We start from the raw sequence: 57,671 nt of genomic DNA on the forward strand, positions 1-57,671 counted from the left end.
TCAGCAAGCTTTAAAAATCGCATTCCCGAGAAATTTTATAAAATTCATGAAATACGGAAATCTTAACCCTGCAACTGAATTTAAAAGAAAATTAGTGTAGTTTTGAGACAGACTGCCGTTGCCCACAATACAAAAAAACAGAAATCTGAAAATGAAAACCGAGAAATTATTAAAGCAAATTGATTTTATAAAAGAAATTGATAAAATAAAATATATTCAAAGACGGACAAAATTATTTAATAGTGACAGACGCGAAAATGATGCAGAACATAGTTGGCATTTAGCAATGATGGCAATTGTTTTAAGCGAACATTCTGATTATGAAATTGACTTATTAAAGGTCATCAAAATGGTCTTAATTCACGATATAGTTGAAATAGATTCAGGCGACACGTTTATTTACGACCAAAATAAAAATCACGAAAATACTGAAGAAGAATTAAAATCAGCCCAACGGATTTTTGGAATTTTACCAAAAGAGCAAGCAGAGGAATTTATCAAAATTTGGACTGAATTTGAAGAAGGAACATCCAAAGAAGCAAAATTTGCAAGGTCTATGGACAGACTTGAACCGCTATTACAGAATACTTCCAATAACGGTGGAACGTGGAAAGAATTTCGAGTTAAATATCAAACTGTTTATGATAAGAAAAAAGTAATTAAAAACGGCTCAACAGAACTATGGAAATTTGCCGAAGACCTTATTAATGAAAGTGTCGAAAAGGGTATTTTAGAAAAATAAGTGATAATAAAATTAGAGAGTAATGAAAAAAATTGGAATTTTATTAATGATTTTTGCGACTATTTTAACGAGTTGTAACACAGACAAATCAAAAACGAAAGTAGAAAATCCCGAGTTCACAAAAACAGAATTGAAAACGGATACGCTGACAAAACATCTAAAACCCTTTAATCCAGAGTTGCCGACAATCGGACTTTTGATGTATAATGGAGTTTTACAAAGTGAAGTAATTGCAACATCTGATGTTTTTGCAAAACCTACCGAAGATGGAAAACAACTTTTTAACGTTATTTCAATAGCAGAAACTGAAAATCCAATAACAACGGAAGAAGGAATGCATTTCGTTCCTGATTATACTTTTGAGAATTGTCCAAAACTGACCGCACTTTTTGTACCAAGTGCTTATGATATGTATGCGCAAGTTCACAACGAAAAAATCTTAAATTTCATAAAAGAGAAAAATAAGGAAACAAAATATACTGTGAGTAATTGTGCAGGAGCACAACTAATCGGAAAATCGGGAATTGCGGACGGACACAAAATTGTTACTTGGATTGGTGGTGGCGAACAATTACAGAAAGATTATCCAAACTTAAAAGTTCAGAACGATAGTTTGGTAACTTTTGTTGAGGATGGAAAATTTCTTTCCTCAAATGGAAATTTAGCGAGTTATATTTCTGCATTGAATTTAGTGGAAAAAATGACCAGTCCTAAACATAGAGAATTTGTAGAAAGTTATCTATATCTCGACCGACTTCAAAATTGGAAAAACTAAAAGTACTGTGGCTAACAAAGAACTGAGATAAAAAACAACTAATTTCTTTATTAATTTTTGACAATATAATTCTAGGCTTACAGATTGAGAAAATAGATCTGTAAGCTATTTTTTTGTCTTAAACCCAATTATTTTACCGCAAGTACCGAAACAAAATTTGCATCATAAGGTAGCCCTGATTTTGCGATTGCAAAACTGTACGTCTCTGATATAGGTTGATCACTTAACTAGTGGACAACTATGAAAGCAACTGTACGGGGTATTGGCGAGCAGCGTACATACTCAATTGAATTTAAAAAAAGGTTTGTTGCTGATAAAAGAACGTTGAAGGTTTTGAGCTGGGCGAAACAGGAATAGAATGATTCTATACCTTATTATTAAACGACAAATTGTATGGAAACGTGGGGCTCTTTAATTTTTGGAGACAGTGGGGACTTTTGGGACGATGGTATTTTGAGAACTTTACCTACGATGGAAAATGCGGGTTTGACAGGTTTGTGCTTAGTGAGATTTGAGATTTGAGATTCTAGATATTAGAGTCTAAATGATGGAGGCTAGAGGCTAGATGGTATTTGATGTCAATGAAACATGAATTTAATACTTGAGACATTGAAAACTGTTAGTACATAGGGGTATCACCTCCCAAAGATTCGTTAGGAATTGGTGGTAGTCTATCCATCTGCTTCAATCATTTTATTAATGAGGTTTACTTTTAGGGTATCTAGCAGTTTAGTTTGAGATGATTTCCGATTTCTAATTTCTAGAAAAGTTCTATATATATCTCCTAACTTTATTGCAAAGAGGTTTTCGAGGGCTTTAGCAATTTCTATAAGTCCCGCTTGTCCATTACTTATGAGTCCTGAATAATGCAAGGCGTACACAAGTTCGATTAAATCTACTTTGGCACCGGTCCATTTAAGTTTTGGAATTTGGGTTGCATGAATTGCAGTTTCGTTCCAATACTGTTGTTTAATGTAATCTATCGTTATTACATTACCTATGATACGTGCTAGGATAAGATCGTGTGAGGTATTAAAGCTAGCATCTACTATTGTAATGACCGCGTTGTTATGTAGGTTTATCGTTTTTAAATTTCTACAAAAAAAGATTTTATCATTATATGTTTGACCGCGTAGATAGTATTCGTGAAATTCTCTGTGCTTAATTAAGAATTTTTTTAGCGTTAGCACGAAGTGATACAAATATTTGTCTTTATCCTTATTCTTTAAATAGGGAATTTGTCTTTCTATTTTTATAAGGTTGATATAAAAATATATGTATCCTACTATTTTGGGTTTAATATGTTTGAAAAAGGTAGTTTCATCGTTTTCATTATTAAAGCCATTAGTATAAACTCTTAGTCTAAAGTTTGCCAAACATTTTTGACAAGCTGCTAAGGCTAATTCTGCACGTTTGTAAATAAAAGGTTCCTTTTTGATATCTGCCAGTTTATCTTCTAGGGTATTTAGTTGATTATAGTAACAGTCCATATCTCTTATATTTTTATCATTTTTTACAATTTAGTTTGTTAAGAAATAAGAAATGGATTGTGTGGCTTCTTAATAGTAAGGTTGAACCATCCTTTTGTTTCAGGATAAATAAATAATATGCTCAAAATTTTAGAGTGTTTTGAGGTATTATCTAATATTTGACAACGTTGATGCGAATAGGAGTTTGATTGATGATTGTTATTTGGAGTTTGGTGGTTTTCAATGTTCAGGTTTTATAAATAACAAGAACTTTGAGTTGCACCGTATTTTGAAATACCAACCAGAATTTGTTTTTATCAACCTTGATTTTTTTTGTATTGAGGATTTTTCTATTATTCAACGTTTAAATAAAGCGATGTGTTTTCCACCTAATTATATAGGTATAACTACTTGTATTCATAGGGGGTATGACGCTTTTAAACGAGGCTTTAAAGATGTTATATTGACTCCAAGCAACAAGGGCGTTATACTTCAATTATTAAAAAAACACACGTTCAACGTGGGCTATCGAAAGTATTATTGCATTAGTTATTATTATGACTTCCAATATATTTCGTTAAGTGGCATTTTATATCTAAAGGCCGATGGATATACCACAGAAATATTTACTGTTGAAGGGAATCAATACACTAATTTTAAACCTTTAAAGTACACCCATAATGAACTTCCTGCATATTTTCAGCGAATCCATAGAAGTTATGTAATAAACTCATATTATGTAAGAAGGATTCATTTAGGCAAAGGGGTTTTATATTTAAATCACTTGGATTACAGCCTACCTATTTCAAAAACATATTCTGAAAACATTGTTACGATTAAGCGTTATTTATTAGAGGAATAATATAATTATTAATTGATTTACTGTTGTTTGGGCGTATTTCACTTTTAGAAATACATGTTCTAGATATAGTATCTAGTTTATGACTTCTACTTATCCTTTAAAATTTAATTTAGTGTACGGTACGTAGCAACCTCTAAAAATTCATTGTGCACAATGAGAGGCCTCCAAAAGAGGAATGGATTTAATAATCAAAAAAACTCTCATTATGAAAATTAAAATAATAATTGTCAGCCTAATTTTAATTAGTTGGGTTATAAAAGCGTGTACCCCTACTCCAATAATTTTAGAACCTAAAGTTGAAGAATCGTTACCAGTTTTTGGTACTGGAGGGGAGCAGGGTGTAGATCCAGACAACGATAAAGACTGATTATCAAAACATTACATATTACTTTATTTGTTTTTTAAGTTAGTGTTTCGTTAGATTTGTTCTAATCAGGGGTTAATAGCTTTAATGTGTGATATGTTTTTTTCATCAAGGAAGATAGCAATTTACGTGTGTTTTTACGCACTATTGTGTAGCAGTAATAAGGTGTTGGCATTTGAAGATCATGATTTTGATTTATTTAGTGTCTATTACGAAAAGGCTAATAATAAGAAACTTGACGAAAGTACTCGTATGATGTTATTAAAAAAGGCTTTTATTGAAGCTCATACGTTCAAAAGTGATAGTGCAAAATATTGGAGTTTTAGTAAGATTGCAGTTATAGCCAGTAGTCTCAAGGATAGTTTATTTAGTATGCAAGTACTAGACCTTTCCCATAATTTGGCTAAAGGAGTTAATAGGAAAGATTTATTAGCTGATGCCCATTGGAATTATGCAATTTATTACTTACACCGCAATAATTACGAGCTTAGCTATTTACATTATAATAATGCTTATAAGCTATTTACAGCTATAGACAACAGCTACTTGGGAGCAAAAATGTTATATAATATGGCTTATATATCTAGCAGGGTATTTGACTATACTAGTGCAGAGTCTTTACTGTATCAGGCCATTGAGATATTTGAACCTTTAAAAAAGTATAAACAGTTATATTTATGTTACAATCTGTTAGGTTCGATAGCGGATAATCTTGAGGAATATGACGAAGCATTTAAAAATTACAATCTTGCCTATTCTTATTTGGATAACCTTTCAACTCCGAAATACCATGCGGCACAATATTATAATAATTTAGGGCTAGTTTACCACAAACAAGGGAGGTTTAAAACCGCAATAGAATATTTTAATCGAGGATTGAAGGATACTTCGTTAGAATTTGAAAGACCTGATATTTATGCTAAATTAATAGACAATAAAGCGTATAGCAGATTACAAATAGGGTTAAAAAGTGATGTTTATGATACTATGCTTCGTGCCTTATCTATACGTGACAGTATTGACGATGTTGCGGGAAGCGTTATAAATTTAATACATCTTGCTCATTTTTTTACGCAAGAGCGTGACACTGTATCGGCCCTAAATTATGCTAGTATGGCTACAAGTTTGGCGAAGCGAAACGGTTTAAATCGCGACATTCTAAGTTCCTTATTATTACTATCTACTCTGGATCGTGCATTGAGCAAGGATTATTTACGAGAATATATAGCTTTAAGTAAAGAATTAGCTGCACGAGAGCGCAGCATACGAAATAAATTTGCTGCCATTCGGTTTGAAACCGACAAATATATATTAGAAAACCAACGCCTTTTTAAAGAACGTTTTTGGATACAAATTTCTGGTCTAATATTATTGGTGATTTTTTTACTTATTTATTGGAGCAGTCGGCAACGTGCTAAACATAAAGCTCTTTTGTTTGAACGAGAGCAGCAGCAGTACAATGAAGATATGTTTTTATTAGCTCTTGAGAACAAAACGATTATGGAGCGTGGAAGGAATTTGGAGCGACTACGTATCTCAGAGGAGTTACATGATGGGATATTGTCGAGGTTATTTGCAACTCGATTTAAATGGGGATTTATCTCTCTTCAGGGAGAGCCAGAAGCCCTAAAACTTCACAATACGTCTATCAATGAACTTGTATCGATAGAGGCAGCTATTCGCAACCTATCACACGATTTGAAGAATGATTTAATTTGGGATGAACTAAATTTTGTTGATGAATTGGAAAACAACCTCCGTGAAAAAAGTGAAATCGGCGCATTCAAATATTCGGTTAAGGCTGATCGAGTAGCGGATTGGAATAATTTGAAATTTTTAAGAAAGCTTAATATTTCAAGGATATTGGATGAGATATTACAGAATATAATTAAACATTCGAATGCTACACATGTTAAGGTTGACTTTACAATTATTGACGACTTCTATACTTTGACTATAGAAGATAATGGTAAGGGGTTTAAAGTTCACGCTAAACATAAAGGAATTGGTTTAAAAAATATACGCGATCGCGTAAAAGTACTGAACGGGACTCTTGCTATAGTGTCGGAATTGGGGATTGGTACTTTTATAAAGATTAGTATTCCTAAAAAAAGTTGAGTTATGGAAAGAAAAACATTAGAAGTATTGTTGGTAGATGACCACAAAATGACCTTAATAGGGTATAAAACTGCTTTAGCTGAGCTAAGTTTTAAAAGACCTAGATATCAATTTAACATTACAGAAGCGACAAGCATTGATGCGGCTTTATACTTTTTGGATGGGAAGTTTAAATTTAAGCAACTGGACTTAGTGTTTCTAGATATTCAATTACCGAAAGATTTAAATCATGAATATCAGTCTGGCGAGGATTTAGGGGTTTTAGTACGCCAGCATTTTCCTAATTCGAAGATTATAATTATCACCACTTTTGACAACAGTTTGCTAATTCGGAATTTACTAGAGAGTATCAATCCTGAGGGGTTGTTAATTAAAAGCGACGTGGTTCCTGAGAATTTTATTCAAGCAGTACTTGATGTAATTGAAGACCCTCCCTATTACAGCAAAACTGTAACAAAATTTTTGCGTAAACAACATGGATTGAACTATTATTTGGACAGGTTGGATAGGTTAATAATATACTATATTTCGACGGGAAAGCAGACTAAGGACTTGCCACAATATGTACCTCTTTCTCTTCCAGGGATTGAAAGAAGGAAAAAACGTTTAAAGGAAATTTTTGAGGTGGAGGATGGTAATGATATTCACCTTATAACTCGAGCACGGGAGGAGGGTTTTCTTTGATGCCAACGGGTAAAGGCTTAAGAAGGCTTTGCTTTAAGACGTAAGACCGCTTTGCTATGGGACGTAAGACCGCTTCGCTTTAAGACGTAGGAACGCTTCGATATAGGATGTAAGACGTAGGACGGTGTAGATCGGTTTTACTATTTCTTTTAGGGGTTGGTGGTGATATCAGGATGTTAACCCCTGCCCTTAAGGGAACTGGATTCGGCTGTTGGTTATTTATATGGATTCGATATATGCAATTATGGTTTTTACCATACAAATTTTACGTCTGAGCCATAGGACTATGTCTATATCTAAGTCTAATTTTAAGATATATCTTAGAATGATACAGATGAATTGGAGAGGGTTTTTTTACGGCATAGGAATCGAGGGGGTGATAAAGGGTATAGCCTATGTATTTGCAATATTATTTATCTATGCTGCTACTAGTAAGCTCTTAGATTTTGAAACTTTTACTGTGCAACTTGCGCAGTCTCCCCTACTGAGTGCTTATGCGGGGATTATTGCTTGGTTGGTTCCGGGAATTGAAATATTGATTGCTGGACTTTTGGTGTTTTCACGCTTGAGAAATGTCGCTCTTTACGCTGCCTTTACCCTTATGGTAATGTTTACGGCCTACATTTATATTATTCTTAATTTCTCTGATTTTGTGCCTTGCTCCTGTGGTGGGGTTTTGGAGGAATTGAGTTGGACGCAGCATCTCATCTTTAATGTTGTTTTTATTGTTTTGGGGGCTGTGGCAATTTTAATCTCCAGGAATGGTACTAAGAAAAAGAAATTATTTTTACTTGCTAGCCTTTGCGTTTTGGGAATTGGTATTGTGACAATGCTATTTGTGTTTTCGGAGAAGAAGATGCAGCGGAATAATGCTTTTCAGCGTAGGTACATTCCTGATGTTTTAGAATACTACCGAGATTATGAACTTGGGACTAATAATTATTATATATCAGGCTTTAAAAATAATATTATTTATCTCGGGAATTATCAGGCTCCCCTCTATTTAAAGACTCTTACTATTTCTCTGGATACAATAAAAGATTTTCCTGTTAGCATTAGCAATATGGAACTTCCGTACCGTCGTGCTAGGATGGTGGTTAAGCCGCCCTATTTTTATGTAGGGGATGGTACCGTACCAGTAATTTTTCGTGGTAGTATCAGGGATTGGAAAGCTTCTGTATTGAGTTATGACAATGCTAGTTTTAAACAGTTTGAAATTGCGGATTCCACACGTATAGGGATAGCTTCAATTTACGGCACTACTGGGTCGACTATGATCGGCCTAATTTCAAAATCACTAGATAGGGACACGGTATTTTTCAATACTACTGTAATTACTAAACAAGTGGATGGAATTTTTGATTCTGATGGGGTTCTGTTGTGGAACGCAAGACATAAAAAATGGATATACACTTATTATTATAGAAATAGTTATGAGGTTACCAATGAAAGCTTAGAATATGAATTTTCTGGAAAAACCATCGACACAATATCGAAGGCAGTTTTAGACATAAGCCATCATATTAAAAAGGATCAATTTAAAAGAGGCGGAAACTCAATAGTGGTCAATAGGCATACTGCAACTTATGGCAATTATCTATATGTTAATAGTGACCGATTAGGTCGCTATGAAGATATAAAGGCAGTCAACTCTGCGTCCATAATTGATATCTATAATATTATGGATAATAGGTACGAATTCAGTTTCTATCTCAGCCATCAACCCGATAAAAAACTAGTTGACTTTCGAATAGATAAGGATTATTTGCTCGCCATTGTAGACGGAAGATTATGGATATATAAGTTAAAGCCGAAGTATTTTAACTCCGGCTCTAACACAACACATACTGGCCAGTATCAGGACTAAGACCGAACACCTGTAAAAAATAGTAGGTCGCTAATTCATTAAAACTTTTATATTATGAGAACAAAAATTTTAAAGTTCGGAATGCCCATGATGGCATTTTTACTGGCAATTGTTTTTGCATTTGCAACCGAAAAAAGTACTCCCATTGAGGGTACTGCTTTGATTACTGGATATATTTCTAATCCAGGAGGCTGCCAACCGGTACTTACAAATTGCGCATTAGATGGCACAAAGATTTGTACCTACTCAGGGAAATCAGTACACAAAAATTCAGATTGTGGGCCAGTTTTCCTTTGGGAGCGAATGAATTAATTAATTTTTAACTTCGGTTTCCCTGTTTCCTTGGAGACGGGAAACCGTTTTGAATTGTTGCTCTCCTTTAAATAAATTTCCATCCAATCGAAAATAGATCTAGATAAATAATCTTGATTATAGCTTTTATCTATGTCATGGTTTTCTCCTTTAAATAAAAGCATTTTCGATTTTTTTCCCAATCTTTTTAAGGCTAGAAACATTTGAACACTTTGTGTCCAATTGATGTTAGTATCTTTTTTTCCTGCCCATAGCAGCAATGGTGTTTTTATGTTTTCCACATAATATAATGGAGAATTTCTATAATATGATTCCTTCATAATATAAAATGAATCCCCAAATCGAAATTGTTGGTTTTCCATGCGCCACATTTGTGTTCGACTCCAGTCCCAATTAACTTCATGATAAAAATTTACCATATCAGTGATGGCTGCCCCCGCCACAGCAGCTGCAAATATGTCGGTTTGGGTAATGATGAAGGCAGTTTCATAGCCTCCAAAGGAGTGTCCGATTAAACCTAGCCGCTCTTTATCGACCTTACCAGTTTCGAGAACCTTTTCGACAGCTGCGTTTACTGCGTTTAAAGCTGAAATCCCTGGATTCCCTATGTTATAGATAATATCAGGATAAAGTACAAAATAGCCATTAATAGTAAATTTTAATTGGTTGAAACCATCACGCATTAGATTTGATGGCGGCATAAAATTGTTTATATCCCTGGATTTTCTTTCATAAATTGCAACGATCATAGGGTAAATCTTTTCCGGGTTATAGTTTGTTGGATATAATAAGCTTCCTCTCATTTGAGTACCATTATTTAATTGATATTTTATAAACTCGGTAGTTCCCAAATCGTATTCCATTAGTCTCTCATTGGTTTGGTAGAGCACGGTGTTTTCTTTGGTTTTTATATTAATACTGTTAATGCTGATGGGGCGGTCAAATCGTTGACTTCGATATACCAAAAATTCTGAATTATCGGCACTAGTAATTTGATCGATCTTTCCCTCAACCATAAGTAAATGTTCTATTTTATTATCACCAGACCAAATCCCCACCCCTGATTTATAATCTTTATAATCCAAAAGTTCCAATACGATTCCTTTTTTAAGATCAAAGGATTTACTCCAGAAATCGCGTCTAGTGACTGAACCGTATGAAATTTTTTGTATGTAATTTTGATTAATTCGATATTGGATAGAATTTTCCTTGCCTTCCGTTATTCTCTCTTTAACACTGCCGTCAGGGCTCATTACCCAAATATCAAATTGGTCATAAATAATTATCTGCTCATCAAATCCTAGCCAGCCAGCGAGACCATAAGGTGGTGCATCTCCCGGTCTATTTTGTTCATTGTTCACAAAGACGGCATTTAAATCTTTTGTTAGATTAATTTCTACACCGCTAGCAGTATTATAAACCCACCAATGATTATTCTTAAAATAGGAAATATATTTACCTTGCGGTGAAATTTTTATGAAGTCAGGCTCTGTATATTGATTTCTACATATTAAATTAGTTGTCCCTGTTTCAATATTTTTAATGTATAGATCGGCATTCGGATAAAATTTATATAAAGGCTCATACTGTATTTTATTAAACACCACAGCTATTTCATTGTTTATATCCATAGAAGCTGAGGGCAAATTCTCTGTTTCAATTTCCCTTATTACTCCAAGCTTTGGATACCAGGCCATTAATAAAAAACTCTCCTCCTGTTTTTTATAAGTCTGCATCCTTGGTGCAATCCAGGGATCCTCGGTCTTCCAATTTTCAGCATCGTTAGTGGTAGACTCATCTGTGGTTTGATCGGCTTTAAGATAGAATATTAATTTTTTTCCGTCATTGTCTAAATAGCCTATCCGATTGCTAATACTATAATCCAGAAATTTTTCTTGTATTTTATTATTAGTTAGCATCCTATGAATATTTTCATTTTTATTGTAATAGTGTAGTTGATAATTCCCTTCCATCCCACTAAGAAATACGGCAGCGGTACCAGAATTATTCCAATCAAAATATTCAATAGTGCCTTCCATGGTCATAAAAAGAGGTTGGACTACTCCTTTATGTACATCAAGCGAAATCAATTTTCTTTCGAGTCGTTCTTGTGTCGTGGCCAATAATATATTTTCGGTAGGATGCCAATCAAAGGCGGTAACACCTGGAATTTTTCTAATCACGCTATTGGTTTTAAGTGCTATGATTAGAAGCTCCATTATATTTGCCGGGCCCTCTTGAAGCATACCAACATAATTACCATCACTCGAAAATTGATAGGAACCAATGTTTGAAAAACGTTCCTCTTTCTCGCTTTCTAAATCTATAAGTATTAATTCCTTTTTATTACTTATACATCCAAACCATTTACTGTCGGCCGAAAATTCCAATGCATAGCTTTCGGGGAGTCGAAAGAGCTTTGCGCCATTTGTTTTACTTATTATTACCTCTCTTCCTTTATATGGAAAATCCTCCTCAAAGGCGACCCATTGGCTATTTGCCGACATTCTGGAAATATATGTTCCCATGCTCCATAAGGAATCTAATTTTTCTGAATACTGCTGTTTTTGTGAGGCTTGTGCAAAACCATTTCCTACGTATCCCAGCAGTAGAAAAAAAAGGACTGTCGATCTTTTTCTTCGAAGTAATCCCAATCGATTTTGGCTCCATTTCATATCAATGTGATCTTTTAATATCCCGGATTTTGAGGATTTAAATTTGGATTCATCAGGAGATCGTTCTCTGGAATCGGTAATAAAACGTCAGTAGACTTCCACCCTGATTTTATGGGAGCAAGAATTTCATTAGCCAAACCAAGTCTTTTCATATCAAACCACCTATGCCCGAATTCCGAAAATAATTCATGATAACGTTCGGTGAATATGGCTTTAAGAATGCCACTTTGAGTTGTCGCTTCGGAATCCATTAGACCGGCCCTGTTTCTTATTGAATTTAGATCTTCCAATGCCCCAGACAGATTTCCAAGTCTCGCTCTGGCCTCGGCGCGTATTAAGTATTGCTCTGCTAAACGAAATACTATAGAATATTCCATACTGGAACTCGTATTGCCCCTGTATTTATATTTGTTTGGATAATACCATGTTTGGTTTCCATCTGTTACCTCTCCTATCCAATGCTCTCGACGTAAATCATTAGGATCCATATTTTCAATTAATCGAGAGTTTAAGGATATTAGTGGCGGCGGCCCTGATTCAAAATAATAGCTGATGGCTTCCTGAGTGTTCTCTCCCTCATTTTTTGGTTTAAATTGTAAAATAGCTGAGGTGCTTTCTTTTAAAAAAACATTCGTTACTTCCAGTTCCAATGAATACATCGAAACATTATTAATAATAGCCATGGTTTCGCTTTCGGCTAAATCCCATTGTTCTGTATATAAATAAACCTGGGAAAGTATGGCGGATACAACTGGCTTATTTGCGCGTATTCTTTCGCCTTGAACATAATCAGCTCCTAGGAGTGATTTGGCTTCCTTTAGGTCATTGATAATATTTTCATAGACGGCAGATAAAGGCAATCTTGAAAGCCTACGGTTTTCTTCATAGTTGGTACTAGTTGCATATGGAAGGTCTCCAAAAAGATTAACCAAATAGAAATAAGTGACGGATCTTATAAACAAAACTTCCCCTCTTAATTGTTCCTTTGTTTCCTCATTGAGCGAAGTTGAACCAGCAATTCCTACTAAGGCCGCATTTGAGCTATAAATCAGTGAATACGCTGCGTTCCAAATACTCTCCACAACAAAGTCATCGGGAAATATCTGATGTTGATAAAAACTTGACATGGGGTCTCCTCCAAATCCATAAAAATCCATTTCATCCGCATAGATGCCCATTAGTACACTCATCCCTTCGAGCCTGCCGGTTAATAGAACCTCGTCCCGTAATTTGGCATAGAGAGTAGTAACAGCGGCCGTAGCAGTAGTTTGGTCTTCGAACACTTCGGTGTCGCTCAGTTGTCCGAACGGTTCGTCCACTTCCAGAAAATCCTCGCATCCTATGAAGAGCAATGGGAAAAGAACGAGGCAAATATTTTTTTTAATAGTATGTGATATTGCTTTTTTCATCGTATTTATTTTTTAGGTTATAAATGAAGTTGTGCTCCGAACGAGATTTTTCTAAGTGGTGGAATAAAACCGATTGTCTGTTCGGGATCCCCATCTTTAAACTTTGTAAAGGTTAGGAGATTAAGTCCCTGCAAGAATATTCGGCAATTATTGCTGCCCTCCTTTCCCAGCCTCAGGTTATAGGCAATCTCCATGGAGCGCAACCGAATAAACGAAGCGTCTGAAATTATACCATTGCTTTGCGTAAACTGCGAGTATGCCAAATAAGCCTCATAATTTGCGCCAGTGGTAAAGCGTTGCATTTTAGCTTCATCACCCGGTTGTTGCCATCGGTTCAAAACTCTTACGGTATGGTTCCCCATTAGTCCCGGAGGATCGGAATAGCGGTACTGGTTGTATCCATTTTTTTTAACAAATTGAAACAGGAAATCTAGGGACCAGTCTTTGTATTTTATGGTATTAGAAAGGCCTCCAAAAAACTTGGGGGACAAATCTGCTACGTACTGGCGGTCTCCATCATTAGTTATCTCTCCATCTTCATTAAAGTCTGTAAATTCAAATAGCCCAGTTTCAGGATTAACACCTTTCAGTTCATAGAGTTTGTGTATATTTATAGGCTTCCCAATTTCATACCTATTGGCATAGGTGGAATTTTCAAGTCCTGGAAAGGCAAGTAGTTTGTTCTTGGGCAGGGACAGATTAAAGGAGCTGATCCAAGAAAAATTATTTCCCGCGCCTACATTCGCATTAACTTCAAATTCAAATCCAGAATTCTCTACTTCAGCATCTAGATTGACTAGTATGTTAGTAAATCCCGTTGTTCCTGGCAATGCATATTGCACCAATTGGTTAGAAGAGCGATTGTTATAATAGGCCGTGGAAAGAGCTATTTTGCTATCGAATAAGCTTATTTCCACCGCGGCTTCACGTTTTATAATTTTCTCCCATTTAAAGTTGGGATTGTACAAGCGTGCGGGTAATAATCCAATATTCCCATCATACGAATAATCTTGTATGGAATAAGTCTGCAGGTACTGATAATCGCCTATTTGGTCATTACCCGCTATTCCAAAACTACCTCTGAGCTTTCCGAGATTTATCCATGGCAAATTCATTCCTTCTGTAAATATCCATCCTGCCCCTAGGGCACCAAAATTTCCATATTTGTTTTTAGGACCAAATCTGCTAGAACCGTCCCGCCTTCCGGTAGCATTCACAAAAAGTTTGTTTTGGTAAGCATAATTAACCCTGCCGAATAGAGAGTGATACTTATAATTAGTACTATTTTCATCCAAAATAGTTAGGGTTGTAGCGGCACTCATGTTATTAATAAAACTATTGGTTGGAAAACCTTTTCCCATGATGCTCACTTGTTCGTAGTTTTCTTCCTGAAAAGTACTACCCAATAAAATTTCCAATTTATTGCTCCCAATTTTCTTTTCCCATCGAATTTGGGGTTCTGTAATCCAATAAGCGCGATTTCCCGAACTAGTAATAAGAGTTGATGCTCCACTATCATATCCATAGGCGGGATCGTAAATGGTATGAGGACTAGTGGCCATGCCCTTTAGTTGAGAGAATCCGTACCCAGCATTTACTTTTATTTCAAAATCGTTTAAAAAAGAATAGGAAACAACGGTATTTGAAAGAAGGCTTTTAGAATCTTGTATGTATTTGCTTGGGAGTCGGGCTAAGGGATTTGTCCATGTGCTACCTTCCCAATTAATATTACCTGCCTCGTCATAAATGGACGGAGCATTTGGGGGAAGCCAAAAAGCGGTTGTAGTAAAATCCTGGGTAGGTAAGTTATTTTTTTCAAGCGAATAGCCTGCCGTAAAAACAACTTTAAAGCGTTCATCCCTACTTTGATGGTTTAGATTGGAATTTACAGTGATTCTGTCATAGGCATATGTTCCTGGGAATACGGTTGTTTCTTCTTGATATTGGCCATTAATAAGAAATTGAGTGTTGTTGGATCCTCCGGAGACCTGAGCAAATAATTTACGAGTATTGGCTGTGCCCCCTAAAAGCTCTTCCTGCCAATCGGTATAGCGGCTATTGTCCCATCTTCCGTTTACATCATAATCCCATTCAGAATATTCCGTAAGACCGTCATTTGCGAATGCCTCTTTTCGCATTTCTAGGTATTGTTGGGTATTGAGTAACTCAGTTTTTCTAGTAATATGGGCTACTCCTGTGCTGCTGCTTACTATTAGGTCCGTTTTTCCTTTTTTCCCTTTTTTAGTAGTAATCAATACTACCCCATTGGCTCCTCTCGACCCATAAATGGCGGTAGCATCGGCATCTTTTAAAACCTCAATAGATTCAATCGCTTCAGGATTAATCGCGTTAAGGGGGCTTATTTCGGCATTTGGTATTATTGGTCCAGAGGTAAAGCGGGAACCCAATGATTGAGTATCGTAAGGCACCCCATCAATAATATAAAGAGGGCCATTCCCAGACATCAAGCTGTTTTGTCCGCGAATGCGCACTTTAAAGCCTCCACCGGGAATCCCTGAATTTTGGACTATATCCACACCTGTTACCCTGCCCTGTAAGGCCTCGACGGGATTGTTGATAGGTTGTTTGTCAATTTCTGCGGCAGTTACCCGTCCTATGCTCCCTGTACGTTCTTTATCGGTGGTATCGTAATACCCCGCATTAATAACCACGGCGTCTAATGCAGTGGCATCTGCTAGCATTACAACATTTATGATGGTACGATTTCCTACAGCTATTTCTTGGGTTTTGTAGCCCATATAGGTAAAAACCAAAGTATCTGAAGGATGCGCTATAATAGTGTATTCGCCATCCAAATCGCTCTGCGTGCCTCTGGAAGTATTTTTTATAATTATGTTCACACCAGCCATGTCAATACCTAAGGAGTCTTTTACAACTCCCTTTATGTTGCCCTGTGGAAAGGCTTTGCCACTCTGGCGAGTAATGGTAATGTAATTATCTTTTGTTGTGATAATATTAAAATCTGTTGGGGGAAGACATTGTTTTAATAGCTCATTTACCTTGATGGTGCCTTTTTTTAGTTCTATTTTGGGCAAGCCTTTAAAAATATCTGATTGGTAGATGAAGGTACATTCTGTCTGTTTGCCAATTATTTCAAAGACTTCAAAGATGGTGACTTTCCTGTCTTGATTAATTGTGACCTCTGGGTTTTGATAGGTCAAAGAATTTGGTGAGAAGCCAAAGATGGTTGTACAACTTAAGAGCAGTAACGTTCTCGCGATACTTTTCGGTAGATAGCTTGCTTGAATTGCAAGTACTTTTATTAATTTAATTTCCATAAATTTGTGAATTGATTGGTTAATTTTCCAATTATTATGGGAGTTGAGTTCTTTACTTTCCCGGTAGTGGCTCTTCTCCCTTTTTTTTATCTTATAATCACTGTGTTGGTTTTTATCTCATAGGCGTTTATATTGTTAGTGTTTTTGATTCCGTTCAAAATTTCTTCAATTGTTTGCTTTTTACTTAATAGGCCGCTGAATTCTACCTTTTCCAACTCTGATGAGTCGAAGGAAATTTGTACATCATACCATCTGCCCAAGACTTGCATAATCTCTTTAAGGGGTTTGTCCTTAAAATAGAAATATCCCCTAATCCATGCGGTGTCGTAATTTACATCGACCTGCGATTTTGACAACTGGCCGGAGCTTAAGTCCAAGATGGATTGCTCACTAGGATTGAGATAAGCTTGTTTGTCATTTGCAATAATGTTTACCTTTCCCTCTACCAAGGTGGTGTATATTTTTTCTTCTTCGGCATAAGCCTTAAGGTTGAATTCCGTACCGATTACTTCCACCTCTTGCTCTTTAGCAATAATTTTAAAGGCATCGCCTTGATGTTTGGTGCTAGGGGAAACATCCAAATAAACTTCACCATATAATAGTTCCACGGTACGGGTTTTTCCGGGAAGGAAAGCCACGGGGTATTTTATCTTTGTTTCGGCATTCAGCCATATTTTGGTCCCATCGGCGAGGGTTAGTTGATATCGGCCACCTCTTGGCACTGCCAAATAATTAAAGACGGTATGTAATTGAGTGTTGTTTTGATTGTATTCCAACCTGTCGCCTTTGGTTTGGGCGACCGTATTTTTGAAAGGAGACTCAGGGCTTAATGCTACTTGAGTACCGTCTTCTAGAATTAACAGCGCTTTATCTGTTCCTGGTTCAATGGCTATTTGCACTGAAGTTTCTTGTCCAGATTTTTGAATGAGATTGAAGGTGAAATATGAGAAGGAAAATAACAATAAGACTACGGCGGCCACTCTATATAGCTTAGGCAGCAGGATTCTTGTGGGTTTTTGTAATCTGTTGGTCACTTTTTTCCAGTCGTTGTCAATATCTATTTCCGCTAATTTGAGTTGTTGTTCTTGGATATTTTCCTTGGAGAGATTTTTTTCAATACGTTTTTTGGTTTCCTTACTAAGGAATTCAGCCTCATTAAGGGCAGCAGTTTTTTCTCCTTTGGAAAGGCTTTTGGCCAATTTGTTTGCTAGGGCAAATAGACGGTCGTGCATTATCATTATGGTTTCTTTGTACCTCTATAACAACGGAAATTGGAAATTGTCTAAAAGATTTAAGGGAAAAATGAAATAAAATAATTTAAAGGGGTAATTGAGACTATAAATTTTGGGGACGGTGGGGACTTTGGGGACTTTGGGGACGTTGACTCACGGGGATGCCTGTAGGAGGGACTTATGATTTTTGTGGCTGGCGAAATAGTAACTGTAGTTTATGGCTTTTTGTAATTTATTCTGGCTTTGTACATTTTTTCTTTGAAGCCGCCATCTTTGATGAATTGTTTTTCGAGGGTGGTTATTTGTTTTCTCAGTAAGTAGGTGGTGACGTTTATTAAACTTCTAAGGACGTTTGTGACTATTTGGAGGTCTGGGTTTTCTATTGCTTTTTTGAAGGTTTGGTAATTGGCATTTGGGGTGCGGTTTAGTTGGTCGAAGCGTTTTGAATAAGGGTGGGTTCTTTCCCAGATTGGAATATTGTGGGTACGCATAAAATCTTCGTAATCGAGGACAAGTTCCTCCAAGCTTGCCCGGGCGACGTTTGTAAGTTTTATTTCCATTTCTTTTGAGGTGCCCGATGCCATACTTGCTTCGGCGATATTTTGTTTCCCAGAGCGGGCGGCCTGAACCATCTGGTCAATGGTTCTATCGAACCTTGGAAGATGCTGCCTACAGAAAAAGACCGTACCATCATAAATGATCTCTGCCTTTTGAAAGGTAAGGAGAGATCTGTAGCCACCGTGTGGAGGAAGGATGTTTTCGCTTTTGGACATGGCTGTAACATTTTGATTGATGGAGGTTTGGTTAAAATTAAGGAAAATTTTTGAATTGGGAGATTGGGTGGTTTTGGGGAGGTTGTGTTCAAGGGAGGGTGGTTATGGGGGGACGATGGGGACTTTGGGGACGGTGGGGACTTTATGATGCTGTAGACCTTGTCTTATTGAGGTGTCTACGGCGAGGATGGGGACTTTATGGTATTTAAAAGTAAATAGAGAAAATTGAAAACAAATATTTTAGAGGAGCCAATAGGCCTTTAAGTTTTTGATAGGCCAGGCTTTTTTGGGTTCTAACCGTGCTAGGGGTTATGTTTAGTTCTTCGGCGATTTCGTTAGTGGTATAGTTATTTATTGAAAGGGAAATTACTTTAGCTGCTTTTTTTGGTAGGGTGTCTATGGCTCTATAGAGTTGGGCATGGGTTTCTGCCGAAACCAGTTCGGCGAAAAAATAATCCTCCGACTGTGGGAGTTCATTATCTAAGGGAGCGGCATTGGTGATTGTTTTATGGTGTTTGCTTTTTAAGTAGTTGAGGCAATGGTTTTTCACAGTGGTATAAAAGTAGGCTTTGGTAGTATTGGGGTTTGAAAATACAGGTTGCTTCTCCCAAATTTTTATGAAAACCTCCTGAACAATGTCTTTGGAAGTATCCATATCATTAAGGTATTTATTGGCGAATAGGCAAAGCCGTGGATAGAGGGTCTCAAAAAGCGATTTGTACCCCTCCAAATTTTTGATATGTGATGAACCATTTGGCATAGCATTGCCGTTTAAAGGAAATTTTTTCCAGCACTATCAACACTGTTTTACCTTATAAACTATGCTACACCATGATACTTTATTTTTTAAAGATTATATAAAAAAGTGGGCGTAGCACTCAACTTACCCTAATAGAGGTACTGGTATACCCTTGCAGAGATAAGAGAGCCCACGCCCGGGTCGTGAGCCTATCTACTTATCATCTCTCTGCAAAAAAATTACCAGTTTTCTATTAAGAGACTTTAAGCGATGACTTCAAATATTTTCTATACGAAGAATCGCAAATATATAATATCAACAAAAATAATAAAAATATTTAAATATGGACTATAGTCCGTTGAAAATATCTAAGATTTTGAAGCTATTTGTATTCTATGGCTACAAATTTGACAGGTATCGAACTTTTTGTTATTCAAAGGGTAAAAGAAGTTCGAATTGCTAAAGGATTAAGTCAAGAAAAATTATCTCTTGCACTGAATAAAGGTGTAGGTTTTATTGGTGATAGAGAAGCTCCTTCCAAAAAAGCCAAATACAATATTAATCACTTGAATGAAATAGCTAAAGTTTTAGATTGTTCACCAAAGGATTTTTGGCCTGAGTGTCCTATAAAGTAAGAATTTCGATTTTTATTATTAACGAACAGTACCAACTTAATATTTACCCCTTTTAGATAAATTAGAATCATAATTTTATTTAGTGTTTAATTTCTCTTCCTAACCAAACTCCATATTTTTTATACCCTTGATAATGCACGATCCATTCAGTAATCCATGGAATCATTTTATATAATGGTATTCCTCGTAATAGAGGTTTATCAATTATTGGATGATATAAACATAAAGACAAGTCCTTGTATAAATGAATATCATCATTGTATTTAATTGACTTGTCTTTTATGTAGATTCTATCATATCGATAGTTTAAAAATGGTGAATAGTAAAGTTCTATATCATAACTTTTGTTTTTAAAATTTAAAGTTCCTTTTCCAAATAGTGCTTTATTTGGATGATGTATTTTTAAATCAAGCCATTCAAAATAATTTTCCACAAGTGCTTTTTCAGTATTTAAAAAAACACACCAATTTTTCTTAATATCAGATATTCTACTTGCCTCCAAAGCTGTGATGAGGTTCATTCTTTATTCCTTTGTTTATATTGATATTTCCTTTAGAATCTGTCATAGCATTATTCCCAATAATTAAACCACTTGAACGTGTAAAATCATCATCTGAATTTTTTGAAAACATTTTAATTTGTTCAGTAAGTGATTTTTTATAAATTCCTTCGCCAAATAATTCTATATAGTCTGTATTACTTGTTTCAAATGAGTTTTTAAGACTTTGCCATTTTTTATGAAAATCAGAAATAAAATTATAAAAGCTATTATAATGATTTTGAGTCCATGAATCCGTAAAATCTTCTTCAATGTTCACAGGATTTAAAACTTTAAATTTATACCCTGTTTTAATTGAGTCTAAGTAACTATCTTTAATTTTTTGGGTTACATTATCTATTGCATCAAAAATTGAATCTTCGCCATCGTATAGCTTTGCTACAAGAGTGGTAATTACAATACTTGAAACTCGATAATCTTTGTTTTTAAAATAAATATCTCTATATCTTTTAATAAGCTGTACTGCTCTTTGGAGTGGTGTTTTCATATAAAGTTCTTCAGTTAATGGTTCTGTTTCTACTTTAGCTTCTAATAACACTTTGGAATACATTCTTAATAAAGAAGTATCAACAGAATTAGCGATTTTAAGAAACCAATTTGCAAATCCTTTAGGGTTTCCAGAAGACCAATTTCTTAATGCTTTTTCAGGTATTTTGATTTTTTCCTTATCAATACTATCAGGCATACATGCTGGTAAAATGTCCATGTGAAAATCGCTTTTATAATTGAGCCTTACACATCTTGGTTTTCTTTCCATTATGGATTTATAATAAGCATCTTTTTCTAATGCTTTTATCAAGGCATTATATACTTGCTCTGGCGAATAATTATAATACAAATCATATATGTGAAGAACAGTATCTAAATCAAAATCTTCATCATTTATTGGCTTAACAGTAGTACCTATTCTTTTTGAACCTTGTGCATAAATTTCAATTTCCAATTCGTCAAAGAAATCATCATCTTTTTTTAATATCTCTGCTACTGAATGGTATGCACTTTCCATTCTTTCAAGTCTTGTATTGTCTAATTGAAGTTCTTGCGCTATTCTTGCTAAAAGTTCTTCTCGTTGTAATCTGTAATCGTTAAAGATGTCTATCATTTTTTAAAATTTTTGATTGATTAGTAATTTTGTTTGCGCTCCAATACGAGCAATTTGTTTTCCATTTTTCATAAATCGTAATTGTCTAATATCATCAGAACTTACAATTGCATAACCCTTTTTCAGATTGGTTTTATTTTGATTTAAAGCTTTAAGTGCTTCTTTCTGTTCTTCATTTGGAAGTAATTCAAAAACATCAAAAACAAGAACTTCAAAACAGCTAAAAAATTCACTCCATTTTAAGTGTTTAGAAAATCTTCTAATATGTTTATATTTTATTTGGCTAAATGTTTTGCTATCTAAGATTGAGGTATTTATGAGTTCTTCGTAAAATTCTCTTTCACCACTAACCTCTCTTTCTTTTCCTTCGTCAAACCACTTAATGACTTTGACTACATTCTTGCCAGAAACTTTAAAACGTAAATCGCCATTACTTTCTGAATCTACATCCAATCCATTATTTTTATTATCAGCTGAATAACCCCATTTCTCAAAAAGTTTATCATCTCCATAACGTTTATAAACACCTCCAACTGGTTGTAATTGATTTTCTATTCTTCTATTAAGAACAAGTAGATATTTATCTGTTTCGGGAATTTGAATTTTAAAAAGATAACTAATTGAAAATCTTATATCTTTACTTCTATATTTTCCGAATAAAGTTTTTAAATAAAGACTTACCATGTCTTTATTTTCCCATAGTTTAACTACGGATTTTGTAAAAATTGTTTTTAGTAATGATTCTATCATATATTCTATTTTTCTTTAAAAATGGCAGTCCCATTTCTGAGACTACCAACATTATACTCCTATTTTGAAGATTCGATAATAGAAGCTACACTACCAATAACAACTAAAAAGGCAAGACTATAAGTCAAAACTTTTGCTAAATCTCCATTAGCATCTACACAGTTGTTTTTATAGCAAAAACTTATATTATCTTTTGATAAAGTAATTTTACTCATAAAATTAATTTTATTTGCTTTTCACTATCAGCAGAAAAACTTTGCCGAACACGTAATAGTGTTATTTCTTTTCTTTTCTAACTCCTTTGAATGGTTTGTTGTCAGAAGTCTTTACATCCATAAACCTACCCGTGTCTGAATCACGTTTTACCCAAGAATCTGTTTTTGGGTTATAAGTCTGTGAACGATCTCTAACAGCACCTTTTCTGGAATTATCCTTTGGTGGATTTGTCGCCATCTTTATATAATTTATATTCAACAATATTCTTTTAACTTCTCGACATAAAAGATTTGACGGAAATGAAATACACTTCATAAGTATAAATGAAAAAGCGTGACATCATTATTTTTTCCTTAAATTGTCACGGATTTTTATTTAGATTAGTGAAAGATGCAATTAGATGAATTAGAAGAAGTGTTATTAACTATATCATACAAAGAAGATGATGAAAAATCTTCATTGGATGCTTTTAATACTATATATAGAGCCTACAGTAAGTTGCTTTCGGCTATCGTAAAAAGTAACTTGAAGAAAATGGGGATTTACAATCAACAACTTTATGAAGCAACAATCAACAATGTTTTCATCAAGTTATATGAAAACCCATTATCGTTTGAAATACCAAAAAATGCAAAAAATGATAATTGCTTTAAAGCCTGGTTATCTGTTGTCGCCAGTAATGAAATAAAAAAACTTATTAAAGAATATTATAACAAGGAAAAGTCGCTTGAAGTAATAAGTGATGAACCAGTTATTGAAAGCGAAGAAATTAATGAAGAATTAGCAGATAGTGTCAATAAAAAATTAATGATTGATGCTTTAAATTCATTAAGTGAACGAGATAAAGCTATAATGTTTACTTTATATAATTATTATGAAGAAGGCAGAAAAACTCCAACAAATGTCTTAAATGATTTATGCAAATTGCACAATACAACAAAATTAAACATTAGAAAAATTAAAGAAAGAAGTGAGAAAAAAATTATTGAATTTTTTGCACAACATTCACAATTAAAACCTTTAAAAAATGTCAAATAAAAAGTTAATTGATTTATTTAAGTCTAAAGGTTTACTGTTTCCTTCAAATGATGAAGAAATTGAAGAATTTGAAAATTCTGAAAATATCTTAAATGAAACACCTTTAGATTGGGACAATCCATCTGACATATTGAAAAGAGGTTATTTAAAACTTAATAACTTCAACTTAGACAACGATGGTGTTTCATCTGACGAAATTCAAAACTTATCAAGAGCTGCAAGAGAAGGTAAAGAAATTTCAGAGAAAGTGAGTAAAAAAATGCTAGAGGATAAAAATGCAAGTAAAAAAAAGTAATTCATTTTTAAGTGATTTTGAAAAAGAGGAAATTGAAAATCTTGCAGAATATATATCTTTAAGTTATTTTCAAAAAGGTCCTGTTGATGTTGAGTTAATTGCAGAAAAAGAAAACATCACTTTTTGCTATGGTAATTATGAGGAATCTTACGATGGTTTACTTGAACACGAATATGGAAGTTTTCATATTTATATAAATATTGACAGATTAGAACACGCTTATACTGAAAGAGCAAGATTTACATTTGCTCATGAATTAGGACATTATTTCATTGATAGACATAGAAACGCATTATCAAAAGGACTTATAAACAGCCATCCATCTTTCACAGGGTTTGTTTCTGATATAAAGATGGAACGTGAAGCAGATTACTTCGCTTCATGCTTATTAATTCCAAAAAAATGGGTTAAAGAATATTGCTTTAAAAAATCTTTTTCATTTAGAATTATTCAAGAACTATCCAAATTGCATCAAGTTAGCTTAACAGCTACTGCAATAAGATTTGCTATTATAGGATGCCATCCAATAATGGTAGTTTGTTCTCAAAACAATCGAGTTAAATGGTATTGGAGTACTTCTGATTTTCCTTTTTGGACTTTAAAACACGGCAAAGAAAAAGTGCCAGTTGATACCGCTGTTGGCGAATATTTTTTAAATGGAACAAAATATGATTCTTCTGAAACTGTTTATGCGGATGATTGGTTCAAAGTAAAATTTCAAGATGAATATGACAGAAAATTTTATGAGCAATGTATTTATGGTTATGATAACACTGTTATAAGTATTTTGTGGGAGGATTAATACAGCTTATACTTGCTTTATAATAGTGTGATATTTTTTAAAAAATTGTTATTTCGTTTTGAACTAGTGATTTATGATTCTTGGCACCAGGGCTAAGCCTAGTAACCATAAAAGGCAGGTTTGATTTGTTTCGATGGCGGGGGTTGAATGGCTTTGATGGTTTTTTGGGGACGAGGGGGACTTTGAACCATGGGGATGCTAGCAAAGAGAACTCTAATACACGGATTAAAAGTAAAGAGGGATAGTTGAAAAAAAATATTTTAGAGGAGCTAACGGGTTCTTTAAACTTCTGGGGACGATGGGGGCTTTGGTGACGGTGGGCTAAACCTGGAAACTATAAAAAGCAGGTTTGATTTGTTGCGCTGGAGGGGTTGAATGGCTTTGATAGATTTTTGGGGACGATGGGGACTTTGGGGACGGTGGGGACTTTGGTGACGAGGGGTTAAGGCTGGTAACCATAAAAAGCAGGTTTGATTTGCTGTGTTGGCAGGGGTTAAATGAGGTTGATTGTTTTATGTGGACAGTGGGGACTTTGGGGCGATGGTATTTTGAAGACTTTACCTACGGTGGAAAATGGGGGTTTGGCAGGTTTGTGCTTAGTGAGATTTGAGATTTGAGATGTAGGACGTAATGTAGGACGTAGGATCGTAGGACGTAGGATCGTAGGACATAGGACGGTAGGACTTATGGATGTTCTTGGTATGGGTGGGTTGATTAAAATTTGGGGAGTTGTGAAAGTATGAGTGCAATGCCACATGAATTATCTGTGCTGGAGTCATGGATTTTGCAATACTGTAAAATTGACAAATTAAAAAGGCCGTCTCAAGTTTTGAAACGGCCTTAGCTAATTAAACCAACACTTAATTTTAGTTTAACAACCACATCACTTCGTTAATATTATTTCCATTTAGAAATTGACTATTTATGGCACTATTTACTATTTCATTTTGAAGCTTCATAAAACGTTTGGGGATTTCATCATTGTTTAGCACTATTACATAAAGTATAAAAGCTGTATACATTATTGGAGGCGGTCCTGACCGTTTGTTTAATAACTTCAAATTTTTACGCAATATGAAGTTAATAGGTTTTTTTGTGATATTCCACTGCCCTAGCAAAACATTATTGAAATTGTTTGGAGCATTTGAGCAATAAATTTAAAATAATCCAGAGTTATCCTCTTAGATTCTTTTTCCTTTTTACTTCTTTCTTCAAGTTTTAGTAGAAACTGTATTTTGAAAAGACTATTTGGAAGCTTTTAACTACAATAAGTATATTGTTATAAGGCTCTTTCGGGATAATCTGTAATAATTCCATCCACTCCTAAACCCTTCATATTATCAATATCTTGCTTGTTGTTAACCGTCCATGGAATCAATTGCATTCCTTTTTGATGAATATATTCTACTATATGTTTATCTTGAACCAATTTATAATTGGGACTATAGATGTCTGGTTGAAAACTCAATTTTTTTAAGTTTTCCTCGACATTGCCATTGGATACTAAATATGAAATTTTCACCGTGGGATATTTTTTATGAATAATTTCCAAAATTCGTGGATCGAAAGATTGTAAGTAAACGTTTGATTCAATGTTTTTATCGTGAATAACCTGCATTACTAGATCGACAAATAATTCTGGCTGAGGTTGATATACTCCATAATCAGTAGGTTTCGATTTAATTTCGATATTGTATTTTATTTCAGGCAACATGTTTGTATTGCTATACCCTTTTAACGTATCGATCACTTCACTTAATAAGGGTTTGTATGTTTCTAAATTTATTTGTTCTGGAAATTCGAGATTTTCTTTAGATCCCGCATCAAATTTTTTGATGCTATCATAAGTCATTGTATAAAGGTTGAAAGACTTTTCATCTACTTTTGTGATGATTTCGCCATTAGGCTGCAGCATATATGCATGGTGCATAAATGGTTCATGGGAAACAACGACTTGATGATCCTTAGAAATTGCAACATCTAGTTCGACTACCTGAACTCCTTTTTTTAATGCACTTAAAAATGCAGGAATACTATTTTCAGGAAAGCTACCTCTATCGCCACGATGTCCGTGAATAGTAACTTTTGTAATCTTTGATTTATTAGCATCAATTTTTGAATTGTTTTCTTGATACTTCTGCTTACAAGAAAATAGACACAAAATACAAATAGGAAAAAAAATAAATAAGTTTAATTTTTTCATAATTAAATAATTAGCCCGACTGTAGCGTCGGGCATTTAATTTTTATAATTAATGATTAACAATTCGATAACTACTTTTATCGGAATGAATATTCCCAAACATATCGGTTACTTTTACTTCTATTGTATGCATACCTTCCTCAAGGTTCGCAGGGATTTTACCAGTCCAAATATGGGTGCTTTCAACTGCATTACTTCCTCTCCTTCCAGGAAATAATTCGGTAGTTAAATCCCATTCATATACTGCGGTTTCATAACTTGGATCTTGTACATTGGCATGTTTCATTATGTTCCATTTTCCTTGATTGATTCTATATTCTACAAGGTCACCTTTTTTTCCCATAAAGAAATTAACATATAAATTAGACTTATTTCTCTTATCCTTTGCTACAACTTTGGGATGAAAGATTTCCATTTGATAATTATCTGGTTTTCCAGCTACTTTATAATTTATATTATATTGGTTTCCTTTAAAATGGATAAAAGCATATCCTTTTGGTGTTCCATCTCTCATGGTAGCAATAGGGATTCCTTGCTCATTTAATTTACCAGAATACCAATCTCCAGAGGTGGTTCCTACATTATAGTGATGATGTGGAGTATCTTGCAACCAACCTTCTTTTTTTCCAAAGAAGTCCTGTTTTTGAATATGAGTATGTGCGGATAGGGAAAGCGTATATGGAAAGTCCTTTAGCAAAGTAAATAAACTATTTCTATCCTCATCTCTAAAAGTATCTCCGTTAGTCTCGGAGATAGGAATATGAAAGGCCAATACAATTAAATGATCTTTTGGCACAAATTTCAAGTCGTTTTCTATGAAGTTTAATTGGTCTTTACGGAGGCCGCCCCAATACCCTTTTTGATCTCTAGGATCGGGATATAAAACATTATCTAAAATAATAAAGTGGACTTTACCCACATTGAAGGCATAATTAGCTGGACCGAAGTGAGCTTCGTAAGTTTCGTCGGACATTTTATCTGTATCTACATCAAAGTTTAAGTCGTGGTTTCCTAATACGTTATACCAAGGAATTTCAACAGCTTTAGTCGCTTTGATGTATGGTTTAAATAGGGATAAATCATCTCCAACTAAATCCCCCAAGCTCAAACCAAAGTTTACTCCCTTTATATTTTCCACTTCCGAGACAATTCCTTGCGCAAAATACTCTACCTCTTGTTGTGTATAAGGTTGTGGATCTCCAAAAATTAGGGCGGTAAAGTCATTCTCTTCCTTTTGACGTACTAAACCAAAATCAACAGATTTGGGCAATTTTCCTGTAGGTTTTACGCCTTCAAATTTTGTTTTAGGTGAACCTTTTGGTTTATGGATATAAAAAAATTGAGGTAAATTGTCTTCATTTAAAGGAACCTGATAGCCTGATGGTTTTATTACTGAAATAATATTATCATTTTCAATAGGCAGTTGGTACTTTCCGTTTTCATTTGTTAATACAACTTGTTCTCCATTAGTGACAGCTACGCCCTCGATACCTTTTTCTTTTTTGTCTTTAACAGTATTGTTGTTTGTGTCTTCAAATACATAGCCGCTCACGATGTTTTGGGCTAGAATGCTTTGCGCAAAGGCAACACATATGCAATAAGTAACTATTAGTTTTTTCATTATATATTATATTGAATTGTATTGTATTGTTTTAATTTTGATCCCACCAAACTTTCACATTAATCTCATCACCTCCCATTCTATTTACCGCTTCTTTATAGTTTTGATAATTTCTATCGGCAGCATCCAGTGGGTAATACAATCGTGAGGGCATTTCTTGATTATTGGACATTGCAGTTGTAGTAGGCAGGACTGGGAAGTTTGTTCTGCGATGCTCAAACCAAGCTTGATAATCTGTAAAGAATAGCGCAAAATATTTTTGTACTATAATTTGCTCTAAAGTGCCATTATAAGCTGTTAACTCATTATCAAAATAGTCATCTGGAAATTCTAAATCCCACATCTTTACAGCTGCTTTCACACCATTTTTATAATAATGTTCCGCATCATTAATATATCCTTTTTGTGCCATTTCTGCTTTGATAAATTCTATTTCGGCATAGCTCATCATGGGAATAATTAGCGGGGCTTCTGCCAACTTATTAAGTACACCTGAAGCTGTTGCTATACTATCTGGCAATGGTTCATTTATATAATCGATGGGAACACCTATATACCCATAGTCCTCATTATTTAACCCCTTAGCTTTTCCTGCATAAATAGCTCTTCTTGCGTCGTCAAAACCATTTAAATTATCTATAAAAAACTTAGAATAATATCTAAATACTCCAAAATCTTGGGGTCTATCCCAAGGTGAAAGTAAGGGAGCCATACCAGTTATCTGAATTACGGCTTCATCATCATTACCTGTAAAAACAGGATATTGAGAAGGGTTATTAATCATAGTTGTCATTTTAGTAAACGCATTGGTTTCTGGTCTATTAGAAATTCTAAGCAACAGTCTTAAATGAAGTGAATTGGTGAATTTTTTCCATTTGAAAACATCATTGTTAAATAAAATATCCTCTACATATGGCATCGGAACATTTACATCGTAAATGCTATTTGCATATTCTAGATCTTTTAATATTTGTGAATATATTTCCTCTTGTGGAGTGAACTCTGGATACCAATTTCCTTCCTCTGCTTCCAGAGCATTTTTCATAGGTACATCACCAAAACAATCGGTAAGCATAGAAAGTGCATAAGCTTTAAGGGTTAGAGCAATTGCTTGATAATTAGGCAATCCTTCCCTTATGGCAGCTGCTTCCATTTCCTTAAGGTTATTTAATTGGGTATAGTAAGTATTCCAAGTAGACGCTCCAATATTCTCTGTAAAATCATATAAGAATGGGGCATTTATATAATCGTCAGTCATTATAAACATTTGTGTTACTGGAGCGCCAACATTTCTAAATTGAATTGCATTCCTTTTAACCATTTCATAAATGATAGGGTTTAGTGCACTCCCTGCTGTAATTTCTGTAAGTTTATTTGGGTCTGTATTAGTTTCTTCAAAATCTGTAGTACAAGACCAAATTAAGAGTCCAGTTAATACTGTTAAGAAGCTATATTTAATTTTTTTCATTTTTTTATATTTTTAAATTAGAAACCTACTTTAATATTCATTCCAAACTCTGATGCTACAGGCATTTGCCCTACTTCTACACCAGGGTGTAGATTAGTTCCACCAGCCAAACCTGATACCTCAGGATCGTAAATAGGAAAATCTGAAATCACCGCTAAATTTCTGCCGTATACAGAGAGACTTAATTCACTTAGGAATGTGTTCTTTAGCGTTTCTTGTGTAAATGAATACTCTAATGTTACCTCCCTTAATTTGACGAAAGAGGCATCAAATGAATTCGCTTCTGTGTTTGCTAAAGGATAATGCAAATTATAATAATCGGCAATTGCCAATGGGGTAGTATTTGGCGAATAAGTACCGTCGCCATTATCTACCACACCATTACCAATAAGCTCTCCAGTTTCTCGACCTTTAAGAGTGTGTTTTAGTTTTCCTTGCTGGGTCAATTTGTGATGGGTATGGGAGTAAATTTTACCGCCGTACTTTCCATCGATTACCATATTTAATCTTAGGTTTTTATATTGAAAAGAGTTTATAAAACCTGCTACCCATTTAGGCTGTGTATCTCCAATTTTGACAATACCATCAGTCATTTGAGGTATTCCCTTATTATTATAGATAACGTCTCCATTTGGGCTTCTCAAAAATGCACGCCCGTATAATGCTGCTGGCGACCCACCTTCTTCGGCTACTAATTGTGCTCCCGAAGAACTAAGCATTTGTAATATTCCTTCTTCAGCATTATCGTGAAGGGATAGAACTTTACCTTCGTTTTTGGCCCAAGTGAGTGTAGTGTTCCATTTAAAATTATTCAATTTTATCGGGGTGACATTTAACAAAAATTCTACACCTCTATTTCTTACTTCACCTGCATTAATCAATACGCTACTATATCCTGACGATCGTGGTAATGGCGTAGAAAGTATTTGGTTTTTAGTATTATTTTGGTACACAGTTGCGTCCAGTCGTAAACGCCCCTTAAACATTCTTACATCGACCCCAAGTTCCTTACTTGTTGTAATTTCTGGCTTAAAGTCTGTATTATAAAGTGAGGTTGGCGCCACTGCGGACCCTGAAAAATCTGTTCTGCCATAATATTTTTTTGTGCGATATCGATTACTATATTGCCCTGCACCCCCTACTTGTGCTACAGATGCTCTAAGTTTAGTAAAGCTTATGGGCTTTGCCATAGAAAATATTTCACTTAGCATAATACTTGCGCTTGCCGATGGGAAAAAATACGATTGATTATGTTTTGGCAACATACTGTTCCAATCATTACGACCTGTTATATCCAGAAAAGCTATATCCTTATAACCCAGGCTTACTAAACTATACAAAGAGTTCACCTTGTTTTTCCCTTCAAATTCGCTGGTAAAAGTTTCTGTACCATTTACCAAATTATATTGTCCTGGAATTTCAAGCCCATCTGCCCAAGAATCTTGTCGTAAATAATTATAATCCATTCGGTTTCCCCCTAGATTAGCCGTTACATCAAAGTCTCCAAAATCCTTATCATAGGTTAAAAGAAAATCTATATTAGTTTCATTTTTAAACACATTTGTTTTACGATAATAGCCTTTGGAATATCGGTTTATATCGTAAGGTCGTTGTTGTTTCATGTTTTTGTTATACATGTTTAAAGCCCCTCTCACCATTAAATTTAAATTAGTGTTTAATTTAATGTCTGCACTTAAATTCCCGGTTACTGCATGCTGATCTAAACTATTTTGGATTTCATAAGCCATTGCGAAGGGATTATCTATATAACTACTATAAGGTCTAATCATATCCAATTGCTCTTGCCCATTTTTCCAAATTGGACGATACCAGTCTAAATCTACATTTGGGTTTTGGAAAATCATGAAGTAGGCTATTGAATGGTTGTTATATCCTTGCCCTGGTAAATTATCACTAGTCTTGTGACGATAATTTGCCACTGCTTTGAGGTTCACTTTATCAGAAATTTGCTGATCTCCATTAAATGAAAATGATAGTTGTTCAAATCCAGTATTAGGCATGATCCATTCATTTTCGGTATGGGTAAGAGAACTACGCATACTTCCTTTTTCATTACTACCTTGGATGGATAAGTTTTGGGTATAGGTTTTTCCAGTTTGCCAGAAATCCTTTCGGTTATCTTTATAGGGTTTCCATAAGGTTTTTTTTGCTCCTTGTCCTTCTAAATATGGGTCGTATTGATAATAGTATTGGCCGTCAAATTTTGGCCCAAAAGCACTACTACTTCCTGCCGTACTGTTACCATCCTCGGATGCTCCATAACTATAATAAAGGCGGTCATTATATGAACGTGGGTTTCCATTTTCATCTATTTCCGGTTTTAAATAACTTCCTTTTCCACTTCCTTGACCGTACTCATACTGCCAATCTGGCCATCGGGTTATTTTATCGAATTTTACATTGGATGAATAAGTAATTCCCAAACCTTTATTTCGTTTTCCGGATTTAGTAGTAACAATTACAGCTCCATTTGCCGCTTGATACCCATAAAGGGCCGAGGCAGCGGGACCTTTTAAAACCGATATACTTTCAATATCTTCGGGGTTTAAATCTGAAATTGCGTTTCCAAAATCAACAGGTGTATCATTATTTGCATCTCCTCCCATATAGCCATTGGATGCTCCCGAACCTGGAAACTCGTTTTGTACGGGAATTCCATCAATTACAATTAATGCACCGTTATTTCCTGGATCTAAAGATGCATTTCCTCTTAAAACAATTTGTTGTGAACTTATTGGCCCACCCAAACCATTAATATTTAAACCAGGAACTTTTCCGCGTAAGGCATCGGACCAGTTATTAGGTCTTGCATCGGTAAGCTCTTGCGACACAACTGTTTGTTGAGCATACCCCAGTTTTTTTTCCTCTCTCTTAATTCCTAATGCAGTAACGACCACTTCATTTAATGCATTATCACTTTGGGTTAGACTTACATTTAAAAACTCTGATTGCGTTAATACAACTTCTTTACGCTCAAAACCCATAAAAGAAAAAACAATCGTTACCGGAAAATCTTCAACTTTAAAATTGAAATTTCCATCAAAATCGGATATGGTTCCATACGATGTTCCCTTTACTATTACGGTTGCTCCTGCCAAAGGTACCCCCTGATTATCGGTAATTTTTCCTTGTACTACCTTGTCTTGAACTTTAGATGGAATTACTGTTATAGTATGATTGAGCAGCTCATAATTAAAACCTGTCTCCTCCGTTAAGATTTGTATTACTTCTTTAATGTTTTTGTTTTGAATATTTAAATTATACTTGGTAGTATTTTGGCTGATATAACTGTCAAATACGAAAGTTAATTCTGTTTTTTCTTCAATAGCAGAAAAGATTTTTGTTATGTTGACGTTAGTTAGATTTAAGCTTATGTAATTATTATCTATATTCAAAGAAGCTGCTTTTCCGGTAAAAATAATACACAGTAGTGCTAAAAAAGTAGCTTTCTTAAGGGGATTTTTTAAAAATAATTGTAGTTTAGTATTCATTCTTTATTGGCTATTATTTAATTTATAGTCTTGTACTGAAAGCCCATTCCTGTTACAGCAGTAATGGGCTATTTTTTTTGGCTAATTCAAATTTGTTTTTTTACTTATAAGAATATGTTTAGGGGTTATTGTATCTATTTTTAAATCTTTAACTAGTGCAATGCTCTTAATAACATTCTCTATTTTTTCATTTCTAAATTTTCCTGAAATTGTTAGTTTTTCAAGGTTTTTGGATTTAAAAGATATTTTGATATTGTACCAATCTTCAAGAATTCTAGCTGTTTCTTGCAAGGTATTATTGTGAAGATGTATTGTATTATTAGTCCAAGCAATAGTATTATCACTGGCAGTTTTAGCGTAATTAAATTTGTTGTTCTCGAAAATAACTTGTTCGTTTTTTCGAATTATTGTGCTGTTATTTATATTGTTATTGGCATTGACTTTTACCAATCCTGAAACCACTTTTACTGTAGGCTTACTGTAGGAATTTGCATTAATATCAAAAGAGGTCCCCAAAACCTGAACTTTTATCTTTTCAGTAGTTACTGTAAACGGATATTCTTCGGCTTTAGCTACCTTAAAAAAGGCCTGACCATTTAATTTTACATTCCTGTTGACCTCAAAATTACTAGGGTAACTTATAGCGCTATTGGCATTAAGTGTAACTACAGAGCCATCTTGAAGTATTATTTCTTTCTTCTCGCCTTTGGCTGTTAGATGTGTTATTATTGTAGGTTTTTCGAAGAACCGAAAGCTCAAAAAACAAACTACAACTATAGCCGCTGAGATAGCAATTTTCGCATAGATAAATGAATTATGATTATCTTTAGGTAATTGTCTTTTAACTTTCTCTAATATATTTTTTCTTTCGTTGTTCTGAAAATTTGGTATAATATTATCATCTTTATGAATATCTAAAAAAGTTTCAATAACCTTAGATTCATGTGAGGTAGCTTCACCTTTTGCAAATTTTTCAACTATTAGAATAAAATTTTCTTTCTTCAACTTAACTGTGTTTAATAGCAAGACACAGAAACCTATAGTTACACGTATGCAAAAATTAAGGCTTAACCATAACTTAAATTTGAGGTCCGCTAGATAACATTAAGGAAACACTGCTAGAGGCGGAAAAGAAAATTTCAATATAATAGCACATTAGCGAAGAATTTTTAATGCATTGCTGATATGAGTCTCCACAGTTCGAATAGATAAATTTAGAATCTGTGCAATTTCAGCGTTGCTCTTTTGCTCTTCTCTACTTAACTTAAAAACTTTTTTACATTTTACGGGTAGTTTCTCTATTTTTTTGAATACATCTTTTTCCAGTTCTTCATACTCCAAATTATCAAAAAAACTATCTGGTATGGATTCGATGAAATCTAATTGTTGTGTAGAGAACTTAAGATCACGAATGTGATTGGCTATCTTATACTTGACAGCTTTAAATAAATAGCCTTCTAGGTTGAGAATAGTATTTTCCTTATTTAAATTCCACAGACTGATAAAAACTTCCTGTACTATATCTTCACATACTTCACTATTTTTATAAATTTTATAAGCGTAGGTATATAATCTTTTCCAATAACGATTAAATATTTCCTCGAAAGCCTTAGAATTGTTTTTTGAAGATAGTTTAAGTAATTCTTTATCTTCTAATGCTGAAAGAATGATTGCCATTTCCCTATTTTATCTTACCACAAACAAAAACAATAATTAAAGGAATGCTGCTAAGCCAGTATTACATATATATTACGCTATTGTTAAGTTAAAAGTACATGTTGGAAAAACACTACTGTTAAGAAGACTCTCGAAAACCACATCGATTCAATTTAAATAACCTAAGGCGTGCTTTTGATCTTTGACCTTTAAAAGACTATGGTTTCTGCCATTTTTACGTCTCAGATATAGGTTGACCACTTAATTAGTGAAAAACTATAAAAGGAAATATATAGGACCACTTATACGATACGTGGGGAAATGTGAGATTTGAAAAGTGAGATTTGAAATGTAGGACGTAGGACATAGGACGGTAGGACATAGGACAATGTACGTCCCTGATATAGGTTTACTACAGAGGTTTGGGATGTTGTTTAGGGAAATTTATTTTCCTTCATTAAAGATTTTAGTAAGCGTGAGAATTGTTTGATTATAGCCACATTTAACCCGGGGCGCAATCGAGCGGGGTTTTGAAGAGCATTGTTTAGCTGGAATGCACTTTGGATTGATAAACACCAGTCATTTTAAAGACTCATTACTACTTTAGCTTGGGTCCCTCCCGATTGCTTTTTAGTGATTTTAAAATTCCCTCCTATAGATTTTAAACGTTGGTTAATAGTGTATAGGCCTTGGTTTCCAGTACTGTTGTTATCCTCATACCCAATGCCGTCATCTGAAATTTCGATTTGCAATCCATTTTCTCCATTGCTGAAAGCAATTTCGGCATTTTGGGCTTGGGAATGTTTAATAATATTATTTACTAATTCTTGAATTACTCGGAATAACATCAGTTGTAACTGGGGGGAAAGTATTTCGATATTACTACTTTTATCGGTAACTATAATTTTAACAAGTTTAGTTTCATTAATTTCAGAAGCAAAGTGTGAGGTAGCTTTAATCAAGCCTTCTTTTTCCAAAACAGTTGGCATGAGGTTGTGAGCAATGTGCCGTACATCGGAATGCGTGTCGTCTAGAATATTTTTTACCTTGGAAAGTTGTTCCAATTTCTTTTCGTCTGAGAGATGGGGTATGGATTCTAGGCTCATTTTGGCGGCTCCTATCATGGCGGCCACCCCGTCATGCAATTCTTGAGAAATACGTCGTCGTTCTCGTTCCTCCCCCAGAATAAAGGAATTCAATATGGAGTTTTCCTTTTCTTGCTGCAACTGTTTCAGTTTGGATTTTTGTTCTGCCCTGTTGTAAATAAAAATACCGCTCAAAATTGAAATCAAGAAGAGTGACCCCATAACAGCGTATAAAAAATTTGAGCGCTGTTTTTGGATTTTTAATTCTTGTTCTACAATTTGTTTCTCTTTTTTTTCAGTTTCGTATTTGGCGTGTATCTCATTAATTTCTCTCGTCTTTTCTACAGATGATATAGAATCCTTCCATATGGCATATGTAAAAAAGAATTCGGCTGCTTTCTCTTTTTGGTCAAGGTTATAAGAAATGGTTCCGGCAGTTTTTGACGCTCTGATTAAATTATTTTTATCGCCAATTTCTTGTGTCAATTTCACAGCGTTTTCCGCATACTTTAAGGCTTGTGTGCTTTTTCCAAGCTTTTCCAAAGCATCGGCATAAGTAGTATATGCACGAGCCGTGTGGGATTTGTCATTTAGTTCTTCGGCATAATTAACTGATAATTTTGCATATTGTTCGGACTTGTTCAGATTTTTTTCAATTAGCGATAAGGTTAGATTTGACTGAGTGAGGGCTATGAGGTCCGTTGAGTTTTTAGCTAGTTCTAACGCTTTCTCAGACCATTTTACGGTATTTAATGTATCCTTGACATGATAATAAAGAAGCCCTATATTACTTGCTACAGTAGCTATAAATCGTTTATCGTTATTTTCTTTCAACAAATGGTAAGACTTTTGTAAATATTCAAGCTGTTTGTCATCATTTTTAGTTTCGCCTAGCAAAGTGGCTATGTTTGAATATAAATATCCTAAGTGTATTGGGTTTCCTCCATCTTCTAATATGTTAGCAACTTTTAGAAAGTTTTCAATAGCAGAATGCAGATCACCTTTTAAATAGTAAGCGCTACCTAAAAGATTGTGAGCTTCTAAATCACTTCTTTCTTTGACAGTAGGATTGGGGTTCTTTATAGCTAATTGACTGTAAAAAATTGTAGAATCTACCTCCTTTTTATTCCAAAAATAATAAGCCTTTTTGAAATAAAGGTAATCTAAAAAGGGTACATTTTTGCTTTTCCCCTTTTTAATAATATTATTTAATAGAGCGATACAGTTTTCTTTTTTAGCATCAACACAACTTTCAAATTCAATGAACAAAGTTTTGAACTTCGGTCCAATATTTACATTTTCAACACGATTTTGGGCATTTGTGAGAATGGATAGTAGAAAGAACGAAATAAAAATTAGCTTCTTCATATTAATAAGATTGATATTAGACCTTAACTAAACCGAGCAAAATGGCTTTTTTAACCATTCCCGCAATATTTTTTACTTCAAGCTTTTGCATAATTCCTGCTCGATGAGTTTCAATGGTTTTTTCTGAAAGACAGAGTTGTTCGGCAATTTCCTTGGTTGTTTGCTCCTGAACTATCAACTGCAATACCTCCCTTTCTCTTTCTGTCAGTTCTATTTTACATTTTGAAGTGGATCCCTCAAAAAATATCTGCTGTGTTTTAGGGCTAAAATATTTTTCATTATTGGTTACGGCTTTGAGCGCTTTTTCAATATCTTCTCGACCATCAATTTTTAATAGGTAGCCATCGAATCCCGCATTTATAGAGGAGGTAATAGTTACAGAATCCGAATGGCTTGTTAAGGCAATGATTTTCATTTTGGGCGCTATCTGTTTTATCTCATTGATTATTTCTCTTGCATCGTGTTTGCCGAAACGAATGTCTAATAATAAAACTTCGAAATTATCTTCTTTCAAACTATCTTTTAGCTGTACAAAATTTAATACACTCCGTGTTTTCTCTACAAAATCAAAGGTTGACAGTAACACTTCCAAACCTTCCAAAACCAAAAAGTGGTCATCAGCGAGCAAAATTTTCATCATAACTAACTTTATAATTGCAGTGCTGCAAATTAGCTATTTTTTTGTGCTCATTTATTGTTTAAAACTACTTCTTTTGTTTTAAAAACTTTGAACGAGGATTTTTCGGTTCATTCTACCTTCGCAAAAGCTCAACTTTTGTGCCTTTACCTTTAGCCAATGTTTTCCCGGTTGGACTAAATGTGATAAGGTTGGATTTACCAATTTTCGTTTCCTCAATAACGGCTCCGTTATTTCCCGATAATCTTAAAAATCTGTTTTTCTCTAATAACCATAATTCATCCTCAACAGCATTGTATTTTTTAAGATTTTTTGTAACAATACTTCCATTTATATTTCCTTCATAATCCATCATGGCCACACCTTTGGTACCTATTACTAGGAGCCCTTGGGGGTAAAACTCGCTGTATTTAACTGTTCCCACCCCTAAGTCTTTAGTAGAGGTATATGAAATTTTGTTGCCTGTTTTTGCATCGAAGACATAAATTCCTTTAGACACTACATCAATTAATCGATTGTTTATAGTATCTATAATAAAGGGATTAAACTGTTTTGAGAGGTCTGCACTGTTCTTCGCTTTTTCAGTTTCGAAAATTTCATCTCCAGTTTGGGCGTTCAAAGCTTTAATTATAGTTCGGTTGAAATTGCCTCTAGCTTTCACATAAAATATTCCATCAAACATCTCATCTTGAATCTCTGTCCATTGTTGTCCTAACACTCCATACACTTGGTTCTCAATTTTATCTTGATGGATATCTATAATCATATATCCTTTCACACCACCCGTACCCCAGGCACCTTTTTTGTTAAACATGGTGAAATAACAAAGTTTGCCATTTTCGTTAAAGTGAAGTTTACGAGATATTAATCGGTTGTATTTACTGGTAGTTTCTGCCCCTGCTCCGAAACTTCCACCCATTGCCTTATCTATGGCCATTATTCCTTTCAATCCTTGGGTTACATTACGCGCTGCGTTGAGACCTTCTTTTACATCACCACTGCGTTCCGTACCGGTTTCTAGGTCTATTAAACTCAACTGCAAATACTGCAGTACCAAGGTATTATCAACAATAGTAGCTTTCCCGGGAACAAAGTCGCCATCGTAATTAACTTTCCAAATTATTTTGCCTGTTTGTGCATCTATGGCGATAATTTCTGGCGTTGTGGTAAGCAAATCCAACGCCCCGTCTGTTGCGGGAATGGTAATGGCAAGCATTCTGTCGCTTTTTGATTCAAAAAGTAATTCGCCTATACCTCCCTTAAAGTCCGCCTGTGTCCAAATTGTATTTCCTTTTCGAACCCCTACTAATTGAAGTCCATTTTTCCCATTTAAAGCAATGGCTTTTTTTTCTGGAATATAGTTAACTAACCTATCAAGAAAGCGGTCTTGGGTAAAGGCGTTCTTGGCTCTATTTGCCGATCTACGGGATGAAACACCGTTTATCTCGTTGGTAACTATTCCACTGGCATGAGCGTTAATTACTGTTTCGGCTACAGAAACGCCTATGTCCAATTGATCGGATTCCCAAAGTAATGCCCCATCTTTTAGATCGAAAGCTTTGATTTCAGTTTGGTTGTGCTGATAATCTATGGTCATAAATACATTTTCTTTATCAAAGAGAAAATATCCACTTCCGGTGGGCACCGAAATACCTTGGACAAAGCGTCCAATTTTAAACTTAAATTTTCCTTTAAGTATTTGTCTGTTAGCCTCAATATCCCAAACCATATACTGATTTTCATTCTCTGCAATCAAATATTTGCCGTTAGGAGAAAAATCTATAAATTCAGGTGCAAAGCCAAGTTCAATTTCAAATGTACTATTAGCGTTTTGGCCGTATATAAATGATAACGACAATAATGTAAAACAGAGGATAGCTGTATTCTTTATATTAATCAACATTGTTTTAGGTATTTATAGATTATGATTGTTTTTTGTAAACTACGTACATGCGTTTGTCGGAACCCGGACGAATTGGTATTCCAACTACCATTTTTCCCACTGTCAAACTGTGGATAAGCCAATTTATCTTTTGTTTCTCTTTTGTGAGTATTAAGGTATTGCCATCTAATTTCCAACTAAAAGTGCTTGTTATAGCTTTGCAGTCTTTATCATATCGGACATCTTTTGCCTCATAGTTTTCAGAAAATTGGCTGTAGTCTTTCTCACAATTAACACCTGCATGATTATGAGGCGCTAACCATCCTTCGCCATTTTCACCCATAAGGGTTCCTTGAATTTCCCAAGTCCCAAACAGTGCCGTATCGTTTAATTCTTGCGAAATACCTTTTTGCGTAAACAATAAAAGTATTAGCACAAAAAACATGATGGCGGGAAAATTATTTATTGATATTTTCATAGTTACCTATTTATATGTTATCGGGATTAGGGCGCTGCTATGATAATAGTTCCTGATCCTGATACTATTTCATTATTTAAAGTATTAGAAAATGTGCCTTCAAAATGAAGTGTAAAAGCTGCAATTTTGGCATCTTCGCCATAGTGGTTAACCGTTTGTTCTTGATAATTGTCTAGTGTAGCCGTGTATTGAATAGATGTATATATTTTTTCGGCGTTCCATTCATTAAAAGAAATACCTGCAAAAATACTTTCAGGATTGGGCTGATTGTCTTCATCGAGCTCTAATACTATTGATAGATTAAATATTCCGGTTTCGTAAAGCAATATTGAAAGATTGTCTCGATTTGTATCTTCATTATATTCTACAAATGCTGAGTAATAAAAGATATCACCTGTATATTTTGGCACAGAACCCTGAAATTCTTCCCCATTGTCAAGAGATATATAATAGCTATGGCTTCCCGAGTTGATGTCTGTTTGATTTGGACTGTTATCTTCATCATTGGAGCATGCTGTTAACAAGCCCAAACTAAGGATGTACACTACTAATAGGTATAGTTGTTTGTGTTTCATATTTACTTATTATTTAAATGGCAGTACTTACCATGCATTTTTTGGTGCAGCGAACTGTCCGTTAGTTACAGTAATTTTTTCTCCTGCTGAGGAATAGGCTTCAAAACTGAAAGTACCCTTAATGATATTGTTGGTGTTGCTCACAATATTAATCGTTCCGCTAATGGATCCGTTATTTCCTCCGAAATGAGTACCTGGGTCTGTCATTGTATCGGTAAACATAGAGATTGTAGCATTAAATGAGTTTTGATTGTAAGTATTTGACAATCCTTGGACTATAGGGTATTCTCCTGGTTCAGGTAACGCTATATGGTTATTGGAATTTTGCTCAAAAGTAATATTCCAGATTCTCCCATTATGGTAAATAGCCTCATTATTGGATACTTGAAAATATTTAATATTGTATTGATTATTGAGATAATATGTTACCTCACCTTCCATCGAAGTATTTTCAAAGTCGGAAACATCAAATGCAATACCACCGTCTTCAATGGTAACTAAATCATTTTGGTGATTGTTACTAGGATCATCATCGTTTTTACTACAGGACGCAATTACAAGTGAAGCAATGATAATTAAGCTGAAAGAATATATTTGATTAACTATCTCCATGGAATTTAAATTAAAAGGAAAATTAAAAAAAGAAACGGCAAATCGTTGGGTATCATGGCTAAAAATAGACTTGCCGTTTTTCACAAATTATATGTATTATGGAAGACAATACTCTCCACCTACGTTGTCGAAAATCACATTATTTATCTGAAGGTTTTCAAAGTTATATCCTGTTCCTTCGTAGAAAGCACAATTTGGCAAGTCTTTAAATACAGTATTGGATACCTTTAAATGTGGATTTGCCCACATATATATCGCTCCCGTGTTTTCAATATTTCCTACTGGAAAATCACCCTTAGCTTTTTCAATGATGGCATAGTCAATAGTACTCATCTCCTCTGTATAGCCCCAATAAATACCGCCCCAATTTGTATCATTATACGGTTTTAGATGTACAGGGTTAGCTGCTGTTCCCTTAATTTTAAAGGTTGTGCTATGAGAAGGCATTAACGGAGAAAATTGTAAATAAGCCTCTGCTTTAAACTGCATTTCCACCCCTGCCTCGATAGTTAAATGACCGTCTTTTTTACCATGAATTCTGCCATCTACTAGATATGGAACATCTAGTTTCTGCCAACTTACTGTTTGGTTTTCAATTTCGTAGTATGAAGTTGTGATATTTAGAAAATCACTCACATTACCTATATATGAAGAGCTATTATTAAAGACATGCGTCATCTCGGCAGACACCTTTACTGGCACACCATTATTTCCTGTGATGACAAGGTTAGAAGTAGAAACAGTGGCGTTTTTTCTAATTCCATGAAAATCTAAACCAATACTTCCTCCGTTTTTAATTGTTACATGGTTAAGGGTAAGTGCCTGTGGTGTCGTGCCTGAAACGCCTCGTATTGCCAAACTTCCTTCATAAATAGGCGATGTTTCCGTCAAATTTTTTGACCCCGCATACTCAATAACTGTGTGTTCAATTATGTTATTAGGATTATGTGCTTCCGTTAAGAAAATTCCTCTCCAAAAGCCTTGTTGTTTGGAAGTTCCGGATAGGACAACTGGATTTGTTGGGGTTCCTTTAATTTCTAAATTATTACTATCTAGATTAATCCATAGGCCTGCATGCTTTTCAAATTCAATGACAACACCAGGCTCAATTCTTAGACTTCCCTGCACATCGGCATAGCACGGTATGATATAATCTACAGGCCTTTGTGGATCGTCCGTCAAGATTCTATCCTCGCTAAAATAATCACAATCTAAGACAATAGGTGGTAGATCTAATTGTTCATCATCAAAATGGCCATCGTCATCACTACTACAAGAAAACAACATAAATAAACCTAAAGCCATTGTTGTTACTTTGTGTGAATGTTTAAAAATTTTCATAGTATTTACTTTTAATTAATATTATTATTTAAGGGTTGTACCCAGTTGTTTCTTCTAGGACAAACTTAGGAAGAGAATCAAAAGCTAGTTTCAGGGTAATTACGGAAATTTTATCTCAGGGTTTTCCCCGAGGCTTATTGTAGTTTTGTGATTTATTAGGGATTATACGTGAAATTCTATAAAAGGAAATATATAGGACCACTTATACGATACGTGGGGGCAATGTGAGAAGTGAAAATTGGGATGTGAGATTTGAGATTTGAGATTCTAGATACTAGAGTCTAGATGCTAGAGGCTTGTACGTCTCTGATATAGGTTGACCACTAAGGTTTGGGAAGTTTTGTTAGCGGATGTATTTGACAAGAGGTAGCGTTTGTGCGAGAACGGAGAGAATGAAAGAGGAATTGAGCAAGCTGTTGTTCAAATAGCAGCATAACTAACCATTGTAAAGGACTAAACTAGTAAATCAATAAAATAGCATTGACTTCTAAACAATAATTCTTTAAATAACTCAATACATAAAATTTGATTTCAAAACGACATTATCCTGCCAAGTGTGTAAATTTAAAATACCAAGGGTTGGACACTTTTAAAGTCTGACCCATTTTTCATAGATCGTTGGGAACTGAATTAGAATAATGCCCCAATTCCCAATGGCATTGTCCATTTTTTGGTTGCTTCGCAAGAGCTCCCGCACAACTAGTGTTTCCTATGTCTGCTCTACCCGAAGCGACTACGATATAATCTTCAGTCATGTTTACTGCACTTCCAAATTCAGCCATTTCATGTGAATCATCGGGTACTAAAGTTTGGTGATGGCTCCACCCCTCCTCTGAATTTTTTGTATAAATATATGCGGTTCCTGCTGCGATGTTATAACGCGATGTTCCGGAAATTCAAAGTCCCCTCGAATATCTACTGCTGTTCCAAACTCATCTATTGGACCTCTTTCAGGACTAATAATTTTTGATTGCTATACGTATTGTGCAAATGTAGAAACTGATATTAACAAGGTAGAAATGATAACTATTATTTTTGATTCGATTTTCATAGTAAAATAAGTTTAAGTTAAATGATTATGAAATAGAGTAAATCAGTTAATATTCTGAAAAACTAGGATTTCATAAAACTATAAGCTTTAGCCAATTATCATTAATTAATAACTGGACAATACGTGACATCAAATTAAACATAATGTGACATAGTTTGTTTGACTATTATTTAAAAAATATATTATTCATCCAATATTATTTCAGTTTTTATTTAGACTAATTATAAATACCTTTGGCGAGTAAATTTTTACTTTTTACAAAACCAATCGTTTTTAAATAAAATGGAATACCTTACAATTTCGGGTAGAATTGAGAAAATAGACAAAGAGACAATTAAAACTTGTTTAATCTCTGCATATCAAAAAGGACAAGTTTTTGAGGAGACGGAATACTGTATGGAATGCGGACAATTGATTTCTTTTGAATCAAAGATTATTAAAGCTTCTGGAATTCTAATAAGGGAAGTAAAATGTATTCAGTCTACAAATATTACAGAAGAATTAGAAATTTGGGGAGAGCCTGTAATAATGAGGTTTATCATAAAAACAGGTAAGGAAAGACCTACACATAATATAATCTATGGCTCTAATTCTAAAACCTATTTTGTTACAACCTATCAAGAAACGGATAGTGTTTTTATGATTATTCTTTCTAAGGAATTTTACTTTAACCTTATCCACCATAGTTACGAATCGCATAAGGAATTTGCTTCTCATATATTTAACAATACCACAACCAATCTCTTTGTTGCAGACCTTCCTATTGATCCTTTAATTGGTGGGATTATCAAGGAAATAAAAGACTGTAATAGAGTCGGTTTGTTTAAGCGAATATTTATTGAAAACAAAGTACAAGAGTTATTATTGTTACAGTTAGAGCTCTATCTGCATCAAAAAAAATATAATAATCATGTAGAGTTCAATGCAGATGAAATTGCAAAGCTATGTCAAGCAAAACTTATTCTTGATAATAGGTTTACCGAAGCCCCTACAATCAATGAACTTTCAAAAGAAGTTTTTCTCAATGAAACAAAACTTAGAAAAGACTTTAAAACATATTACGGTGTAACCATAAAAAACTATGTAATTAGCCTTAAAATGAAGTACGCCCTTAAGCTACTTCACGAAAAAAAACATAACATAACAGAAATTGCTGAGCTTTGTGGCTATAACGGACTTGTTCAATTTTCAATTGCCTTCAAGAAAATCTACGGCTGTTCGCCTAAAAAATATCAGATATAAATCTTATGGCATATTGTGGTTAATGTCCACAAAACACCAACATTTCTATATTTCTAATTCTCTTTAAAATTTTATTCTTTCACGCAAAGGCACTATGCTTTTCTGTGGTTATGTAGGATTATCTGACCGCAAAAACATAAAAGCCCCCTGGTTTTCAAGTTCTTTTCTGATTTCTATTTCTCTTGTTTGATTTCAACAGGTCTATAAATGCCTACGCCAGAAATATAAAAAAAGATATCAAAAAGCTTAAATAATACTAGTCCTCCCTTTCCCTAAAAACAATATCAGTCTTTACATTTGCCTCTTATTTAGATTAAATAAAAATAATAGCCATTTAAGATTATTTCTACTCATGATCTCTTTTGTAGAATTCATTATTCCAAAGATGATGTAACCGTATTTAAATAAATCTTTTAGAAGTAAAGTCTTAATCTAACTTAAATCATGACTAAAAACCATTTTATATATCTCACAACTTTGCTCGTTAGCATTCCCCTATTCGCTCAACAGGAAATAGTTAAAGACACTAGTGAAGTGCAAAGACTAGAGGAGGTTATTGTAACAGGTCAACACAATCCACAATCTGTTGGTAAATCTGTATTTGAAGTGAAGGTTATTTCCCGAAAAGACATCGAGCGCCAAGGCGGAAATAATCTTGCAGACATACTAAACACAACGCTAAACCTAAATATAACACCAAACACCTCAACTGGTAAAAGCGGAGTTAGCCTTTTTGGTTTAGACAGCCAATATTTTAAGGTGTTGGTAGATAATGTTCCTATAATCAATGAGGAAGGTATGGGAAATAATACCGACCTCACCCTTATAAACCTAGATGATGTTGAGCGTGTAGAAATCGTGGAAGGCGCTATGGGAGTACAATACGGCGCTAATGCCGTATCTGGAATTATAAACGTTATAACAAAAAAGTCCTCACGCAACGTTTGGGATATCAGCACCTATATTCAAGAAGAATCAGTAGGTGATGAATACGAATGGTTCAATAAAGGCCGACACATCCAATCGTTGCGAGTGGGGCACAAATTAAACGAGTACTTATATGTAAACATAGGATACACCCGAAACGATTTCGGTGGGTATTGGAGCGATAGAATGGGAGAAAAATACGATCGCAACGACGACAGACGCGGCCATGAGTGGCTACCAAAACTTCAGCAAAATGCCAAAGCACTGCTATCCTACAGTAAAAATGATTTTTCAATTTTTTATCGGTTCGACTATTTAAATGAAACGATTGAAAACTACAGCAAATTGGTTGCTGTCAACGAAAACCCGGCAACAGGAACTACACGTCCAATCTCACAAGATGAACTTTTTACCAACAACCGCTTTTACCATCATCTAAACTCAACGGGATCGATATTTCGAAAAATTAATTACAATTTTTCAATAAGCTACCAGGAGCAAACTAAGGACTTAGAGCGTTACTCATATATCATTCGCGAAGATGTAAAAGAGAATATAGAAAAAGGCCAATACCAACAACGAACCGCTTTTTTCTCACGTGGTACTTTTAGTAATCTTATTAATACAGAAAAAATTAGCCTCCAAGCAGGTTATGAACTTACCAACGAACGAGGAAGTGGATCGGCAGTTGCCATATTGATAACGCCAGGTGAAGAAAAAACTACTCAAAATCTTAATAATTATGATTTTTTCGCTTCCTCTGAAATAAAACTTTCGGAAAGCTTCTCCTTCCGACCGGGAGCTAGAGTTTCCTTTAGCAATATTTTCGACACACAATTTATAGGTTCTTTAAGTGCGAAACAAAGTTTAAATAAAGGATGGGAACTTCGAGCCATCCTAGGATCTGCAAATCGAACCCCGAATTACGACGAGCTATACACTTATTTTGTTGACGTGAACCACAATGTGCAAGGCAACCCAGATTTACTTCCTGAAAAAGGACTCTCTGCCTTCTTTCACATAAAGAAAAAAACCTCCTTATCTGAGGGAAAAATTCGTTTAAAAAACAAATTGAGTCTTAATTATCTAGGACTTAACGATCGTATTGAATTAATAGTGGTTCAACAGAGTCCGCTTGCTTTTCAATATAATAACATAGATAAGTATAGGGTCATTGGCGCCTTTATGGAAAACGAATTGTATGTAGGGAATTTAAAAGCACAGCTAGGAGCTTCTATTCAGGGAATTTCAAAGGTCTTAAAAACCAATAATAACAATAATGATGATTTTCTTTTTAACCTTCAATTAAATGCAAATCTTTCATACACACTTCCTAAATGGAATACCACCCTTTCAACCTACTTTAAATACATTGGTGAACAGCAACAGTTTGTAGAAAAAACAAACCAAGAAGGTGTCCAAGTTTTCGAAACTGGAAAAACCGACGATTATAGCTGGATGGATGCAACAATCAGTAAATCCTTTTTCAACAAAAACGTTACTACTACTATTGGAGCCCGCAATCTTTTTAATGTAAACTCAGTAGAAACAACAGCAATAAATGGCGGAGCTCATAACGGACCTGCAACACAAATACCCCTCGCTTATGGTCGATCTTATTTTGTGAAACTAGCTTACAACTTAAACCTATAAATGATGAAAACAACTACTATTTTTATATACATAACCTTAGCCATATTCGGATTCGCTTCTTGCAGTTCAGATGATAACAATCTTAGTACTGACCCATTTGTGGTCGCCTTTGAAGATCGTTCCGCGAATCTTAAAGAGATTAATGTTTTTGAAGATATAATGTTAATATATTCAACATCTGCTATAGAAGCAGGTGGTTTTAGCATTACGGTAACTGCTGAGAATGCAGTTTATGGTGTCGATTTTACGACAGAACCTGCACTTATAAACGGAAAGATAACACTCCCAATAAATCAAGGCAGTAACTCCAACAACTTTAAATTTCAACTTTTAAACCCAAACTTGGATGAAACTACCAATATAATTTTCAAGATTGACAATATAGATTATCCAAATGCTAGCATTCAAGGCAACACCACTTTTACAATTAATTCTGAAGCAGCATTAGGGGGAAGCATTCAGCCAGAAGTAGGTGGGCCAAATGAACAGTTTCAAGTATATGTAGATTTAAGTTCAAAAACTACCAAACAGGTATTACGAGATTCTTGGGATCTCGCCTTCTACTCCCATGACGAATTTCGCGTAGGTATAAATGGTTCCATATATATGGCCGCAGCCGAATTAGAACAATCCAATATCGACAATATTACGCAAGCAGATGTAGCCGACCTAATGCCGCAAGTAGCAGTAGGTACTTTCGACCCTTCAAATGAAATATACATAGACTACCCTGACGGCGATATAAATCGAACTGCCATCAAAGAAATTACTTTAGAAGATGCCCTAAACAAAGTCTATTTAGTAAACTTAGGCTACAAAGTAGGAACCGAAACCCCAACCAATGGCAGTGTAGCTGTAGCTGGCGATGCACGTGGGTGGAAAAAAATAAGAATTCTTAGAGACGGTACTAGCTATATTTTACAATATGCAGACCTTAACGATACCAATCACCAAGAAATCACCATTGATAAATTATCTGGCTACAATGCGACTTTCTTCAGTTTTGATACGAACTCCACTGTTAGTGTAGAACCCGAAGCAGATCGGTGGGATCTCAATTTTACAGTTTTTACAAATATTATTGAAGGCGCAGGATCTTATGGATTTTCTGATGGTGTACTCCACAACCGAAAAGGTGGAGTAACCGTATACACCGTTTCGACCGAACATTATGATTATGACACCTTTTTACTCTCAAACACAGTTGAATCTAATTTTAAACTTGATCAACGCACCATTGGTGAGACTTGGAGAAATGTTATAAACAATGATAAAGTACTGAATCACGATATATTCTATATCATAAAAGACGCCAACAATAACATTTACAAACTAAAGTTTACGGCGCTACTAAATGATCAAGGACAGCGTGGTTACCCAGAATTCAAATATGAACTTTTAAAATAATTTATAAATCAACAAAAATTCAAATACAATGAAAAAACTATTACATATTGCTGCCATAGCCTTGACTGGTTTACTTTCACAGGCACAACAAACAAATGCGACACTTTCGATGGGGCAAGGATACAGTAATGAAGTTTACTACAAACTCTCTTCAGCAGAAACAAATACGTTTCCAGCTTCAAGTTGGGACATAGCCTTTTTACGTGAAAATCCACAAAATATTGGTATTCGTGTAAATGATGGAATAGGCATTCAGGTTTATGAAGCATCAAACAATCCAGCCGATTTCAACACTATTGATATTGCAGACGAAGCGTCTTGGACTCCGTTGTATAATGACGATACTAATTGGGATAATGGTGCTTTTATGCAAGGTTCTGCGAGTTATGGTTGGGGAGAATACAACCCAGTATCTCACCACGTAGAGGGAACAATCGTTTTTGTATTAAAGTATACCGATGGCACCTATAGAAAGTTTATTAATGAAGATTACTATGGTGGCTACACTTTTAAATACGCTACTTGGGATGGAACTGATTGGATAGATGAAACAACTACAACTGTATCAAACACAAGTAATCCAGAAAACCGTTACAATTATTATTCGCTTCAAAACAATGCAGAAGTTGTTGCCGAACCAGCGATAGGTTCTTGGGATTTTGTATTTAGAAAATACAATACTTTTTTAGATCCTCCAGGCGAAAATTATATTGTAACGGGAACCTTACAAAACCCAAATGTAACCGTTGCAAAAAACGAAGAGCCCGATGGTAATGGCAATCCAAACGGACTAGCGTATTCTGAAGAAATAAATACCATAGGATACAATTGGAAAACCTTTAACGGATCAGGTTATGATGTAAATACGGATATGGCCTATTATATAAAATACGATGAAAACACTGTGTACCGCTTAGTTTTTGAATCATTTGAAGGCGCATCAAACGGAAATATAAGTTTTTATTATGAAGATGTTTCAGATATCTTGGGGCTTGAGGATATTTCTGAAGGCGTTACTTTCGGAATGTTTCCAAATCCCACTACAGACAAAATTGTAAATATAGTATACGATTTAAAAAATACTAACTCATTAGAAAACAATCTTTCAATTTATAACATTCAAGGGCAGTTGGTACATACTTCTCAAATTGCTTCAACCAATGGTTTTTTCAACAAAACCCTAGATCTTTCTTCATTACAAAGCGGAATATATATGGTTCAGTTTAAAGCCGGAAAGAACGTTATCTCAAAAAAACTTATTCTAAATTAATATAAAATGAAAAAACAAAACTCGTTCTTATTGGCGCTATTCATTTCAGTGATGACATTACAAGCGCAAAACAAAAAAGAATTAGACAAAAAAGAACTAGATAAAAAGTCTATTAAAGATATGTGTGGTTGCTTCGAAGTAACCTTCAACTTTGCTGAAACTTTTAATTACAGCAAAGATTCGCTTTACAAACCTTCGCCAAATGAAGTGTCTTCAGGCTTGGAATGGGCTGAAATAATAACAGATGAAGATAATAAAATTGTTATTCAACATTTACTTCAAGTGGGCAATCCTGCTGAACCTATGATTGTAAAACATTGGCGCCAAGACTGGCTTTATGAAAACACAGATTTTTATTCATACAACGCAGACAACACTTGGGAATTTATAAAATTACCAGCTGCAAAAGTAAAAGGTCAATGGACTCAAAAAGTTTTTCAGGTAGATGATAGTCCAAGATACGAAGGTTCGGGTTCTTGGGTACACGTCGATGGGAAGAATTACTGGGAGAACACTTCCAACGCACCATTGCCAAGACGTGAATATACCACGCGAAGCGACTACAACTTAACAGTGCGAGGTAATCGTGTTGAAATTACAGAGTTTGGCTGGGTTCACGATCAAGACAATGAAAAAGTAATTCGTGAAGCTGGCAAGGAAGACGTGATTCTGGCCAAGGAAAAAGGATATAACACCTATGTAAAAGTTGAAGATAGTCGATGCGCAGTTGCTGCAAAATGGTGGAAAGACAATGGTGAAAAATGGTCACTTGTTCGTGATAAATGGAACCGAGTATACGCTAAAAACAAAGATCTTTCTCTTGAAGAAAAAGTAGACAACAAGCCTTTGTACAAGTTTTTATTTGACGAAGAAAAATACACCAATAAAAAATCAATCGACAAAGTGATTGATTCATTTATAAAATAACAGGCATCCTATAAACTCCCGCACCTCTCGACTAAGCTCCAAAATTAACTTTAGCTTAAATGAAGAGGTGCTAAGGGTTTGTTTTTCGAAATATAATTCTATGAAAATAACACTCAAACTTCTATTGTTTCTAGTACCTTTCAGCGCTTTAGCACAGCAACAGAATGTACTTGCTGACCGTGCCTTTTGGTTACAAAACCCAAGTTTAGAAACCTTAAAACAAAAGATTTCGGAAGGGCACGATCCAACCGCACTAAATGAAAACGGTTTTGACGCTACCGTATATGCCCTAATTACCAAAACTGACAATAAAATTATAAATTATTTATTGTCCTTAGAAGGCAATCCCATCGATAAACGCACGCACGACAGTCGAATTTATTTACATTGGGCGGCTTATGCTGGAGAAATTCAGAATGTTATTTCTTTATTAGAAAAAGGCTCTTCCATAACGGCACGTGATAGCTGCGGAAATACTCCGCTTACCTTTGCCGCTACTTCGGGACTAACAAATCCTGAAATTTATAATTTGTTTATTGCAAAAGGTGTCGATCTTACTCAAGAAAAAGACCAAAATGGCGCGAATACCTTGCTTCTTGCAGCACCTTATTTAAAAAATGAAGCGGAAATTAATTACTTTATCGAGAAGGGTATTTCGTTAAATAGCACCGACGATGACGGAAATGGCATATTCAATTATGCGAACAGACGCGGAAATATTGAATTATTAAACTTGTTAGTTAACAAAGGTGTGGATTACAAAACTTTGAACAAAAATGGAGGCAATGCTTTTCTTTTTGCTGCACAAGGAACAAGAGGCTTTGAAAACAAATTTGAAGTTTACCAATACCTTAAAAACTTAGGCCTTAAACCCAATATTGTTACGATAGATAGCTTCGCCCCTTTGCATCGATTGGCATATAGCACTTCAGATAAGAATATTTTTGAACTTTTTCTTTCAGCTGGCGCAGATGTAAATCAAAAAGATTCAGAAGGTAATACTCCTTTTTTAAACGCTGCTTCACGCAATAAGTTAGAAATAGTAAAATTGCTTTCGAATAATCTTAATGATTATAACTACGCAAATAACGAAGGTCAAACTGCTCTAATGCTTGCTGTAGTTGGAAATAGTTCAGAAGTAGTTAATTTCTTAATACAAAAAGGAAGTGATGCTATGGCAATAGACTCAAATGGTAATACTGTCGCGTACTATTTGGCCAAATCATACTTAGCAAACAACTCTGATGCCTTTGAAACCAAATTAGAAATACTCAAAACAATCGGGTTAAAATTAAATACTACTCAAGCCAATGGCAATACGCTCTACCATTTTGCAGCCAGTGAAAACAATCTTGAATTGATGAAGCGTCTCGCAACTTTTCAAATTCCTGTAAATGCCAAAAACAATGAAGGTATAACAGCGTTACATCAGGCTGCAATGAAAGCCGAAAACGATGAAATGATGAAATATTTAATCTCCATTGGCGCTAATAAAAACGTCAAAACTAGCTTTGACGAAACAGCTTTCGATTTAGCGAGCGAAAATGAACAGTTGCAAAAACAAAATATAAGTTTAAATTTTTTGAAATAATATGAAGAAGTTATCTAAAATAATACCTGTCTTTTTTATCCTTATTTTTCTAACGGTTGGATTTACAACCAATGAAACCAAACCTGTTAAATGCCTTATACAAATGACAAATTACAATGGTGAAGGTGCTTATGTTATAGTTTCCTTGATGAACCCTAATGGAGAATACGAAGAAACTTTAAACGTTTTAGGAAAAGACCCTGAATGGTATAGTGAAATAAGTGAATGGTGGAAATTTTATGGCAAACGTCGCCCGAATATCGATGCTATTTCTGGAGAAACAATTAGCGGTGGTGAACGCACTGTTAGTATTTTGCAAATTCCGATAAATAAAATAGATAAGGGTTACTCTTTGCGATTTGAAACGTCCGTCGAAGATCAAAAATATTACAAAGATGATCTTCAATTTCCACTTACGACAGAAAGCCTGAACTCTAAAAAAGAAGGGAAAGGCTTTATCCGTTACGTACGTATGCTCACGCAATAAAAAAGAAATAATACTTGAGGACATTGGACGTACGACCTACATTATAGTTTCACATTAGTCCTACGTCTTAAGTCATCCAATCCTAAGTCAAAAATCTAAAATCGCACAGCAATGACCATTTCCATCTGGAGATACTGCCATTTAATACTTGCCTTAGCTTCCTCCCTATTCCTTTTGATCGCTTCAATTACAGGAGTTATCTTAGCTGTTGAGCCCATTATACATCAAACAAAGGATTACGGTGTTTCAAATCTAGAAAACGTTTCTTTGGCAACAGCGATTGTTGGATTAAAAGAGAATTACGAAGAAGTATTTTTATTGGAAGTAGAATCTTCTGGCTTCGTAAAGGCATCCGTACTCAACGAAGATTTTGAAACATTAGATATTTACATCAACCCAGAAACTGGTGAACAGCTAGGTGAAGTTACTAAAAGACCGGAGATTTACCGCTTTGCCACCAACTTGCACCGTTCATTGTTTCTAAAAAGTGTTGGGCGGCTTTTTGTTGGTCTGGTTTCATTTCTACTATTTATTATTGCTATTACTGGTATCTTTCTTTTAGCAAAAAGACAAGGCGGAATAAAAAAACTATTTTCGAAAGTACAAAAGGAGTATTTTGAAATGCGCTATCACGTTATTTTAAGTAGATGGTTACTTCTTCCTATAATTATTCTTTCCCTTACAGGAGTTTATCTTTCTGCAGAAAGATTCAATCTTTTACCCAATTCTACAATTGAGTTACAGGAAGTGGCAGTTTCAAACGCACCAAATACATATGGGAAACTATCAGAAATTCCCTTTTTTAAGGAAACAAAACTCTCTGAAATAAGGAATGTAGCATTTCCTTTTTCCGATGCGGCCGATGATTATTTTCACATTGCATTAAAAAATAAGGAAGTCCTTTTAAATCAACAAACAGGCGCTATTGTAAGCTCAGCTTCATATCCTTTTGTAACATTAGCTTCACGCTTAAGCATAGCACTTCATACAGGTGAAGGCAGTGTGCTGTGGTCAATCGTACTATTGGTTGCAAGCGCATCCATTGTTTTCTTTATGTATTCAGGATTCGTAATGACCTTGAAAAGACGTAAAAAATTAGGTGCAATTTCAAAAAAACTAGATAAAGACGTTTGTGAATACATAATTTTGGTTGGCTCTGAAACCGGAACTACTTTCGATTTCGCAATCCGACTTCAGAAGGCACTTACCTTAAAAGGTAAAGACGTTTTTTTAACAGAATTAAACAACTATTCTACTTATGCAAAAGCTAAACACATTATTGTACTAACCTCAACTTATGGTGAGGGAGAACCACCTACCAACGCAAGAAAGTTTAAAACCCTTTTTGAAACTGTTAAGCAACCAAACACTATAAACTTTTCCGTTGTAGGATTTGGATCCTTGAATTATCCAGATTATTGTCAGTTTGCAAAGGAAATAGATTTATTTTTCCAAACAAGAAAAGGTTTTCATCGCGTTTTACCCCTCTACAAAATTGACAATTCCAATTTCGTCGACTTTCAAAAATGGGCAAGTCAGTGGAGTGAAATAATTACAGTACCTTTAAAAATTGATCCGCCAAAGCAATCTAAAAAACTAAAACTAATTTCTTTTAAAGTTGTAGAAAAAAGCGAACTAAATATAGATAATACCTTTTTGCTTCGCATAAAACCGAAGCGTAAAATTAAATTCACATCTGGAGACCTACTTTCTATTTTACCTGCGGGTATTAAAATTCCTCGACAATATTCCATTGCTAAAATAGGTGAAGAGATTTTATTAAGCATCAAAAAGCATGAATTTGGTCTTGGATCCTCTTTCCTTTTTAATTTGAACGAAAATGATATTTTTAAGGCAGCTGTTGAAACAAATCCACAGTTCCATTTTCCAATATATTCTGAATCGGCAATATTAATATCCAACGGCACAGGAATAGCTCCGTTTTTGGGCGTGATAAAAGAAAACAAAAACGCCGATGTAGTGCTTCTGTGGGGTGGTCGTGTAAAAGAATCTTCTAATATTTACGATAACTTCTTGGAAATCGAAAACTTAAAAAATTCAAACCTTAGCCTTCACAAATGCTATTCAAAAGAAGAAAATAAGCAATATGTTCAAGATTTAGTCCTACAACAGCAAACAACCATTCTAAAAACAATTAAGAATGGAGGTACAATTATGATCTGTGGCTCCCTAACGATGCAACACGGAGTTCTAGATGTTATAGAAAAAATACTGATAAATTCGGATACAACTTTAGATACCCTAATTAATAATGGGCATCTAAAAATGGATTGTTATTAGTAAGAAACAGTTCTTGGACCTTGATCCACCTAGTTCAACACACGTTAAAAGCTCACAACCCCTTCATTCCTAATGATTTTAACGTTTTTTATCACAGGTTTACAATTTACTTAATATAGTAAACGCGCTGTGAATCCTATATTTACATAAAAGAAAAATTAATTAAAAAATCAAAATTATGAATAAGAGAATAGCCATATTGGCAACCGATGGATTTGAAGAAAGTGAATTAAAATCTCCAAAAGAAGCGATGGAGAAAGAAGGCTTTGACGTTCATATTGTAAGTCCGAACTCAGGAAAAATTAAAAGTTGGAGTGAAGGAAATTGGAGTGACGAATACGAAGTAGATAAGGTGTTGAAGGATGTGAGCGCTAACGATTACAATGCCCTAGTTTTACCTGGTGGCGTTATTAATCCCGATAAGTTACGTACTAATGAAGATGCTATCGAATTTATTAGAGATTTCTTTAAACAGAAAAAACCAGTAGCATCTATCTGCCACGGCCCTTGGTCTTTAATTAATGCAGAAGTTGTAGAAGGTAGAAAAATGACATCTTACGCTTCTATCCGAAAAGATTTAGAAAACGCAGGTGCGCACTGGGTTGACGAGGAAGTAGTTGTTGATCAGGCTTTTGTTACTAGCCGAAACCCAGACGATTTACCAGCATTCAATAGAAAATTAATTGAGGAAATTAAAGAGGGGAAGCACGAATTACAACACGCTTAATTAGTTGTAAACAGCAAAACTTCGAAAATAGATTTGACCATCAGGTTAAATCTATTTTTTTTTAGAATAAATATGCTGCATTTATTAAATCTCTAGGAGATGTGGGGTGCGAGTTGTAGGGTTTAAGACGCAGGGTATAAGGACGTAGGATGTAAGGACGTAGGATGTAAGGACGTAGGACGTGGGACGGAAAGACTTAGGACGGAAAGACTTGGGACGTAAGGACATAGGTTGTAAAAACTTAGGACGTATGTACGTCTGTGATATAGGTTGACTACTTAAGGCTTGGGGGGATGTTTAGGGAAAAGTTTATCATTACATGCAGGATTAGTAAGGTAGCGAGGGATTGTTATAGATGGGAGTTAGTTTTTCACTTTTAACCATCAAAAAAGCTGCCTAAATCCTGAGAGTTAGACAGCTTTAAAGATTCCTACTTACGTTTTATTTAATGGACAATCAGTTTTTTAGAAGAAGTTCCAAATTCTGATACTACATTAATAATGTAGGTACCTGAAGAAATATCTAGGTTCATTAAAGATGTACCTGCTTCTTTTACAGATTTGCTTAATAATCTTCCATGCATATCTATAACACTTACTTCAGCTTTCTCTGCAAGTACAATTGCAAATATTCCTGATGTTGGGTTTGGATAAATTTGGAAAGCATCCTTTTTGTAGCTTTCTACATCGAGCAAGGTGATTAATACTTCAGTTTTTTCAGACACACCAGTTTCATAAACTGCCTCAACCTCGGCTAAATGGGTTCCATTGGTAAGATTCTCTAAAGTAAATGTTGTTTCGGTTACGGAAGAAGAAACAAGTTCCCCATCTAGATATATATTATACGAAATTTCATGATTGTAATTCTTTTCATAAGTGACATCATCAATCATAACGAAATAAGTATCGTTACTTATATAGTTAATAGCAACATA

The 57,671-nt window shown here is 34.7% G+C and carries 49 protein-coding genes (1 of these 49 running past the window's edge); 21 read left to right on the top strand and 28 right to left on the bottom strand.

The genetic code is table 11. The features are described 5' to 3' along the window. Positions 1 to 151: 151 nt before the first annotated feature. A complete protein-coding gene (locus H4O20_RS07890) occupies positions 152 to 742 on the top strand; it encodes an HD family hydrolase (protein WP_185098852.1) in 591 nt (196 codons plus the stop codon). Positions 743 to 764: 22 nt separating this feature from the next. Further along, the gene (locus tag H4O20_RS07895; protein WP_185098853.1) at positions 765 to 1,517 is read left to right on the top strand and encodes a DJ-1/PfpI family protein; all 753 of its coding nucleotides are present in this window, start codon (positions 765 to 767) and stop codon (positions 1,515 to 1,517) included. Positions 1,518 to 2,188: 671 nt separating this feature from the next. Here the strand turns inward: H4O20_RS07895 and H4O20_RS07900 are convergent. After that, positions 2,189 to 3,007, bottom strand: coding sequence for an RteC domain-containing protein (locus H4O20_RS07900; protein WP_185098854.1), 819 nt, complete (start codon positions 3,005 to 3,007; stop codon positions 2,189 to 2,191). 139 nt (positions 3,008 to 3,146) lie between these two features. On the opposite strand from H4O20_RS07900, the gene H4O20_RS07905 reads away from it, so the two are divergent. The 6 genes from H4O20_RS07905 to H4O20_RS07930 all read left to right on the top strand — a co-directional run bounded on the left by H4O20_RS07905 (position 3,147) and on the right by H4O20_RS07930 (position 9,193). Further along, a complete protein-coding gene (locus tag H4O20_RS07905; RefSeq protein ID WP_185098855.1) occupies positions 3,147 to 3,848 on the top strand; it encodes a LytTR family DNA-binding domain-containing protein in 702 nt (233 codons plus the stop codon). Between the two features lie 205 nt (positions 3,849 to 4,053). Continuing rightward, positions 4,054 to 4,215: a hypothetical protein gene (locus H4O20_RS07910; RefSeq protein ID WP_185098856.1), complete on the top strand. Its 162-nt coding sequence runs from the start codon at positions 4,054 to 4,056 to the stop codon at positions 4,213 to 4,215. 93 nt (positions 4,216 to 4,308) lie between these two features. After that, entirely contained in the window at positions 4,309 to 6,330 is a 2,022-nt protein-coding gene (locus tag H4O20_RS07915) for a tetratricopeptide repeat-containing sensor histidine kinase (protein ID WP_185098857.1), read from the top strand. A 3-nt stretch (positions 6,331 to 6,333) separates the two neighbouring features. Then, entirely contained in the window at positions 6,334 to 7,014 is a 681-nt protein-coding gene (locus H4O20_RS07920; protein ID WP_185098858.1) for a response regulator, read from the top strand. Positions 7,015 to 7,339: 325 nt separating this feature from the next. Further along, on the top strand, positions 7,340 to 8,881 hold the full coding sequence (locus tag H4O20_RS07925; RefSeq protein WP_185098859.1) for a DoxX family protein: 1,542 nt from the start codon (positions 7,340 to 7,342) through the stop codon (positions 8,879 to 8,881). Between the two features lie 54 nt (positions 8,882 to 8,935). Then, the gene (locus H4O20_RS07930; protein ID WP_185098860.1) at positions 8,936 to 9,193 is read left to right on the top strand and encodes a DUF6520 family protein; all 258 of its coding nucleotides are present in this window, start codon (positions 8,936 to 8,938) and stop codon (positions 9,191 to 9,193) included. Here H4O20_RS07930 and H4O20_RS07935 read toward each other — a convergent pair. The 6 genes from H4O20_RS07935 to H4O20_RS07960 form a co-directional block, all read right to left on the bottom strand. Beyond that, complete coding sequence (locus H4O20_RS07935; RefSeq protein ID WP_185098861.1) at positions 9,190 to 11,868, bottom strand: prolyl oligopeptidase family serine peptidase; 2,679 nt, start codon at positions 11,866 to 11,868, stop codon at positions 9,190 to 9,192. The genes H4O20_RS07930 and H4O20_RS07935 overlap by 4 nt on opposite strands. A gap of 14 nt (positions 11,869 to 11,882) precedes the next feature. After that, on the bottom strand, positions 11,883 to 13,277 hold the full coding sequence (locus H4O20_RS07940; RefSeq protein WP_221442782.1) for a RagB/SusD family nutrient uptake outer membrane protein: 1,395 nt from the start codon (positions 13,275 to 13,277) through the stop codon (positions 11,883 to 11,885). 17 nt (positions 13,278 to 13,294) lie between these two features. Then, a complete protein-coding gene (locus H4O20_RS07945) occupies positions 13,295 to 16,576 on the bottom strand; it encodes a SusC/RagA family TonB-linked outer membrane protein (RefSeq protein WP_185098862.1) in 3,282 nt (1,093 codons plus the stop codon). Positions 16,577 to 16,662: 86 nt separating this feature from the next. Further along, complete coding sequence (locus H4O20_RS07950) at positions 16,663 to 17,808, bottom strand: FecR family protein (RefSeq protein WP_185098863.1); 1,146 nt, start codon at positions 17,806 to 17,808, stop codon at positions 16,663 to 16,665. Positions 17,809 to 18,023: 215 nt separating this feature from the next. Beyond that, a complete protein-coding gene (locus tag H4O20_RS07955) occupies positions 18,024 to 18,581 on the bottom strand; it encodes a four helix bundle suffix domain-containing protein (protein WP_185098864.1) in 558 nt (185 codons plus the stop codon). A gap of 205 nt (positions 18,582 to 18,786) precedes the next feature. Beyond that, positions 18,787 to 19,341, bottom strand: coding sequence for an RNA polymerase sigma-70 factor (locus tag H4O20_RS07960; protein ID WP_185098865.1), 555 nt, complete (start codon positions 19,339 to 19,341; stop codon positions 18,787 to 18,789). Positions 19,342 to 19,715: 374 nt separating this feature from the next. Here H4O20_RS07960 and H4O20_RS07965 point away from each other — a divergent pair, with 374 nt between their 5' ends. Continuing rightward, complete coding sequence (locus tag H4O20_RS07965; protein WP_200791524.1) at positions 19,716 to 19,955, top strand: helix-turn-helix domain-containing protein; 240 nt, start codon at positions 19,716 to 19,718, stop codon at positions 19,953 to 19,955. A 79-nt stretch (positions 19,956 to 20,034) separates the two neighbouring features. On the opposite strand, the gene H4O20_RS07970 is transcribed toward H4O20_RS07965, so the two are convergent. The 5 genes from H4O20_RS07970 to H4O20_RS07990 form a co-directional block, all read right to left on the bottom strand. Beyond that, a complete protein-coding gene (locus H4O20_RS07970) occupies positions 20,035 to 20,475 on the bottom strand; it encodes a hypothetical protein (RefSeq protein WP_185098866.1) in 441 nt (146 codons plus the stop codon). Next, positions 20,444 to 21,616, bottom strand: a complete 1,173-nt coding sequence (locus tag H4O20_RS07975; protein WP_185098867.1) for a nucleotidyltransferase — start codon at positions 21,614 to 21,616, stop codon at positions 20,444 to 20,446. Before H4O20_RS07975 ends, H4O20_RS07970 begins: the two co-directional genes overlap by 32 nt. A gap of 3 nt (positions 21,617 to 21,619) precedes the next feature. Next, on the bottom strand, positions 21,620 to 22,366 hold the full coding sequence (locus tag H4O20_RS07980) for a hypothetical protein (protein ID WP_185098868.1): 747 nt from the start codon (positions 22,364 to 22,366) through the stop codon (positions 21,620 to 21,622). Between the two features lie 59 nt (positions 22,367 to 22,425). After that, positions 22,426 to 22,581, bottom strand: coding sequence for a hypothetical protein (locus tag H4O20_RS07985; RefSeq protein WP_185098869.1), 156 nt, complete (start codon positions 22,579 to 22,581; stop codon positions 22,426 to 22,428). Between the two features lie 61 nt (positions 22,582 to 22,642). Next, entirely contained in the window at positions 22,643 to 22,819 is a 177-nt protein-coding gene (locus H4O20_RS07990) for a hypothetical protein (protein WP_177165888.1), read from the bottom strand. A 153-nt stretch (positions 22,820 to 22,972) separates the two neighbouring features. Between H4O20_RS07990 and H4O20_RS07995 the strand changes: the two genes are divergently transcribed. The 3 genes from H4O20_RS07995 to H4O20_RS08005 are packed head-to-tail and all read left to right on the top strand — an operon-like array spanning position 22,973 to position 24,717. Continuing rightward, complete coding sequence (locus tag H4O20_RS07995) at positions 22,973 to 23,620, top strand: RNA polymerase sigma factor (protein ID WP_185098870.1); 648 nt, start codon at positions 22,973 to 22,975, stop codon at positions 23,618 to 23,620. Further along, the gene (locus H4O20_RS08000; RefSeq protein WP_185098871.1) at positions 23,610 to 23,915 is read left to right on the top strand and encodes a hypothetical protein; all 306 of its coding nucleotides are present in this window, start codon (positions 23,610 to 23,612) and stop codon (positions 23,913 to 23,915) included. Before H4O20_RS07995 ends, H4O20_RS08000 begins: the two co-directional genes overlap by 11 nt. After that, positions 23,896 to 24,717 carry an ImmA/IrrE family metallo-endopeptidase gene (locus tag H4O20_RS08005; RefSeq protein ID WP_185098872.1) on the top strand — a complete coding sequence of 274 codons (822 nt, stop codon included), beginning with the start codon at positions 23,896 to 23,898 and terminating at the stop codon, positions 24,715 to 24,717. The genes H4O20_RS08000 and H4O20_RS08005 overlap by 20 nt, the downstream gene beginning before the upstream one ends. Positions 24,718 to 25,583: 866 nt before the next feature. On the opposite strand, the gene H4O20_RS08010 is transcribed toward H4O20_RS08005, so the two are convergent. The 15 genes from H4O20_RS08010 to H4O20_RS08080 form a co-directional block, all read right to left on the bottom strand. Next, positions 25,584 to 25,778: a hypothetical protein gene (locus H4O20_RS08010; protein ID WP_185098873.1), complete on the bottom strand. Its 195-nt coding sequence runs from the start codon at positions 25,776 to 25,778 to the stop codon at positions 25,584 to 25,586. Between the two features lie 218 nt (positions 25,779 to 25,996). Continuing rightward, positions 25,997 to 26,920 (bottom strand): glycerophosphodiester phosphodiesterase family protein, encoded by a 924-nt coding sequence (locus H4O20_RS08015; RefSeq protein ID WP_185098874.1) that lies wholly within the window; start codon positions 26,918 to 26,920, stop codon positions 25,997 to 25,999. Positions 26,921 to 26,968: 48 nt separating this feature from the next. Continuing rightward, entirely contained in the window at positions 26,969 to 28,540 is a 1,572-nt protein-coding gene (locus tag H4O20_RS08020; RefSeq protein WP_185098875.1) for a calcineurin-like phosphoesterase family protein, read from the bottom strand. Positions 28,541 to 28,571: 31 nt separating this feature from the next. Further along, positions 28,572 to 30,008, bottom strand: a complete 1,437-nt coding sequence (locus H4O20_RS08025; RefSeq protein ID WP_185098876.1) for a SusD/RagB family nutrient-binding outer membrane lipoprotein — start codon at positions 30,006 to 30,008, stop codon at positions 28,572 to 28,574. 17 nt (positions 30,009 to 30,025) lie between these two features. After that, positions 30,026 to 33,520 carry a SusC/RagA family TonB-linked outer membrane protein gene (locus tag H4O20_RS08030; protein ID WP_185098877.1) on the bottom strand — a complete coding sequence of 1,165 codons (3,495 nt, stop codon included), beginning with the start codon at positions 33,518 to 33,520 and terminating at the stop codon, positions 30,026 to 30,028. 81 nt (positions 33,521 to 33,601) lie between these two features. Further along, on the bottom strand, positions 33,602 to 34,525 hold the full coding sequence (locus tag H4O20_RS08035) for a FecR family protein (protein ID WP_185098878.1): 924 nt from the start codon (positions 34,523 to 34,525) through the stop codon (positions 33,602 to 33,604). A gap of 150 nt (positions 34,526 to 34,675) precedes the next feature. Next, positions 34,676 to 35,197: an RNA polymerase sigma factor gene (locus tag H4O20_RS08040; RefSeq protein ID WP_185098879.1), complete on the bottom strand. Its 522-nt coding sequence runs from the start codon at positions 35,195 to 35,197 to the stop codon at positions 34,676 to 34,678. Positions 35,198 to 35,760: 563 nt separating this feature from the next. Further along, positions 35,761 to 37,629: a sensor histidine kinase gene (locus H4O20_RS08045; protein WP_185098880.1), complete on the bottom strand. Its 1,869-nt coding sequence runs from the start codon at positions 37,627 to 37,629 to the stop codon at positions 35,761 to 35,763. Positions 37,630 to 37,645: 16 nt separating this feature from the next. Then, entirely contained in the window at positions 37,646 to 38,269 is a 624-nt protein-coding gene (locus tag H4O20_RS08050; RefSeq protein WP_185098881.1) for a response regulator transcription factor, read from the bottom strand. A 112-nt stretch (positions 38,270 to 38,381) separates the two neighbouring features. Continuing rightward, positions 38,382 to 40,169 (bottom strand): PQQ-binding-like beta-propeller repeat protein, encoded by a 1,788-nt coding sequence (locus tag H4O20_RS08055; RefSeq protein WP_185098882.1) that lies wholly within the window; start codon positions 40,167 to 40,169, stop codon positions 38,382 to 38,384. A gap of 19 nt (positions 40,170 to 40,188) precedes the next feature. Further along, complete coding sequence (locus H4O20_RS08060; protein ID WP_185098883.1) at positions 40,189 to 40,626, bottom strand: lipocalin family protein; 438 nt, start codon at positions 40,624 to 40,626, stop codon at positions 40,189 to 40,191. 26 nt (positions 40,627 to 40,652) lie between these two features. Further along, complete coding sequence (locus H4O20_RS08065; RefSeq protein WP_185098884.1) at positions 40,653 to 41,201, bottom strand: hypothetical protein; 549 nt, start codon at positions 41,199 to 41,201, stop codon at positions 40,653 to 40,655. 27 nt (positions 41,202 to 41,228) lie between these two features. Then, positions 41,229 to 41,813 carry a hypothetical protein gene (locus tag H4O20_RS08070; RefSeq protein WP_185098885.1) on the bottom strand — a complete coding sequence of 195 codons (585 nt, stop codon included), beginning with the start codon at positions 41,811 to 41,813 and terminating at the stop codon, positions 41,229 to 41,231. Between the two features lie 96 nt (positions 41,814 to 41,909). After that, the gene (locus tag H4O20_RS08075; RefSeq protein WP_185098886.1) at positions 41,910 to 43,154 is read right to left on the bottom strand and encodes a hypothetical protein; all 1,245 of its coding nucleotides are present in this window, start codon (positions 43,152 to 43,154) and stop codon (positions 41,910 to 41,912) included. A gap of 608 nt (positions 43,155 to 43,762) precedes the next feature. Beyond that, a complete protein-coding gene (locus H4O20_RS08080; protein WP_368856696.1) occupies positions 43,763 to 44,050 on the bottom strand; it encodes a hypothetical protein in 288 nt (95 codons plus the stop codon). A 437-nt stretch (positions 44,051 to 44,487) separates the two neighbouring features. Here H4O20_RS08080 and H4O20_RS08085 point away from each other — a divergent pair, with 437 nt between their 5' ends. The 9 genes from H4O20_RS08085 to H4O20_RS08125 all read left to right on the top strand — a co-directional run bounded on the left by H4O20_RS08085 (position 44,488) and on the right by H4O20_RS08125 (position 56,737). Next, the gene (locus tag H4O20_RS08085) at positions 44,488 to 45,447 is read left to right on the top strand and encodes an AraC family transcriptional regulator (protein ID WP_185098887.1); all 960 of its coding nucleotides are present in this window, start codon (positions 44,488 to 44,490) and stop codon (positions 45,445 to 45,447) included. A gap of 444 nt (positions 45,448 to 45,891) precedes the next feature. Beyond that, positions 45,892 to 48,027, top strand: a complete 2,136-nt coding sequence (locus H4O20_RS08090; RefSeq protein WP_185098888.1) for a TonB-dependent siderophore receptor — start codon at positions 45,892 to 45,894, stop codon at positions 48,025 to 48,027. Continuing rightward, positions 48,028 to 49,434, top strand: coding sequence for an HmuY family protein (locus H4O20_RS08095; RefSeq protein WP_185098889.1), 1,407 nt, complete (start codon positions 48,028 to 48,030; stop codon positions 49,432 to 49,434). 28 nt (positions 49,435 to 49,462) lie between these two features. Beyond that, positions 49,463 to 50,704: a T9SS type A sorting domain-containing protein gene (locus H4O20_RS08100; protein WP_185098890.1), complete on the top strand. Its 1,242-nt coding sequence runs from the start codon at positions 49,463 to 49,465 to the stop codon at positions 50,702 to 50,704. 51 nt (positions 50,705 to 50,755) lie between these two features. Beyond that, the gene (locus tag H4O20_RS08105; protein ID WP_260402661.1) at positions 50,756 to 51,631 is read left to right on the top strand and encodes a DUF6607 family protein; all 876 of its coding nucleotides are present in this window, start codon (positions 50,756 to 50,758) and stop codon (positions 51,629 to 51,631) included. 100 nt (positions 51,632 to 51,731) lie between these two features. Continuing rightward, positions 51,732 to 53,222: an ankyrin repeat domain-containing protein gene (locus tag H4O20_RS08110; protein WP_185098892.1), complete on the top strand. Its 1,491-nt coding sequence runs from the start codon at positions 51,732 to 51,734 to the stop codon at positions 53,220 to 53,222. 1 nt (position 53,223) lies between these two features. Further along, on the top strand, positions 53,224 to 53,709 hold the full coding sequence (locus tag H4O20_RS08115) for a DUF2271 domain-containing protein (protein WP_185098893.1): 486 nt from the start codon (positions 53,224 to 53,226) through the stop codon (positions 53,707 to 53,709). A 111-nt stretch (positions 53,710 to 53,820) separates the two neighbouring features. Continuing rightward, a complete protein-coding gene (locus H4O20_RS08120; RefSeq protein ID WP_185098894.1) occupies positions 53,821 to 56,010 on the top strand; it encodes a PepSY domain-containing protein in 2,190 nt (729 codons plus the stop codon). 178 nt (positions 56,011 to 56,188) lie between these two features. Next, on the top strand, positions 56,189 to 56,737 hold the full coding sequence (locus H4O20_RS08125; RefSeq protein WP_185098895.1) for a type 1 glutamine amidotransferase domain-containing protein: 549 nt from the start codon (positions 56,189 to 56,191) through the stop codon (positions 56,735 to 56,737). Between the two features lie 445 nt (positions 56,738 to 57,182). On the opposite strand, the gene H4O20_RS08130 is transcribed toward H4O20_RS08125, so the two are convergent. Further along, a protein-coding gene (locus H4O20_RS08130; protein WP_185098896.1) for a carboxypeptidase regulatory-like domain-containing protein crosses the window boundary here: on the bottom strand, positions 57,183 to 57,671 show its final stretch. The gene runs 3,852 nt beyond the window's last position; the window shows 489 of its 4,341 coding nt (coding positions 3,853-4,341); its start codon lies off the right edge, out of view; the stop codon is at positions 57,183 to 57,185.

Source organism: Aequorivita sp. 609 (genome assembly GCF_014212065.1).
Taxonomy (GTDB): Bacteria; Bacteroidota; Bacteroidia; order Flavobacteriales; family Flavobacteriaceae; genus Aequorivita; species Aequorivita sinensis.

What these genes read in the sequence shown, in the direction of transcription:
- H4O20_RS07890 (WP_185098852.1), top strand. Translation starts at nt 152, where the DNA reads ATGAAAACCGAGAAATTATTAAAGCAAATTGATTTTATAAAAGAAATT.
- H4O20_RS07895 (WP_185098853.1), top strand. Translation starts at nt 765, where the DNA reads ATGAAAAAAATTGGAATTTTATTAATGATTTTTGCGACTATTTTAACG.
- H4O20_RS07900 (WP_185098854.1), bottom strand. Translation starts at nt 3,007, where the DNA reads ATGGACTGTTACTATAATCAACTAAATACCCTAGAAGATAAACTGGCA.
- H4O20_RS07910 (WP_185098856.1), top strand. Translation starts at nt 4,054, where the DNA reads ATGAAAATTAAAATAATAATTGTCAGCCTAATTTTAATTAGTTGGGTT.
- H4O20_RS07915 (WP_185098857.1), top strand. Translation starts at nt 4,309, where the DNA reads ATGTTTTTTTCATCAAGGAAGATAGCAATTTACGTGTGTTTTTACGCA.
- H4O20_RS07920 (WP_185098858.1), top strand. Translation starts at nt 6,334, where the DNA reads ATGGAAAGAAAAACATTAGAAGTATTGTTGGTAGATGACCACAAAATG.
- H4O20_RS07925 (WP_185098859.1), top strand. Translation starts at nt 7,340, where the DNA reads ATGATACAGATGAATTGGAGAGGGTTTTTTTACGGCATAGGAATCGAG.
- H4O20_RS07930 (WP_185098860.1), top strand. Translation starts at nt 8,936, where the DNA reads ATGAGAACAAAAATTTTAAAGTTCGGAATGCCCATGATGGCATTTTTA.
- H4O20_RS07935 (WP_185098861.1), bottom strand. Translation starts at nt 11,868, where the DNA reads ATGAAATGGAGCCAAAATCGATTGGGATTACTTCGAAGAAAAAGATCG.
- H4O20_RS07940 (WP_221442782.1), bottom strand. Translation starts at nt 13,277, where the DNA reads ATGAAAAAAGCAATATCACATACTATTAAAAAAAATATTTGCCTCGTT.
- H4O20_RS07945 (WP_185098862.1), bottom strand. Translation starts at nt 16,576, where the DNA reads ATGGAAATTAAATTAATAAAAGTACTTGCAATTCAAGCAAGCTATCTA.
- H4O20_RS07950 (WP_185098863.1), bottom strand. Translation starts at nt 17,808, where the DNA reads ATGCACGACCGTCTATTTGCCCTAGCAAACAAATTGGCCAAAAGCCTT.
- H4O20_RS07955 (WP_185098864.1), bottom strand. Translation starts at nt 18,581, where the DNA reads ATGTCCAAAAGCGAAAACATCCTTCCTCCACACGGTGGCTACAGATCT.
- H4O20_RS07960 (WP_185098865.1), bottom strand. Translation starts at nt 19,341, where the DNA reads ATGCCAAATGGTTCATCACATATCAAAAATTTGGAGGGGTACAAATCG.
- H4O20_RS07965 (WP_200791524.1), top strand. Translation starts at nt 19,716, where the DNA reads ATGGCTACAAATTTGACAGGTATCGAACTTTTTGTTATTCAAAGGGTA.
- H4O20_RS07970 (WP_185098866.1), bottom strand. Translation starts at nt 20,475, where the DNA reads ATGAACCTCATCACAGCTTTGGAGGCAAGTAGAATATCTGATATTAAG.
- H4O20_RS07975 (WP_185098867.1), bottom strand. Translation starts at nt 21,616, where the DNA reads ATGATAGACATCTTTAACGATTACAGATTACAACGAGAAGAACTTTTA.
- H4O20_RS07980 (WP_185098868.1), bottom strand. Translation starts at nt 22,366, where the DNA reads ATGATAGAATCATTACTAAAAACAATTTTTACAAAATCCGTAGTTAAA.
- H4O20_RS07985 (WP_185098869.1), bottom strand. Translation starts at nt 22,581, where the DNA reads ATGAGTAAAATTACTTTATCAAAAGATAATATAAGTTTTTGCTATAAA.
- H4O20_RS07990 (WP_177165888.1), bottom strand. Translation starts at nt 22,819, where the DNA reads ATGGCGACAAATCCACCAAAGGATAATTCCAGAAAAGGTGCTGTTAGA.
- H4O20_RS07995 (WP_185098870.1), top strand. Translation starts at nt 22,973, where the DNA reads ATGCAATTAGATGAATTAGAAGAAGTGTTATTAACTATATCATACAAA.
- H4O20_RS08000 (WP_185098871.1), top strand. Translation starts at nt 23,610, where the DNA reads ATGTCAAATAAAAAGTTAATTGATTTATTTAAGTCTAAAGGTTTACTG.
- H4O20_RS08005 (WP_185098872.1), top strand. Translation starts at nt 23,896, where the DNA reads ATGCAAGTAAAAAAAAGTAATTCATTTTTAAGTGATTTTGAAAAAGAG.
- H4O20_RS08015 (WP_185098874.1), bottom strand. Translation starts at nt 26,920, where the DNA reads ATGAAAAAATTAAACTTATTTATTTTTTTTCCTATTTGTATTTTGTGT.
- H4O20_RS08020 (WP_185098875.1), bottom strand. Translation starts at nt 28,540, where the DNA reads ATGAAAAAACTAATAGTTACTTATTGCATATGTGTTGCCTTTGCGCAA.
- H4O20_RS08025 (WP_185098876.1), bottom strand. Translation starts at nt 30,008, where the DNA reads ATGAAAAAAATTAAATATAGCTTCTTAACAGTATTAACTGGACTCTTA.
- H4O20_RS08030 (WP_185098877.1), bottom strand. Translation starts at nt 33,520, where the DNA reads ATGAATACTAAACTACAATTATTTTTAAAAAATCCCCTTAAGAAAGCT.
- H4O20_RS08040 (WP_185098879.1), bottom strand. Translation starts at nt 35,197, where the DNA reads ATGGCAATCATTCTTTCAGCATTAGAAGATAAAGAATTACTTAAACTA.
- H4O20_RS08045 (WP_185098880.1), bottom strand. Translation starts at nt 37,629, where the DNA reads ATGAAGAAGCTAATTTTTATTTCGTTCTTTCTACTATCCATTCTCACA.
- H4O20_RS08050 (WP_185098881.1), bottom strand. Translation starts at nt 38,269, where the DNA reads ATGATGAAAATTTTGCTCGCTGATGACCACTTTTTGGTTTTGGAAGGT.
- H4O20_RS08055 (WP_185098882.1), bottom strand. Translation starts at nt 40,169, where the DNA reads ATGTTGATTAATATAAAGAATACAGCTATCCTCTGTTTTACATTATTG.
- H4O20_RS08060 (WP_185098883.1), bottom strand. Translation starts at nt 40,626, where the DNA reads ATGAAAATATCAATAAATAATTTTCCCGCCATCATGTTTTTTGTGCTA.
- H4O20_RS08065 (WP_185098884.1), bottom strand. Translation starts at nt 41,201, where the DNA reads ATGAAACACAAACAACTATACCTATTAGTAGTGTACATCCTTAGTTTG.
- H4O20_RS08070 (WP_185098885.1), bottom strand. Translation starts at nt 41,813, where the DNA reads ATGGAGATAGTTAATCAAATATATTCTTTCAGCTTAATTATCATTGCT.
- H4O20_RS08075 (WP_185098886.1), bottom strand. Translation starts at nt 43,154, where the DNA reads ATGAAAATTTTTAAACATTCACACAAAGTAACAACAATGGCTTTAGGT.
- H4O20_RS08085 (WP_185098887.1), top strand. Translation starts at nt 44,488, where the DNA reads ATGGAATACCTTACAATTTCGGGTAGAATTGAGAAAATAGACAAAGAG.
- H4O20_RS08090 (WP_185098888.1), top strand. Translation starts at nt 45,892, where the DNA reads ATGACTAAAAACCATTTTATATATCTCACAACTTTGCTCGTTAGCATT.
- H4O20_RS08095 (WP_185098889.1), top strand. Translation starts at nt 48,028, where the DNA reads ATGATGAAAACAACTACTATTTTTATATACATAACCTTAGCCATATTC.
- H4O20_RS08100 (WP_185098890.1), top strand. Translation starts at nt 49,463, where the DNA reads ATGAAAAAACTATTACATATTGCTGCCATAGCCTTGACTGGTTTACTT.
- H4O20_RS08105 (WP_260402661.1), top strand. Translation starts at nt 50,756, where the DNA reads ATGACATTACAAGCGCAAAACAAAAAAGAATTAGACAAAAAAGAACTA.
- H4O20_RS08110 (WP_185098892.1), top strand. Translation starts at nt 51,732, where the DNA reads ATGAAAATAACACTCAAACTTCTATTGTTTCTAGTACCTTTCAGCGCT.
- H4O20_RS08115 (WP_185098893.1), top strand. Translation starts at nt 53,224, where the DNA reads ATGAAGAAGTTATCTAAAATAATACCTGTCTTTTTTATCCTTATTTTT.
- H4O20_RS08120 (WP_185098894.1), top strand. Translation starts at nt 53,821, where the DNA reads ATGACCATTTCCATCTGGAGATACTGCCATTTAATACTTGCCTTAGCT.
- H4O20_RS08125 (WP_185098895.1), top strand. Translation starts at nt 56,189, where the DNA reads ATGAATAAGAGAATAGCCATATTGGCAACCGATGGATTTGAAGAAAGT.